The 57,671-nt window shown below is 59.1% G+C and carries 39 protein-coding genes and 9 pseudogenes (2 of these 48 only partly in view); 21 read left to right on the plus strand and 27 right to left on the minus strand.

The features are described from left to right. The 3 genes and pseudogenes from B0G81_RS39290 to B0G81_RS39300 all read left to right on the plus strand — a co-directional run. Nucleotides 1–645: the 3' portion of a ParB/RepB/Spo0J family partition protein gene (locus B0G81_RS39290; RefSeq protein WP_134143583.1), read on the plus strand. It extends 324 nt beyond the left edge of the window; the window shows 645 of its 969 coding nt (coding positions 325–969); the start codon falls outside the window, past its left edge; it ends in the stop codon at nucleotides 643–645. 2,377 nt (nucleotides 646–3,022) lie between these two features. Beyond that, nucleotides 3,023–3,406: pseudogene (locus B0G81_RS45060) on the plus strand (delta(1)-pyrroline-2-carboxylate reductase family protein); the annotation flags it as partial. A gap of 76 nt (nucleotides 3,407–3,482) precedes the next feature. Then, nucleotides 3,483–3,712, plus strand: a pseudogene (locus B0G81_RS39300) (proline racemase family protein); the annotation flags it as partial. 17 nt (nucleotides 3,713–3,729) lie between these two features. Here B0G81_RS39300 and B0G81_RS39305 read toward each other — a convergent pair. Then, nucleotides 3,730–3,825 (minus strand): annotated as a pseudogene (locus B0G81_RS39305) (transposase); the annotation flags it as partial. On the opposite strand from B0G81_RS39305, the pseudogene B0G81_RS45065 reads away from it, so the two are divergent. Then, nucleotides 3,826–3,942, plus strand: a pseudogene (locus B0G81_RS45065) (IS110 family transposase); the annotation flags it as partial. Nucleotides 3,943–4,316: 374 nt separating this feature from the next. Here the strand turns inward: B0G81_RS45065 and B0G81_RS39315 are convergent. Continuing rightward, nucleotides 4,317–4,589: pseudogene (locus B0G81_RS39315) on the minus strand (helix-turn-helix domain-containing protein); the annotation flags it as partial. 339 nt (nucleotides 4,590–4,928) lie between these two features. On the opposite strand from B0G81_RS39315, the gene B0G81_RS39320 reads away from it, so the two are divergent. Further along, nucleotides 4,929–5,300 (plus strand): hypothetical protein, encoded by a 372-nt coding sequence (locus B0G81_RS39320; protein WP_243856847.1) that lies wholly within the window; start codon nucleotides 4,929–4,931, stop codon nucleotides 5,298–5,300. Between the two features lie 438 nt (nucleotides 5,301–5,738). Here B0G81_RS39320 and B0G81_RS39330 read toward each other — a convergent pair whose 3' ends face one another. Together B0G81_RS39330 and B0G81_RS39335 are read right to left on the minus strand one after the other, a co-directional pair. Continuing rightward, on the minus strand, nucleotides 5,739–7,121 hold the full coding sequence (locus B0G81_RS39330) for a hypothetical protein (protein ID WP_134143587.1): 1,383 nt from the start codon (nucleotides 7,119–7,121) through the stop codon (nucleotides 5,739–5,741). An 884-nt stretch (nucleotides 7,122–8,005) separates the two neighbouring features. After that, nucleotides 8,006–8,626: a sel1 repeat family protein gene (locus B0G81_RS39335; RefSeq protein WP_134143589.1), complete on the minus strand. Its 621-nt coding sequence runs from the start codon at nucleotides 8,624–8,626 to the stop codon at nucleotides 8,006–8,008. Between the two features lie 1,941 nt (nucleotides 8,627–10,567). Here B0G81_RS39335 and B0G81_RS39345 point away from each other — a divergent pair. From B0G81_RS39345 to B0G81_RS39355, 3 genes are all read left to right on the plus strand, one after another. Continuing rightward, on the plus strand, nucleotides 10,568–11,536 hold the full coding sequence (locus B0G81_RS39345) for a potassium channel family protein (RefSeq protein WP_134143591.1): 969 nt from the start codon (nucleotides 10,568–10,570) through the stop codon (nucleotides 11,534–11,536). Between the two features lie 537 nt (nucleotides 11,537–12,073). Then, entirely contained in the window at nucleotides 12,074–12,412 is a 339-nt protein-coding gene (locus B0G81_RS39350; RefSeq protein WP_134143593.1) for an SHOCT domain-containing protein, read from the plus strand. A gap of 354 nt (nucleotides 12,413–12,766) precedes the next feature. Next, nucleotides 12,767–14,821 carry an ATP-binding protein gene (locus B0G81_RS39355; protein ID WP_166679182.1) on the plus strand — a complete coding sequence of 685 codons (2,055 nt, stop codon included), beginning with the start codon at nucleotides 12,767–12,769 and terminating at the stop codon, nucleotides 14,819–14,821. A 474-nt stretch (nucleotides 14,822–15,295) separates the two neighbouring features. On the opposite strand, the gene B0G81_RS39360 is transcribed toward B0G81_RS39355, so the two are convergent. Next, nucleotides 15,296–16,426, minus strand: a complete 1,131-nt coding sequence (locus B0G81_RS39360; RefSeq protein ID WP_134143597.1) for an IS110 family transposase — start codon at nucleotides 16,424–16,426, stop codon at nucleotides 15,296–15,298. Nucleotides 16,427–16,671: 245 nt separating this feature from the next. On the opposite strand from B0G81_RS39360, the gene B0G81_RS39365 reads away from it, so the two are divergent. Both B0G81_RS39365 and B0G81_RS39370 read left to right on the plus strand, forming a co-directional pair. Then, entirely contained in the window at nucleotides 16,672–17,547 is an 876-nt protein-coding gene (locus tag B0G81_RS39365; RefSeq protein ID WP_134143599.1) for a site-specific integrase, read from the plus strand. Between the two features lie 20 nt (nucleotides 17,548–17,567). Then, the gene (locus B0G81_RS39370) at nucleotides 17,568–18,737 is read left to right on the plus strand and encodes an IS91 family transposase (RefSeq protein ID WP_134143601.1); all 1,170 of its coding nucleotides are present in this window, start codon (nucleotides 17,568–17,570) and stop codon (nucleotides 18,735–18,737) included. 400 nt (nucleotides 18,738–19,137) lie between these two features. On the opposite strand, the gene B0G81_RS39375 is transcribed toward B0G81_RS39370, so the two are convergent. The 12 genes from B0G81_RS39375 to B0G81_RS39435 form a co-directional block, all read right to left on the minus strand. Continuing rightward, entirely contained in the window at nucleotides 19,138–19,716 is a 579-nt protein-coding gene (locus tag B0G81_RS39375; protein WP_166679183.1) for an SRPBCC domain-containing protein, read from the minus strand. A 322-nt stretch (nucleotides 19,717–20,038) separates the two neighbouring features. Next, a complete protein-coding gene (locus tag B0G81_RS39380; protein ID WP_134143605.1) occupies nucleotides 20,039–20,635 on the minus strand; it encodes a hypothetical protein in 597 nt (198 codons plus the stop codon). A 435-nt stretch (nucleotides 20,636–21,070) separates the two neighbouring features. Next, nucleotides 21,071–21,448 carry a BON domain-containing protein gene (locus B0G81_RS39390; protein WP_134143609.1) on the minus strand — a complete coding sequence of 126 codons (378 nt, stop codon included), beginning with the start codon at nucleotides 21,446–21,448 and terminating at the stop codon, nucleotides 21,071–21,073. Nucleotides 21,449–21,478: 30 nt separating this feature from the next. Further along, a complete protein-coding gene (locus B0G81_RS39395) occupies nucleotides 21,479–22,624 on the minus strand; it encodes a porin (RefSeq protein ID WP_134143611.1) in 1,146 nt (381 codons plus the stop codon). Between the two features lie 114 nt (nucleotides 22,625–22,738). Continuing rightward, on the minus strand, nucleotides 22,739–24,391 hold the full coding sequence (locus tag B0G81_RS39400; protein ID WP_134143612.1) for a 3-(methylthio)propionyl-CoA ligase: 1,653 nt from the start codon (nucleotides 24,389–24,391) through the stop codon (nucleotides 22,739–22,741). A 40-nt stretch (nucleotides 24,392–24,431) separates the two neighbouring features. Beyond that, nucleotides 24,432–24,797: a Rieske 2Fe-2S domain-containing protein gene (locus B0G81_RS39405; RefSeq protein WP_134143615.1), complete on the minus strand. Its 366-nt coding sequence runs from the start codon at nucleotides 24,795–24,797 to the stop codon at nucleotides 24,432–24,434. 11 nt (nucleotides 24,798–24,808) lie between these two features. Further along, entirely contained in the window at nucleotides 24,809–25,375 is a 567-nt protein-coding gene (locus B0G81_RS39410) for an alpha/beta hydrolase (protein WP_134143617.1), read from the minus strand. 18 nt (nucleotides 25,376–25,393) lie between these two features. Further along, the gene (locus tag B0G81_RS39415) at nucleotides 25,394–26,242 is read right to left on the minus strand and encodes a TauD/TfdA family dioxygenase (RefSeq protein ID WP_134143620.1); all 849 of its coding nucleotides are present in this window, start codon (nucleotides 26,240–26,242) and stop codon (nucleotides 25,394–25,396) included. A gap of 27 nt (nucleotides 26,243–26,269) precedes the next feature. Further along, nucleotides 26,270–27,250, minus strand: coding sequence for a quinone oxidoreductase (locus tag B0G81_RS39420; RefSeq protein ID WP_134143622.1), 981 nt, complete (start codon nucleotides 27,248–27,250; stop codon nucleotides 26,270–26,272). An 85-nt stretch (nucleotides 27,251–27,335) separates the two neighbouring features. Then, complete coding sequence (locus B0G81_RS39425) at nucleotides 27,336–29,348, minus strand: acetoacetate--CoA ligase (RefSeq protein WP_134143627.1); 2,013 nt, start codon at nucleotides 29,346–29,348, stop codon at nucleotides 27,336–27,338. Between the two features lie 53 nt (nucleotides 29,349–29,401). Further along, nucleotides 29,402–30,742: an MFS transporter gene (locus tag B0G81_RS39430; protein WP_134143630.1), complete on the minus strand. Its 1,341-nt coding sequence runs from the start codon at nucleotides 30,740–30,742 to the stop codon at nucleotides 29,402–29,404. A gap of 138 nt (nucleotides 30,743–30,880) precedes the next feature. Then, nucleotides 30,881–31,936: a 3-keto-5-aminohexanoate cleavage protein gene (locus tag B0G81_RS39435; protein ID WP_134143636.1), complete on the minus strand. Its 1,056-nt coding sequence runs from the start codon at nucleotides 31,934–31,936 to the stop codon at nucleotides 30,881–30,883. Between the two features lie 206 nt (nucleotides 31,937–32,142). On the opposite strand from B0G81_RS39435, the gene B0G81_RS39440 reads away from it, so the two are divergent. Further along, nucleotides 32,143–33,138 (plus strand): AraC family transcriptional regulator, encoded by a 996-nt coding sequence (locus tag B0G81_RS39440; RefSeq protein WP_134143874.1) that lies wholly within the window; start codon nucleotides 32,143–32,145, stop codon nucleotides 33,136–33,138. 549 nt (nucleotides 33,139–33,687) lie between these two features. Here the strand turns inward: B0G81_RS39440 and B0G81_RS39445 are convergent. The 7 genes from B0G81_RS39445 to B0G81_RS39475 form a co-directional block, all read right to left on the minus strand. Then, nucleotides 33,688–34,056, minus strand: coding sequence for a hypothetical protein (locus B0G81_RS39445; RefSeq protein WP_134143639.1), 369 nt, complete (start codon nucleotides 34,054–34,056; stop codon nucleotides 33,688–33,690). Then, on the minus strand, nucleotides 34,053–34,487 hold the full coding sequence (locus B0G81_RS39450; protein ID WP_134143642.1) for a hypothetical protein: 435 nt from the start codon (nucleotides 34,485–34,487) through the stop codon (nucleotides 34,053–34,055). Before B0G81_RS39450 ends, B0G81_RS39445 begins: the two co-directional genes overlap by 4 nt. A 711-nt stretch (nucleotides 34,488–35,198) precedes the next feature. Next, on the minus strand, nucleotides 35,199–36,368 hold the full coding sequence (locus B0G81_RS39455; protein WP_134143601.1) for an IS91 family transposase: 1,170 nt from the start codon (nucleotides 36,366–36,368) through the stop codon (nucleotides 35,199–35,201). A gap of 20 nt (nucleotides 36,369–36,388) precedes the next feature. After that, nucleotides 36,389–37,264: a site-specific integrase gene (locus tag B0G81_RS39460; RefSeq protein ID WP_134143599.1), complete on the minus strand. Its 876-nt coding sequence runs from the start codon at nucleotides 37,262–37,264 to the stop codon at nucleotides 36,389–36,391. Nucleotides 37,265–37,397: 133 nt separating this feature from the next. Beyond that, nucleotides 37,398–38,209, minus strand: a protein-coding gene (locus B0G81_RS39465) for an IS5 family transposase (RefSeq protein WP_134143646.1) whose coding sequence is annotated in 2 segments (ribosomal slippage) — nucleotides 37,398–37,870 and nucleotides 37,870–38,209 — 813 coding nt in all. Because the reading frame shifts where the segments join, the coding sequence is not laid out codon by codon here. A gap of 192 nt (nucleotides 38,210–38,401) precedes the next feature. Then, entirely contained in the window at nucleotides 38,402–39,724 is a 1,323-nt protein-coding gene (locus B0G81_RS39470; protein ID WP_134143857.1) for an IS5 family transposase, read from the minus strand. Between the two features lie 335 nt (nucleotides 39,725–40,059). Then, nucleotides 40,060–41,064: a hypothetical protein gene (locus B0G81_RS39475; RefSeq protein WP_134143650.1), complete on the minus strand. Its 1,005-nt coding sequence runs from the start codon at nucleotides 41,062–41,064 to the stop codon at nucleotides 40,060–40,062. A 700-nt stretch (nucleotides 41,065–41,764) separates the two neighbouring features. Here B0G81_RS39475 and B0G81_RS39480 point away from each other — a divergent pair. Beyond that, nucleotides 41,765–42,013 carry a hypothetical protein gene (locus tag B0G81_RS39480; RefSeq protein ID WP_208328632.1) on the plus strand — a complete coding sequence of 83 codons (249 nt, stop codon included), beginning with the start codon at nucleotides 41,765–41,767 and terminating at the stop codon, nucleotides 42,011–42,013. A gap of 180 nt (nucleotides 42,014–42,193) precedes the next feature. Here B0G81_RS39480 and B0G81_RS39485 read toward each other — a convergent pair. Then, nucleotides 42,194–42,775 (minus strand): annotated as a pseudogene (locus tag B0G81_RS39485) (reverse transcriptase N-terminal domain-containing protein); the annotation flags it as partial. Nucleotides 42,776–43,636: 861 nt separating this feature from the next. On the opposite strand from B0G81_RS39485, the pseudogene B0G81_RS45075 reads away from it, so the two are divergent. Continuing rightward, nucleotides 43,637–43,748: pseudogene (locus B0G81_RS45075) on the plus strand (carbonic anhydrase); the annotation flags it as partial. A 256-nt stretch (nucleotides 43,749–44,004) separates the two neighbouring features. Here B0G81_RS45075 and glcC read toward each other — a convergent pair. Further along, complete coding sequence (gene glcC, locus B0G81_RS39500) at nucleotides 44,005–44,769, minus strand: transcriptional regulator GlcC (RefSeq protein ID WP_134143655.1); 765 nt, start codon at nucleotides 44,767–44,769, stop codon at nucleotides 44,005–44,007. A gap of 258 nt (nucleotides 44,770–45,027) precedes the next feature. Between glcC and glcD the strand changes: the two genes are divergently transcribed. The 4 genes and pseudogenes from glcD (at nucleotide 45,028) to B0G81_RS39520 (ending at nucleotide 49,724) form a co-directional block, all read left to right on the plus strand. Beyond that, the gene (gene glcD / locus B0G81_RS39505) at nucleotides 45,028–46,527 is read left to right on the plus strand and encodes a glycolate oxidase subunit GlcD (RefSeq protein WP_134143659.1); all 1,500 of its coding nucleotides are present in this window, start codon (nucleotides 45,028–45,030) and stop codon (nucleotides 46,525–46,527) included. Further along, complete coding sequence (glcE, locus tag B0G81_RS39510; RefSeq protein ID WP_134143662.1) at nucleotides 46,527–47,594, plus strand: glycolate oxidase subunit GlcE; 1,068 nt, start codon at nucleotides 46,527–46,529, stop codon at nucleotides 47,592–47,594. The genes glcD and glcE overlap by 1 nt, the downstream gene beginning before the upstream one ends. A 34-nt stretch (nucleotides 47,595–47,628) precedes the next feature. Next, complete coding sequence (gene glcF / locus B0G81_RS39515; protein WP_134143665.1) at nucleotides 47,629–48,906, plus strand: glycolate oxidase subunit GlcF; 1,278 nt, start codon at nucleotides 47,629–47,631, stop codon at nucleotides 48,904–48,906. 101 nt (nucleotides 48,907–49,007) lie between these two features. Next, a pseudogene (locus B0G81_RS39520) lies at nucleotides 49,008–49,724 on the plus strand (IS6 family transposase). A gap of 49 nt (nucleotides 49,725–49,773) precedes the next feature. Here B0G81_RS39520 and B0G81_RS39525 read toward each other — a convergent pair. Further along, complete coding sequence (locus B0G81_RS39525; RefSeq protein ID WP_243856849.1) at nucleotides 49,774–50,838, minus strand: GlxA family transcriptional regulator; 1,065 nt, start codon at nucleotides 50,836–50,838, stop codon at nucleotides 49,774–49,776. A 336-nt stretch (nucleotides 50,839–51,174) separates the two neighbouring features. Between B0G81_RS39525 and B0G81_RS39530 the strand changes: the two genes are divergently transcribed. The 4 genes and pseudogenes from B0G81_RS39530 to B0G81_RS39545 all read left to right on the plus strand — a co-directional run. Continuing rightward, nucleotides 51,175–52,356, plus strand: coding sequence for an efflux RND transporter periplasmic adaptor subunit (locus B0G81_RS39530; RefSeq protein ID WP_134143667.1), 1,182 nt, complete (start codon nucleotides 51,175–51,177; stop codon nucleotides 52,354–52,356). Between the two features lie 172 nt (nucleotides 52,357–52,528). Continuing rightward, nucleotides 52,529–55,711, plus strand: coding sequence for an efflux RND transporter permease subunit (locus tag B0G81_RS39535; RefSeq protein ID WP_134143669.1), 3,183 nt, complete (start codon nucleotides 52,529–52,531; stop codon nucleotides 55,709–55,711). 35 nt (nucleotides 55,712–55,746) lie between these two features. Further along, nucleotides 55,747–57,275, plus strand: a pseudogene (locus B0G81_RS39540) (efflux transporter outer membrane subunit). 125 nt (nucleotides 57,276–57,400) lie between these two features. Then, nucleotides 57,401–57,671: the beginning of a LysR family transcriptional regulator gene (locus B0G81_RS39545; RefSeq protein ID WP_134143672.1), read on the plus strand. 740 nt of this gene lie beyond the right edge of the window; only the first 271 of its 1,011 coding nucleotides appear in the window; the start codon lies at nucleotides 57,401–57,403; its stop codon lies beyond the right edge, outside the window.

The following is a 57,671-nucleotide window of genomic DNA, read 5'->3' on the forward strand; positions in this document are numbered from 1 at the left end:
TTAGTCGCGGGTGAGCGAAGGTGGCGCGCACATAAGCTGATTAATCGGCCGACTGTCAAGGCCGTCGTGATCGAGTGTACCGATCAGGATATGGCTGCGCTCGCGCTGATGGAGAACGTCACCCGCGACGATCTTTCCGACTATGAAATCGCCGTTGCTGTGCGTCGGGCAGAGTCGGAGTTCCCCAAGCGGACCCGTCTCGCCGACGTGATGGGTGTGACGCGGAACGATCTGTACCGATTTCTCGCATTTGATGATTTGCCCGACTTCGTTAAACGCGACCTCGATCTGAACCCGTCGTTGTTGGGCGGTACGGCGGCTCAGGATATCGTCCTTGCTCTCAAGAGAACGGGCGACGCGGGGATGGAAGCACTGTCTGAAATCTGGCCGCTTGTTGTGTCCGGCGACGTGGTACAGAGCAAAGTAGCTTCGGCTATCACATCAAATGTGAATCGCGCAACGAACGGAAGCGATTCAGGGGGCAGGAGCATTCTGAAAATATTCGCGGGCAAGACCCAAGCCGGGAGCATTACTCGTGACGGGAAAGGGCTCACGTTGAAATTCAAAGCGGGGATGCTGACGGATGAACAGGAGGCAGAAATCAGGGACCATATAGGGAAGATGTTTTCGCTCCGACCGGAGTAAGCGGACAAACCCGCAACCCCGCCGATGGCGGGGTTTTTTTTGTCTACTGCAAAGTGTCCGGATCCGGACACTTTGCAGTAGGGCGCCGCGAGTCGCTCGTCTCCACCATTTGCTGATCCTCAGCGCATTCTTCTGGATACGTGCCCGCGATTCTGTCGCACAGCAGCCCGCGGATCAAGATACCTCCATTAGGTCGGGCCGACGCATTCAAATGGCGAGGTGAAGCAACGTTCATCCGAGATCACCCCGCCATGGCGGCGGCAATCGCGAATACCCCCGCCTACCAATCAGCTCTAGAATCGACCTCGGCCTGCGCGACAATGCGGCGCGCCGCGCTAGAAAGTGTCCGGATGCGGACACCTTAGCTATTGCCAGGGATCGTGACGCTGGCGCTGAACAATCCGCCGCTGATAGTTCGTCCGCCATTCACACTAACAATGAAGATGTCTGTAGCCGCCAGTGGCGCGCTCAGCCGGAGTTGTCTACGGTGGGCGCATCGCGTCAATAGACGGCGGTCTCTGTTTTGATGATCACGATTTGCCGCCTTTTACTGCAAGTCATACTGCAGCGACCGGGGCGACCCTGCATTGCGTCGCCGGTGTCGCATGCGCGCGTGACGTCCGAAACTTCGGAGGTCTGGTTCGGGAAGCGACACCGATATTCCTCCTAAAAGGGACAAGGCTTCAGCGCGCAAGCCGCGACCTGATATCGGCCCCAGTACTTCTTGGCTATCGTTTTCGTTCTGTTCTTCGTCTTGCGCAGCGATATCTTCAATCAATAGCGTGCGAAGTGGCCGAGTCATCGCACTCGCCTATGATAACGATCGCAAGCGCTGAGCTGAGAACCACAGCTTGTCACGCGCGCAGATCGGCCAAACGCGAGGGTTGCCGCTTCGATAGATCGACGGAGTGGGAGTCCGATGATGCTGACACAACGGTGTTGTGCGTCCGCCCGAGCACCGCCGTAACTAGCCGAACTCTTACGCATTGCCGTTTCTTGTGCCCTGCTGCAACAAAGTGACGCGGCCACGCCAGCTCTAGTTGAGCGCGAACAGAATCAGCGCGGAAAGCATGTCGGTAAGACGGAGACAAGTATCCTCCGATGTGGCCAACGGAGCAGTTCATCCGATCGAAGCGGAAATTCACAAGACATTCGCGGCTGCCTAATCATAGCGGCGCGTCCGGACGGGACGGGCGTGTCCATAAGGCTGCGTCTCTCTCGGGCTTCGGATCGATGAGAATTTCCGCCGATACCGACGGCGGCTGAGCGACACGGATTCCTATTGGCGCGGACACCTTCAGCGATAAAATCGGCGCATATGAAGTATCGCGTTGCATCTTGACACCATACATCGCCGTGGGGAACCGACTGCAGACGGGTCGACCGCGGGCCGGTAAAAAGCCGACTGTTGAAAACGAGAAGCGGCGTAATATACGGCGCGCACCGCAATACAGCGGACCGGCGGGCAGCCCGCACATTTGTCGTGTCACCACTATACGCGTCGCGCCGAGCATCGCGCTGCGGCGTGCGAACGTACTGTGAGCCCCGAATGAGGATGAGATGCGCTGCGCCGAACATGTAGGCCACACGTGCAAAGACTCGTACCGCTCACCTTCCGTGTTTCAACACGACGTGAGGGGGAAAGCGTCTACGATATCGTCAACGAAAACAATTTCGTTCGTTTTTTTATCCGGTCGGTGCCCGCGGAACAGGACAGCTCCGCCATGATTCGGACCAGTTGGTGCCGAAGTCGAACCCAGCCTTGTCGCGACAAGCCTTGCATCTCCCGCTTCATTCCCCGCGCCAGCGTTCTTTTGCGCGGCAATCTTAAAATGTTCCGGAGCGACCGGAGCGCTGAGGTCTCGAACGTCGTCAATATCCGCGATGAACCGTCCTCGGCCAGGGGGCGGGCAATCTCCAAGTAACCAATCCGAAACTCAGGCGACGCCATCGTTGCCGCCCGACTGCTGCATACGAAGCCTCCAACACCCCGCATCGAGCGTTGCCACATCTATTTTGTCTCACCGAAAAAACCACAAAGGCAGCGTCAAAATTTGATCGGTATTCCTAACTATATCCTTCCCCACGAATTTTCGTGGTCAAAAATAACGAGCGTGCGCGAGACGATGCCGTCTGCGATTATTGGGCGCCGTGAAACATCAGTCCCCAGTACGTGGAACGGCCAAAAGCCAGTGCGCGCGGGCGTTTGGGAGCTTCAGAACCGGTTTGCAGCTCACTGTTTCACGGTGCCCGCCGATTTCTAAAAGGAGCTCACAGCCGAGAGCCTTGCGTCCATGCCGCAAGTGCATGCTGAGACGATAAATGTATCGAATGCAACGTATTTTGTAATCCACCATACGTGGACAGAAGCAAAGTGATCCCCGACTGCATTGAAGTCGTCATCACCTTGACAACCAGCAAGTCTCCGGTTTACACGTTGCCGGCGCGACCTGGCCGTCTCGTCGTCGGGGTCGGCGCTTTCACGGCAGACGCAGCGGAAATTGGGAAGGAAACCGTCTACGGAAGTTTCTTGGTTGTAGATGACCCTGTCGGCGCAATGCATGAAGCGGGCGACCTTATCCAAGCTAGGGTTGAGTGGGCGTCAGTCTGTCCGCTAGCCAAGGCACTGGCCGGCGAGCTGAAGCCGATTGCGCCGATTCTGTTCAAGAGTGTTGGCTGCGCTGCGTGGGACTTGGCCGCGTGCCGCGTAGCGCGTTCAGCGCTCGACTCAAACGCCCGTCGAATCGGCGGTGATATGTAAGTAGCGTCGATATAAATCGCGCCGGTCCCGTGCGGTGAATAAAAGCAGGACATCCACAGATTTCACCGAAGCAAACATGAAAATCACACGCACCATCTCGACTGTTGAAGTTCACACCGGCGGTGAAGCGTTCCGCATTGTCACCAGCGGTCTTCCGCGCCTGCCAGGCGACATTGTCGTCAAGCGACGCGCGTGGCTGAAGGGGAATGCCGACGAAATCCGCAAGGCCCTCATGTTCGAACCTCGCGGTCAGCGGACATGTACGGCGGTTACCTGACGGAGCCAGTTAGCCCGAACGCCGATTTCGCTATCACCTTCCTTATTCCCGCCGTACTGTACTGTCGAGGAACGAGCCCAACCGATGCTGCGAAGTCGCGACTGCATCCGTATTGCTTGCCATCACCCATTTCCGCGGCGAGCGCAACCTCGACGAACAAATCGGTGAGCTTGACCAGGAGCTGGCGCGTCAACTCGCTGACGACGATGTCGGACAGCGTCTCATGAGCATACCGGGAGCCGGCCCGATCACTGCAAGCGAGCGGTCTTCCTCGTCAAGCTGATGCAGCACACTGTGATAGCCGTGAGCCGCGCACTGCCGGCAATATCGGAGATTTGCGTGACACCGACCATGCCGCTGGGCATCAAGCAACGATACGAGCAACACGTCCCTCCGCAAACGTATCAAGCGGCATAGGTCCACGAGGTTAATCGCCTCGCGCACCGCCACCACGCCTTCAGACGGATCGGCAGTGGGGCACACCAGGTGGACTAGAACATGGCCGGGCAGCGCGTTGGCGCAAGCGAACTTCCACAGGATCGAGAGGAGGGACTCCCCCGGCATCAGCATGTGACAGAACCAGCGGTCGACCTGGTTGAGCCACCGCAATAACCGCGTCGAGATGCGTGTTTCCATTGTCCTGGGTGCACGGGGGCGGGGCGCGTGAAGCAGTCCGTCCACACGGTCAGCGACAAATCGCGCACGCCATCTAGAGACAGTTTTCTGGGTAAGTTGCAGTTTCGCCGCGACCGTCCTGTTGTCCATCCCTTCAGCACAGGCCAGCACGATGCACGCGCGCAACGCCAACGCCTTTGCTGTCTTGCGTCGCATCGTCAGCGCCTTCAGTTGCTCGAGCTCCGACTTGCACAGCGCGAGTTCCCTTTCGGGCCGTCCGCTTCCGCGCATCACCGCTTCCTCGTATCCGTGCCACCCATGGCACTCTATTACGCGGCGAAAATAATTCAATGAATTTGTAACTCACCACATTACGCCAGCGTCGTCCCCCGGATAAGGTCTGCTCGGGTAGCACGGACTATCGCGGAGAGAAGACGGAAGGCGAGAGACTCGCGACGCCAGAATCGCCGATCGCGGAGAAGACCTCGTTAGAATAGTCGCACTGTCACACATACATTTTCAGACGACATGAGTTCAAGGCGAGGCGGGGCAGGTGTTTCGCGACCACGAAAACACCTCACAAAAGCGATGTTATTGCCGATGGTTCAGGCGTCGGTTCGGGAGCAATCGTTGACCTCCCATCTTGCGCTTGTTGCCTGCCGCGACGGTCATGGCAACGGGCACCTGTTTAATGAACTGATGCGAACCGTGTACCTCGCATGGTTTCTCCAGGAGGGCGGTTACGGAAACGAACCGGTCCGACGCTTCAAGACTGCGGAACATGCCGTGAAGGCCGCCCTGGAACTGGCCCATGCAGCAAACGAGTGGGTGCTCGCTGAAGACGCTGTTCCCGTTTTTGAGAGCCTGCTGGCTTTGCGCGATGCGCAACTCGCCACCGCGCCCCTGCACAAAATAATCAGCGCAGAACGCCGCCTCCGGCAATTCCTCACCGGCACTGCCAGCTCGCCTGTTCCAGACGCAGATCCGGAGCAACTTTCATAGCAATCTTTGTCGGGACAGTGCGAAAAGGCTGTAGGTGTAAAGTCAGGATACCCGATCGTTGATGGCCGTCTTCATCTCGCCGTGCGGTGAGCATGTTTTCTACCCTTGTCGCGATCGATGAGGCGCTCGATGCACTTTTGCCGCGTAAGCGCAGATGCTCCGGACGCGTTCCGCGCTAAAAACAGCGTCCCGCCATACGTTCGAGGAGCAGGGTACAAAGCTCGACCTGGCACGCGGACGGATCCGGCAGATCGAAAGCAGGGCGGTGTGAAAACGGATGCTCCCCGGTCGGGTCGACAAGCTCAGGCAATTTCTCGACCATTGAGCTACGGTCCACCGTCGTTCAGGAACAGGGCGATTCTTCGCGCACCGCGGCCAGGCTATCCCAAAGCGCTTCACGCGTCATTGCAGAATCTGTCGTAGCACACGACCGCCGACTCACAGGAGGACGGCCTGCTGCAAAAGCTGCAGCGCCTTCAGTTCGTCCAGTCGACCCGTGCGCGCCTTACCTGCCAGCGTCTTGATTAATGCTTCCGCGATCGGCGCAATACCTTGAAGATTCTCAAGGCTGGTCACGGAAGCAGGGAGCGGGATGGGGGATTGCTGCGGGGTTTCAGCGGCTGGAAGCGACTCAAGGGTTGCCAGTGTGGCTGCCAGCGCCTCGCCATCACCTTCTTCTGCTGGGCGCCCTAAAAGCACCCCCGGAGCGTCACTGTCATGATCCTGCTGGCTGACGGCTACCGGTTGTTTCTCTGCGGCGATCCCGGGCGAAACGGGTGAGGCGCTTTCCGGCTCGATCCGGACGCCCGCTCGTGCGCGCCCCGTGCGCGCCTTCGCATCGGCATGCTTCGCTGGCACGCCATCCTTCGCCGCGGCCGCGTGCGGCTCGTTCTGTTCGACGGATGCGCGACCGCGCGAAGCGGGCGCGAGCAAGCGCGACACCGACTCCGGGATCTCGGCTTCGGAGCGCGGCGTGTCCAGCCAGCCAGCTGGCAGACCAAGCCGTTCGGTGAAACGGTTTGCTTCGACACTGTCCAGCCGTTTCTTGCCATATAGCCGATGGGCCATGTTGGATCCGCTCATCGCCATGACTACACCCAGTCTTGCTTTCGATCCGATGCGACCCGTAAGAACATGGAGGTTGGTGCGTCGAATGTTTTCCAGCTCTTCGCTGTCGTCTAGTGCCAAGGGTCGCTGTTGGGTTGTTGCAGCCGATATCCGCTGTTTCGAGGGCAAGCTTTTTTTTGGTGCATGAGGGGCAGACTGTTCGGCCATCTGCTTTCGACTGTTGCTGGCGGCCTTGGGCGACCCGCCCGTTGCTTTCTTCGGCATTTGCGCTTCCTCGGACAAACTGGTTTCAGGATAGGATTGCTGGTCGCCGCTCAGGGCGAATTCCGGTTCAGGTGTTTCCGACACTGCTTGTGGTTCGTCGTCGGCTTGAATGAAGTCGAGCGGTGATTTCAGGCGGGCGATGGTTTCGGGCGCCAGCGCTGGATTGGGCTGGTCAAAGAAACCGTGAGGCAACCCAAGCGTGGTTTCCATGTGAAAGGCGGTCTCGGGCGTGAACCTTTCGCCCTTCGTCAGTTCGGCCACCCGCGCCATGTTCGATCCCAGTCCCAGGGCGATATTCTCTGCGCCCACCGTATCGACCAGAAACTGGAACGACCGTGTCTTGAAAATGGAGGCCGTCTGGGCAGGGTCCCGGGCAGGTGCATTGACGTATGGTTGTCTCGGCCGGGTGGACGGAGATTTTTTTGGGTGACGAGGCTGGCGCTGGCCGCTGTCCCGGGATCCCGCATATCGTCCGCGGGGTTGGCTCATAAAGTAGGGCTCCTGCGATGATTGGCGTGCTGACTTTTGAATTATAAATGAGGCGCTGCTGGCATTTGGCGCGTGAACGACTGTCTGCCGCGAAAATATACGCGGCAGCGGGGCCACAACACGACACTGCGCCCACGTCCCGATCTTCCAGTCTCCGTCTGATTGCGCCCGACCTGTGAGGCATCGCATAGTCTGCCTTCCGCCGGTCACAAGAAACCGTCGCATATCAGGGAGCCGATGGAAGGCTGATTCGTCGGCTCTCTCACATTCAGCGCAAAGGCTTCCACCGAAGGTTGATCCGTCCGCGGTCAGGGGGTGGGTCACTTGCACAGTAAGACGCGCAGAAGCCAAGCTGGTTTTTCAGGCTCGAATGGTTCGAATTGCCAGGCATATTTGCGCTCATACCGTCGGTGACGCATTTGCCCGCCGCCATCCGACGCGCCAGGGAAGCTCACACGCGCCTCGCTGAATCGTATCGCTGGTATCGATCGGGAAAGCCTGCTGGCCGATTGACGCCGAGATCCCGTCCCCTTTCATTTCGCGCAGACCTGCGTTCAGACCATGCGCACCGTCGCATCAGGAGGAGTCTTTTCTCTGTAACGTCGGCATATCCATTGACGGGAAAGTCTGTCGAGTGCCGGATGTCGCCAATCCCTGACGCAAGTCCCAAGGGGAGAGGCCGCCGACAGTGACACTGCCTGTGTCATCACGAAGGCGCCCGGCGGAGCGTGAGGGTTCTGACTACGTATGGGTCTGAACGCTTCAGTCCGGGCACCGACAGACGCGGCACCAGTTTGCCTGCCGGCGCATAGGTGCGGCCGACTCAAAGCGGTTTCACCTCTTAACCTCGTCCTCCGGCTCGTCTCGCAGGCGGTGGGGCTGTTTCACCGCAGCGCTGCCAGACGGCGCTGGCAACGCATGTCATCTCCACCGCGTCGATAACTTTGTATAGCCTTCGTGCGGTCCGGCATACCGCTCCTGCCTTCTGCACCCCACGCGCCCTCCCAGAACAGCCCGAGATTGTGAGCTGAGGCCTTGTGCCCCAGTTTGATGGCCTGCTCGTAAAGCGAGAGCGCGTGGCTCGCGTCGGCCTGCATGCCACGCCCGAGTCGGGCGCTATCGGCCAGCGCGGCGGCGGCCATGCCGCGAAGATGACCGTCCGCGTTCTCATCCTTCATCACATCTTCGAAAATCACATTACCCTTCTCAAGGTCCGCCTCGCCTCCCGTTGGTGTGACGAGAGAAATGGCCAGTGCCATTCGCCAGGCCGGATGCCGGTTTGTGCCGATGCGCTCCAGCAGCCAGCGGCCCAGGTCCGGCGCGCGACTGAGCGTGCTGGTGAGAAGGGCATTTGCGATGGCGGCTATCGACTCGGCTGACAGGAAGCCAGTCTTGTTTGCTGCAATGACGTGACGGGAAAACTTTTCGACGTCGAGGGTGGGGTCGGCGCGGCGCAACTGATGCCATTCGCGCTCGATTGTTCCTACCCAGCTTTGCATTTGCATGGTGAGCGATCCTTTGGTGAAGAATGCACCTGATTCTAGCTCACCTTTTGTGGATTGCAACTTTCAGTGTTCGAGCATCTCGTGGCATGTGTTCACCGGATGGAGGGCTGCCACCGTCGCCACGTGCTGGTGAGATGATGATTTTGAATAAAGCTTCGATCTCTTTGCTGTGATCCAGAGCGGTGCTTAGTCGTGCACAGGGTCACGAAGCGTTTGCAGGCATTGGCGCCGCTGCAACATCAAGGCGATGGCGCGGACCGCAGTGGATGATCAGGCATAGATAGCGGCGCTATTCATATCGCGACTTGTGGCAAGATCCGAATCGGATGGCAGATACGGCTTCGCGAGGCCATAGGCAGAAATGTTCGCCGGCCTGCTTCGCCCGACGTCGGAGAGGGAGAGTGTTCCACGATGGCTGATGCATTTGAACTCGTTGCCCTGGCGTTGCCCGGCGACGTCGGCCCCGAGTCACTGCCAGCCACCGTCCGCCGGTTCGTCGCGGATTGCTGGCCCGGTATGAGCCGCAGCCAGTTAATCGCCCGCGCCCGGCGCCTTGTTGCGGCCGTCGCTGCGCGCCTGTCGCCCGGGTGCGCCGGGAGACATCGGACACTTTGCACTCACGCTTACGGCGGGCATGCAGACCGTGTCCCTGATCGCGCATTTGCGCCGTGTCGCCCAGCGGCGCGGGTCCGCGCGCAGTCGCAAGGCGGCTAACGCCTCGCGACCGCCCGCCCGTGATCCGCGTCAGGCATCGCTGTTGAACGGGGCGTCAAACCAGACGACCCGCATCGAATTGAGTGTCACGCAGCTGCGTGACACCATGAGCGCGGTTGGGGCTGTGGCGCAATGACCTATCACCGAATTCTGCACCATGCCGCGGTACGTTCGGGCGTCAGCCGACGACGAGGCACGTCGACGATCCAGACTGGGGACGCCGTCCGCAACCCGTCAAAAGGCAATTGTTTGCCGGAGTTCGCCGTTCGTTGAGAGGATCGCCTTGGCTCCATACTGCCCCATGAGGATGCCCCCGTTGCAAGCTTCGTCCTGTCTTCACGAATAGAGGCTGTTTTGCCCGTCAGATTGCGTAACGGCGGGGTTCAGACTAGGCGTATTCTTTCACACGTCACGAAAGAACAGGCGTGATCGGGGTAGTGAGGAGAAGAGTGCGGCCCCGCGGCTTCGATATGGCCGCGGGGAATGCGCCGACTGTTCGCTCAGCCACGAAACTCGACAACCGGCGGTGCGTGCTGGCGCGCTTCATTGCGAACCGGAAACCGGTATTGCCGTCTTCTCGCGACCCATCGAGGGGTTCCTCGACAAGAGCAAACGGTTGGCCGGCGGCGTCGAACGAAAGTTCTCCATTTCCTGGCGAAGCTGTGACACATTTCCGACGGGCTACCCTAAAGCGGCCGCAATGCTCCGGAACCTGACGGACGCGCAACGCGCGCAACTCGGCCATTGCCGACATTGGCGCGGCCGGGGTTCTACGTCGGCAATGTGGCGGACTGCTGACGGTGGCGGCATCGAGCGGCCGGGCGGCAGCTTCCTGCATCAGCGAACTCACGCTCCCGACCCACTCCGGTCAGGCAACGTCTTCAAACCGGCCAGCCAGCCGCAATCAGGTTTTGCAAACGGGAGTGCCACTAAGCGGCCGTTGGCGACCTCACCCAATCGGCCATGAAGCGTCATTCAGGTAATTGTCTGATGCGCCCCCACACGACCACTTTGCATCCGCTAGCGGTCACCCGTTCGTGGAGGTGAATGCCCATCAATATTCCGGGAGAGCGGAGTGATGTGGGACGCTACACTACGGACTCGTAGCGCTGCCGTTGGCGCGACACGCCGGAAGCTGCAACGTATAGCTGCAGGAAGCCATTGCGACAATAAGACAACTTCTCGTCCACAATACATTTCACCTGTGTCGGGAGGCATCTGAACACTATGCCAGCATTTGCGAAAAATACGCGTCGTGAAGCCTTCGTCGGCGTTGTCTTTGCCCTGTCTTTGGTGATCATGCCATGGGTCTACGAGCTGCTCTGGTATGCGCACCCTGACTACTTCCGAGTGCAAGCAGGCGTGAACGTCTTGCCGACCGAACTCTATTCTATTGCGGGCGAGTATTCAGCCTATGCCGATGGACCCTCACTTCCACCGATGACACTGCAGTCCGAACAAGATGACGCGGCCAACAAAATCTTGTCAATCTATCGGCAATTTCAAGCGACGTCTGTCATGCTCTCCACCAAGCGGGTTGAGCTTAAAAAGCGCCAAATCGGAGTTCAAGAGGAATACAAGTCGTTCGAGGCATCGCAGTGGAATCAATACGAGCAGTTTGTTGCAAAAAAGGGACTCGAATTTCAGCCGGAAATCCAACATTTGACAGGTGCGATGCACCTTATTCTCAAACAGGCCGGTGTCGCCGTACCGGAACAGCTTCCCACGGGTCCGTTGGCAGTCGCATACGCCAATCTCAACGTAGAGCTGGCGCGCGTCCAGTTTAAGTTGACCACGGCCGAACTTGATGCTCGCGTCTATGGTATGGGTCACCTGACAGACTTTCAGAAGCTTGCGCCTCAACAGGAATACCTAAAGCATTACCATGAAGTCGAGACGCTCGAGAAGGAAATATTTGCTCTGCAGGAATCGACAAACAAATTTCATGGTCAGCTTTATGACGCTTTCGTCGCCTACCGGAACGCGGCGCTAGAGACCCTTGGTTACTGGGATTTCTTTTATTTCAGTGTCGGCGCTGCCACCACTGCGACCTTCGGCGACATTGCGCCCAATTCAAAAGTAGTCCGCATTCTGGTGTGCCTGCAGGTTTTCGCCAGCATAGCGGGTACTGGTTTCGTAATGAGCAGACTAACGAGGGATCGACCAACAAAGCCGCCTGCCGAAAAAACACCATAGATGGTGTCTATCGGCTGTACTAATGATGGGCAGCTGTAGTTCAAGGGGAGCCAAAGGGCGATCCCGGTAGGCAGTCCACTCGACAGCAAGTCCGTGTGCAAATCCAAAATCTACCATTGACCAAACGGTGCAGAAAGTTCGTGACGGTTCAAAAGTACGCGTCGCTCATGAGGGAGGCCAATCATTCGCGAACGCCCAAGAGCGAATGTTGGGAAAGCAACGCGTAGTCCGCCGACCAAAAACTGATGCACGATTGACGGCAGCGGCCGATGCATTGTCCTCATGTGGCGGCACAGAATGGCCGTTCCGCTCTGATATCTGCCCTTGGAACTGCGATGACTCGACCGACGGCAACGGGTCGGCTGCGGCCAACTGCGTCGGAAAGTCGGCTCTTAGGCTAGTTCAACAAGACAATCTTGTCGCCACGATAGCCGCAGGTTCGACACGCCCGCTTTGTATTACACTCGCGCCAGAAGCTAGGCGGCGATAATCCGCCAGCAAAGCACCAAACCATAAAACCAGATCCGGGGAAACCAAATGATCCGAGCCGCGCTTCTTGCTTCCATCCTAGTCCTCGCAGGATGCGCAAGCGTTTCAGATATCGATACCAGCCAACTCGAACCGGGTTGCGCACAGGCCTGCACTGCCCGTTATTCGGAATGCCTCGGCAAATTCACCCTCTTCCCGATTCAGGCCCAGCACCAGTGCACGGACGCCATGCATCTTTGCGCAAAAGCATGCCCAACGCGGACTGTCGATGCGGCGCCCGCAAGCAACACCCAGCGTTTGTCGGATCTTAACGAACTTTACAAGCGCGGCCTGATTACGAAGGATGAGTACAATACTAAGCGGGCGGCGATTATTCAAGGGCTCTAAAGCTGTTACGAGATGAGCCGTTGTGCACGCTCGCGGGCACGGCTCGGCCACCGCCGACCGCATCGGCAACCGGCCATCTACGATCATTCGCGCGCGCGTCAATGCCGACGTTCGACCGTCGACTCCGCTCACATAACAGACCTTCCGGTTCGGATCATGTCAGTAGCGTCGTCCGCCGGAGCGGAGTACATGCTGCACCCGCACACGGCGAGTCCTGTGCGTGATCGAGTACCCCTGCGTTGCCCGTCACCGGTAAGGCAGATATTATGTGCGGGCCGAACTGATTCAACCAGGTTTCTAGGCTCGTTCTGTCTTGCCCTCAACTCGTCTTGCCCAACTAAAAGTGAGAGTCGCATGCATTTAAGGTCACTGAAAATTGTTAATTTCAGGGCGATAAAAGAAATCGATGTCGAGTTTGATAATCGAGTCAATGTTATCGTTGGCCCAAATGCAATCGGGAAAACGACCATATTAGAGGCGATAAGGCTCGCCAAGGCCGTTCTAAGCCCTCGCACGCAGAACGAAACGAATCAGGTCTTATTTGCATTAGGCGCATCGTCGCCGCATATGCCGAATCGCATGAATTTTTCCGCGATTGCGCAAGATGTTGCGAAACCCATCGTAATTTCTAGTGTGTACAAGTTTTCGGATTCAGAGATCCAGTGGATAAAAGACGGGATCGACGGTTTGGCGCACACTTTAGTCCAAGCTAGAATGGGACAGAGCTTCGCGAATCCGGCTGTGCTCATTTCCTATATGGCAACTGTGCAGGGCAGGCAGCAACTCGAGTCAGCATCCAATGAGGCGATGTCCGAATTGGCAAAAATAATCGCTACTGCCAATCAAGTTAAAATAGAACTAACTATTAATGCGTCATCGGGACCAGCATCAACTGGCAGCCAGATGGGGCCGTTTTTTATATCGGCTCTCGAATCGAGACTCCCTCCCAATACTACGCATTTCAGCTATTTCCCCGCAGACCGTTCGTTACCGGCGGGTGAGCAGCCAGTGCAATTGGGCGCGGCAGACACCAGTCAACAAATGGAGTCGCATAACTCCCAACCTCAATTAAAATATTCCCGTCTCAAGAATACGATCTTCTCTGCCGTGGTAATGTCCGGCGACGATCGAGACAAGCTATATGGGGAATTTGGCCGCATATTTTCAGGCGTCTTGAAGGGAAGAAAAATCATTGGTGTCGGCATCAATGAGATTGGACTGCTTTCGATAAAAATTCAAGATATTGAATCCGGTCGAATTTTTGATATGGACGGAATGAGTAGTGGCGAGAAAGGACTCATTCTGACATTTTTATTAATTGAACGATCTGTCGTTGATGACGGGATGATCTTGCTCGATGAGCCAGAACTTCACCTTAACCCTGCGGTCTGTAAAGATCTGTTGCCGTTCATCGTTGATGCGTACGCGGCACGAAAGAACATGCAGGTAATTCTGTGTTCGCATTCACCCGAAATTCTGGCCGGCGCCTTCGACAGGGAAGAGTGTTCACTATATCATCTGATATCCGGCCAAATGCTGACGAAAGTTAGGCGGCAAGATCAGGAGATTATAGCGTCGGCCCTCGCGAAATTGGGCACATCCGAAAGTGAAGGGCTTTTGTATAAGGGGACTGTCTTTGTAGAGGGCCCAGATGACGTTACCATTTTGGAAACTGGGTTCGGTGACATCTTAAGAAGATACAAGGTGAAGGATCTTGGCGGCAGGAACGAAATCGAAAAACTCATTGAAACACTACAATCAGCCGATGCGATTCCTGCAAAAATTTCGCCTCGGTTTTTTATATTCGACAAGGATGATGCTCCGACGTCACTTGCGAGCACAGACAGCGTAAAAGTTCTGCAATGGGACAGGCGGTGCCTTGAAAATTATTTGCTCGACATCGACGCAATTTCTGATCTCCTGATGGATAGCGAAATTTCGAAGCAGAAATTCGATAACGCCGGAAGCGTCACACAATTTCTAAAACAGCTTGCTTTTAATCAGTTGGCAGAGACCGCAGCCAGAGACGTTTTCAAACGATCTGAGTTTGGAGATGTCAACCTCCGGCTTTCCGATGTAAAAAACAAGCAGTTGGAGGAAATAGCATCTACCTTAATGGCCCGTCTCACTTCGATGAAGCAACGCCTTGCAGGTATCGACGGACCCCAGTGGGAATCTTCGTTCGTCGCGGCATGTCGGGAACATGAGCGGCAGCTTCGCGATGTATGGGAGGGGACGTGGAGGGAAGCGTGCGACGGCAAACGTCTTTTCCAAGATATCGGCGCGGCAAACATTCTCAGAATGAATGTGAGGAATTTTAAGAAACGAGTGATGGTCCAGATGAGGAATACTCAAACGGAGAACTGGAGGTCGATCAAGAGCCTTCTCAGCGAACTGATTAGCGCGTAGCTCTTCTGGTTGATCCGCATCGACGCCGGGGAGAAACCACTCGGGCTCTATCCTGAGCCGTCTGGGCAAGTGAGCGGTCATCTTCCGGCTTCATTGGCCGATGACTTGTAGGCCGTCCCGGAGGGACGAATGGCCATTGCAGCTTGGAAGCGGTCGTTGCTGTGCCGTTGGTCCGAACGGCAGAAGAGGGTCGAAGGACTGATATGACTTTCCGTGTCAATCGGGATCGGTTTTTGTTTTCGCTTTGTAGGCGCATGAATTTCCTGAGGGCGGCGTAGCAGTAAGTCTCGACGGTGGATCGCACTGATATCCGCGGGTTGGTTACCGCATTACAGAGGTCCGCCCCTTGAGCCTGCCGCTATCTAAAGCCGCAAATCGAATGATGTCCGTTGCATAGTCCAACCGCGGGTTGCTCGGGTGCCGGGCTACGCCGCCTTCAGGAAACTCGCAAAACCTATGTAGTGAAGCTCAACGCTACGCTGACTGCTCGTTTCTCGTTACGGCGAGCGACATTGCGAGCTTGCTAATGTCCCAGATGAACCCCGCCAGTTCGCGTGCGACGGCGACGACAGCAATGTTCACATTCTTGCCGCGTGCTGCCAGCTTGCGGTATCGGCGGCAGAGTCGGACCTGCGCGTCCCAGGCACGGTCAAGGATGCGTTTGGGAATGCCTTCATGTCGACGCTCGATTTCCGGACTCACGCGTGCTGGGTATCTGTAGCTCCAGGCGGCCTCGACGAGCAGCTTCCTTGCATAGCTGTTGCCGTTCTTCGTGATGCTGCCCTGGCGCCGCCGCTCACCCGAAGAATGTTCTGAGGGCGTCACGCCCAGCCAGGCCATCAACTGGCGCGGATGCTCGAAGCGGGAGAGGTCCCCCAATTCGGAGAGCATGCCCACGGCGGTGATGAACTGTATGCCGCGCATGGTCTGCAGACCTAGTATGGCTGGATAAAATCGCCAGCCGACGACAGCCTCGTGCAAGGTCGCCTCGAGGCGCTCACATTGCGCAAACCTGTCTTCAATCGTGCGGCGGCATTCATCGAAGGCTAGTTGCTGCCAGGGGTTTGGAAATGCAAATACGCTTATCCATCGCCGGTGCGCGGGACCCCAGTTGGCGTTACCCGAGTAGCGGACTCCATGCGATAGCAGGAAGGACTTCAACCGCTGGCGGGCCTGTCTGAGATCTGCTTTCGCTGCCGCCCATGCGCGCGCCAGGTCCCGGAACGCCTCATCTTCAACATCCGGCACGTGTACAACTGACAGGTCGCCAGCGCGTAGTGCGCGTACGAGCTTGACCGCGTCGCGCCGGTCCGTTTTGACACGTTCGCCCGGTTTCTTCGGAATCAGGGACGGCGCGCATATCACGCAGTCGAATCCTCTTTCAACGAGTTCTCTGTAAAGTCCGTAGCCACAGGGGCCGGCTTCATAGACAACGCGGACATGGCGCGCCTTCGACTGAAGACGTTTGCACAATCGATCGATATCCGCCTTCAGCGTTCCGATTTTGCCCAACAGTTCGACGTCGCCCATATCGATCGCGTACGCCACCGTGATCGACTCCTTGTGAACATCCAGACCGACAAACACCGTGCTATCGTGGTTCACGCTGGCCTCCGCGCTGGAAATCGCCGGGGTGTGCCCTGTGCACACCGTGCGGCTCTGGCAGTGATGCTAACCCGCGTTTGGTTCCTCACGGCGGGCCAGCCACTGGCTCACGGAAAGTCATACTGCCTAAACCGCTCGCGCGGTAGGGGCTACGGTCTGACGCTGGAGGTGAGGGAGAGGCCGGTCACGCGGCTTTATGTTGGCGAATGAGGCAATCCGCCTCGTTCTTCAGCAGGAGCCGAATCATGACCTCCTTACCAGCAAACGTCAGCCCATTGCGCCAGCGCATGATCGACGACATGCGCATGCGCCAGCTTGCCCCCAAGACGCAAGACATCTATCTGCACATCGTGCGTGAGTTCACCCGGTTTCTCGGGCGCTCACCTGACACGGCCACCGTCGAGGACCTGCGGCGCTACCAGCTCTATCTGGTCGACCACGGCACATCGGCCGTGTCGCTGAATCACTCGATCACCGGACTGAAGTTCTTCTTTACGGTGACGCTCGACCGGCCCGAGCTGATGGTCAGGATGCGACCCGTGCGCGTGCCCCGCGTATTGCCCGTCGTGCTCAGTCCCGACGAAGTGCGGCGGCTTATCGAGGCCGCCGGCAACCTGAAGCACCAGAGCGCGCTGTCGGTCGCGTACGGCGCGGGGCTACGCGCCAGCGAAGTGGTCGCGCTGAAGGTCGCCGACGTCGACAGCGAACGCATGACACTGCGTATCGAGCAGGGCAAGGGCCGTCGTGACCGCTACGCCATGCTCTCGCCGGTGCTGCTCGAGCGTCTGCGTGTGTGGTGGCGCGTGGCCCGTGCGCAGGGCAAGATGCCCGATGGTGGGTGGCTGTTTCCCGGGCTCGATCCGCTCGACCAGTTAAGCACGCGACAGTTGAACCGTGCCATTCATGCCGCCGCCGAGGCTGCGAACATCGACAAGCGCGTATCCATGCATACCTTGAGGCACAGTTTTGCGACACACCTGCTCGAACAGAAGGTGGACATCCGCGTGATCCAGGTGCTGCTCGGCCACGCGAAGCTCGAGAACACCGCGCTCTACGTCCAGGTGGCCACCGACCTGCTGCACGAGGTCACGAGTCCGCTGGACCGCCTGCCTGCCGGGTAAGCTGCGCGCTGTAGCGCCTCATGCTGGAGGTTGCGGATATCTTCCGCAGCCACGGGCCAGCGTGGCGAGCCACGACACATCTGAGCCTGGGGCAGCTGAAGGTCATGTCGGCCATCGAACGGTGCCGCACGGCGGCACTGGGCGGACATGTGCTGCGCTGTTCAGGCTGCGCAAGCACAGAGGTGTCCTTCAACTCGTGCCGGGACCGCCATTGCCCAAAGTGCCAGGCCAGCGCCGCACATCGCTGGCTGGAGGCACGCCAGGTCGATCTGCTGCCCGTCGAATACTTCCACGTCGTCTTCACGCTGCCCGCGTCCATCAGTGCGATCGCCTGGTACAACAAACGGATCATCTACGGCCTGCTGTTCGACATCGCCGCTGACACGCTGCGCACGATCGCCGGGGATCCCGGGCATCTCGGCGCCCAGATCGGCGCCACGCTCGTACTGCACACCTGGGGCTCGGCGCTCACGCATCACCCGCATGTGCACGGCATCGTCCCCGGTGGCGGGCTGTCGCCTGACGGTGAGCGCTGGATCGCCTGCCGGCCGGGATTCTTCCTGCCGGTGCGCGTCCTGTCACGCCTGTTCCGCCGGCGCTTCCTCGAAGCACTCGAAGCGGCCCACCGGCATGGCCAGCTGCAGTTCTTCGGCGAGTACACCGGGCTCGCTGACCGCGCCACCTTTGCCCGGTGGCTTGCGCCGCTACGTAGCTGCGAATGGGTGGTCTACGCCAAGCGCCCGTTCGCCGGACCGAAGGCGGTGCTCGAGTACCTCTCACGCTACACGCACCGCGTCGCCATCTCCAACCAGCGCCTGATCGCCTTCGATGAGCGCGGGGTGACGTTCCGCTGGAAGGACTACCGGGCGAAGGGACGCACCCGCTACAAGACCATGACGCTGGAGGCCGGCGAATTCATGCGCCGCTTTCTGCTCCATGTGCTGCCCGGTGGTTTCCATCGGATCCGTCACTACGGGCTGCTCGCCAACCCGGTGCGTCGCGCCAGTCTCGCGAAGGTGCGCGATCTGCTCCACGTCGCACCCCGGATCAGCCCGTCACCGGACGACGTGGTCATCGAAACCCGCCCCGTCTTCATCTGCCGGCACTGCGGTGCACCGATGATCGTCATCGACATCCTCGCGCGCAGCGCCCCGATCCGCGCACCGCCGGTGTGCCGGGGTCAGACATGAGCACAACGGTGCCCCGATATCTGAACCGACCGTCGGCTTTGCGGCAACGCGGCCCACGAGCGGACGTTTGCGCCTGGCGCTTCACAAAGCGCCTTCCGCGTCTGCTTCACCATCATGATTGCACGACAACACCGCTTCGCTACACTGTCAGCGGCCGGCCAGCATCCTACCTGGTCGCGCTGCCCCCGACATCGCTGAGCATCCTCACTTATCAATCCCCATAGCGGCGAGTACCGACCCTATCGGACCACTCCGCGGTTTCCTCCATCGGGTTTATTCGACGCCTGCCGGCACGCGCGGAGGCATTCACATTCCTGCGCCGATGGCAGGCATCGAATAAACCTTAACGGACAGCGACTGCTGCTGCCGATTCCGTTCGAATCGCACGAGACGCAGGCGCTCATGGCGTTTTCAATTCTGCGCGCCGCTTGACTGCAACATTCATCGCCTGAAAGTTTCGCTGCGTTTCCTCGATCACGTCTTTCGACAGCCGCCCAACAAGCAATCCAGAGAAAGACTCCGTTTGCTCAAGGTGAGTGCCGCCGGCTACGGCCGTCAGGTGAATGCAGTGCGTACCGTCGAACACGCCACGAATCCAGATGCTGCCGCGCCAGCAAAGGTCTTGTTGCGGACGAATGAGCAGGACCGTGGGCTTGAACACCATCGAATCCGGCCCAGTGCCTAGCACAATGCGGATTGTCGCTCCTTCCCTGAAGTCGCCATCAACCCGAGTAATGAAGGGATTCCAATCGGGATACGCGGCGCTGTTCGAAATAACTTTCCAGACATCGGCAGCGGGCCTATCGATAAGAACGTCAGCATAGGCGCTACGATCGTCGTGCGCGACTAAAAGGACTGTAATTACGCCGACAACACTGATGACGATGCACTTCAGCAGCAAGCTCCGCAACCGCATATTCGCCCCATAATCCGTTGTAATTGCTCTGCAAATTTCATAGATTGTCGGCGAGCTAGACATCCACGTGGACCGTCCGAAAGTGGCCGACCCGGGCCTCATGCGTCCGGCATATCGCGACCCGCAGCGGACTTCCGGCATATCGAGGTGTCAACGGCCGCTTGTAAAGCGCAGCGGACGTTTATCGGGCGCTGTTCGCTGACCGAGTCTTCCGTCAGAGTATCCATTGGGGGCACCCGCCTCGCTCTAGTATCTCCATGTCAGCAGACCACGTTTGGCCCGCCGCGCGTGAGTGCATGCGTTCTGCGGATTTCGTGCATTCCATCGTAACCGTCCCCTTTGCACTTCACGGATGATCAACTGAGGCAGCGGAGAGCCCGTTTGTTCAGCAGTTAGCTGCGATGTTCTCGATCAACGTCTTGCCGTACTTGTTTGTTGTCGTCACGAGCGCGTTTCCCATGCAGTATCGTGAGGAGTCTTTGCGGTAACGATACCGGACGTTGACGGTATCTTCTCCAGTCTGCCGGATATCCTCTACGACGAGCGGTACTTCAAGGCCGCCAAAGAAACGGGAAATCTCCAGCTCACTAAGGGGGCCAATACCCCTTTTTTCAGGGACGACCAATGCGGACGCGGAAACCCCGTCTCCCTTAGCTAGCGCTGCATAAAACAGCCTGACAACCGATACCGGGGCTTCGGATTGATCCTGACTGTCATCTTTTGATACATTCTGCGAAATCCCGGGTATGTGTCGTGGCGGCTTTAGCTCTTCGCCGCCCCCTTTGTTTTGCCTCCGTTCCACGCCGCCGAACAGGGCCTCGTGATTGTCCGCACCAATCAAAACTAGCCCCAGAACGCCGAGCAGGAACTGTCGACCGAGAGACTGTAATGGATGAAGTTCGATGCCCAGCGCCTTCAATCCGCCACCAGTTATCGCGGCAATAACGCAAACGACGCCTAAAGTGGTGAACGGAGTACTCATGGCATCCTTATTGAAAACAGCGGACCGCTGCGCTCTCACCCAGAATATATCCAGGGATGTCAGAATTCCGGGTTTTTTCGCCGAGTGAGCCCTTGCCAATGGTTGCCGGATGCGGAGATTTTTCAGTCCCCGCCGACAAGTCTGCTGCCCTGTTCTCGAATTACCTCGAAGTCCTCGATCGCTTCGGGGCGAGTGCCGGCGAAGACGCACACTGTACGATGAGAGCGTCTATCTGAATGCATTGAGGAAGCGGGGCTCACCTCTCCTTGGGAGCCTCGCGCTATCCCCTCGAAATGCTTGACGGACTGACTCAGGGCGTGAAGCTGCCTATCGAGTCGTTTTACCCTCAACGGCAGGTATCAGACTGGAACAGTCATAGCGCTCGCTCATCTTTGGACTTGTCCTCAGCCAAATGCGACGATTGCGTGAGCTCTTCTACATCCCGCCCAACGGCTTTTCGACGGTCAGCTTGTTGGTCACAGAGGTCACCCCCGGAACGCCCTTCGCGATCTCCCGAACCTGATTGATCTGCGAAGCGTCGGTGACCGTGCCACTCAGCGTCACCGCCCCGCCTTTTGCGATCACGCTGATATTGCCGGCGCTGATCTCCTTGTGCTTGCCAATCGCGGCATAGACCTGCCGGCGCAGCGCGCGATTGGCTTTCCTCGGGCTGACAGGCCCGGCAGCGCTAGCTTCCATCGCGGATGAGCCCGGAGGTACACTGGCCATCTGGCCCGACTGCGACCACGCGTTGGCCGACGCATTCAGAATCAATGTGGCAATCGCCAGCGCGCGTGCCTGAATGGTTTTCATCGAATACTCCAGTTTTTATGAGTGACGTAATCAGAAGGTATGGCGGATGCCGATCATGGCCGCCGTGGTAGAAACGCCCGGCGCGACGGGTGCGCCATAGATGATTGTCTGGTTCATGGTTCCCTTGTTGTCGACGTATCCGACCTGCGCATAAGCCTTGGTTCTCTGCGACAGGTTGTACTCCGCGCCAATTGCGAATTCGCTGGAATGATTCGAAGAATTGTTCTTGTCCTTCAGGTAGTAATAGCCCGACGTGACCTTGAAGCGCGGACTGAATTGATAACCCAGGCCGCCCGATGCCATTTCGAAATCCGCGGTATTGCTGTGCGCCGGATTCTTGCCGATTGCGTACGACGCGGAGAACGAGAATCCGCTGATGGTGTACATCGCGCCGAAATAATAGAAGCGGTTATTCGCAAGGCCGGTCGCGGGCACAGCGGGCGCAGCAGGATACGTCAACGGGAACGGATTGGTATCGTGTCCGTTGTAATAGACCGCCGAAAGATTCAAGCCGTAGTTCGAATACTTGAGCACGGCCGACTCGCGCGTGCCGCCCTGGAACTGTCCGCCCACGCCGCCCGGTGCATATTCGAGCGCGACCGATGCGCCATAGAACTTCGGCGAGTTATAGACGAGCGCATTGCTGTCATAAAGCGCGCCGATTGGCGCGTTGGTGCTGGTGCCCGGCCATCCCGCCGCCTGATTGATGCCGAGCCAGGCGGTCAGGATACTACCGAAGTACTGCGCGCCGCGTACATCGGTTTCTGCCATCGCGTAGATCATCGGAATGATTTGCCGGCCGGCGTCGAACGTGCCGTACGGACTGGAGACGCCGACCGTCGCGAACTGGTTGAAGATCGCCGTCGTGCCGGGCGTATCGGACAGGCCGAACTTGCCGTTCGTCGTGTTGAATACGCCTTGCAGCTTAAAGTTGATCTTGTAGCCGCCGCCGAGGTCTTCGGATCCCTTCAGCCCCCAGAAGCTCGCGTAAATGCCGCCGTCCTTCATCTGATAGGTGTGGCCCAGATTGGGCGCATGCGGCTGAAACGTTGCAGCGGATGTGCTCTGGTACAGAAAGCCCGTATCGAGTACGCCATAGAGCGTTACTGACGATTGCGCATGAGCCGCGGTGGCGAAAACGGCCAACACGATAGCGCTGCTTGACTTCAACTTCATGGTACTCCTCCGCGTACCGGCGTTGGCGCAATAGCCTATGCTGCGATCGCTTCAAGATGGTTGGTAATTTTGTGAACGTCCGGCCTGCCCGGTCGCGTTGCTGCGTGAATCGAACTACTTTCTTGCGAAAGCGTCGGATCGGGCCGGAAGGTAATAGCCCCCGAACTGATCGCGTAACTGGTTCTTCAGGACCTTGCCCGTCGCGCCGAGAGGAACTGTGTCGACGAACACCACGGCATCGGGGGTCCACCAGCGCGCGACCCGGCCGTTGAAGAAGGACAGCAGTTCGTCGCTGTCCAGCGCGCTGCCCGGCTTTGTCACGACCAGCAGTAGCGGTCGTTCGTCCCACTTTGGATGTCGCGCGGCGATACAGGCGGCCATCGAGACTTCCGGATGCAGATACGCGACGTTTTCGATGGCCGCCGAACTGATCCATTCGCCGCCCGACTTGATCACGTCCTTGCTGCGATCAGTGATCTGCATGAAGCCGTCGCGATCGATCGTGGCGATGTCGCCGGTGGGAAACCAGCCGTCGCACAGCGGCGACTCGACGTCGGCGCCGAAGTATTGCTGCGTAACCCAGTGACCGCGCACCTGCAGATCGCCGGCCGTCTCACCGTCCCAAGGCAACTCCTCGCCCTTCGCGTCGACGATCCTCATGTCAATGCCGTACAGCGAGCGTCCCTGCTTCGCCTGAAGCGCATGGCGCTGCGGGATGGGCAGCGAGTGCTGATGTGCCTTGAAGCTGCAGATTGTCCCGATCGGGCTCAATTCGGTCATGCCCCATGCGTGCAGCACCTCGACCTGATGACGGTTCTGGAAAGCGTCCGTCATCGCTGTCGGACACGATGCGCCGCCGATCACCGTGCGCCGCATTGACGAGAAGGTCGCCTCGAGTGCATCGACGTGCGCAAGCAGGCCCTGCCAGACGGTCGGCACGCCGGCCGACATCGTCACCTGTTCCTGTTCTATGAGTTCATAGAGCGACTTGCCGTCGAGCGCCGGCCCCGGAAACACTAGTTTCGCGCCGACCATGCAGGCGATGTACGGCAGTCCCCACGCATTCACATGGAACATCGGCACGACCGGCAGGATCACGTCGCGCGCCGAACAGTTCATCGCATCCGGCAGCGCCGCCGCGTAGGTGTGCAGCACGGTCGAGCGATGGCTGTACAGCACGCCCTTCGGATTGCCGGTGGTGCCCGACGTGTAGCACAGCGACGACGCGCTGTTCTCGTCGAGCAGCGGCCATTCGAAAACGTCGTCGCAGAGTTCGATCAGGTCCTCGTAGCACATCAGCATGCCGGCCATGTCGTGCCCTTGCGGCATGTGCGCGCGATCGGTCATTGCCACGAACACCTTCGGGCTCTTCACCCGGGGTGCGATGCTCTCGATCAGCGGCAGGAACGTCAGGTCGAAGAACATGACACGATCTTCCGCATGCTCGATGATGTACGCTAGTTGATCGACGTGCAGCCGCGGGTTAAGCGTATGCAGCACGGACCCGGAACCCGACACCGCGAAATACAGCTCCATGTGGCGGTAGCCGTTCCATGCCAACGTGCCGACACGCTCGCACGGCTTCACGCCGAGCGTGCCCAACGCGTTGGCCATGCGGCGCGCGCGTTTCGCTAGCTGCCGAAACGTATAACGGTGCACGTCGCCCTCGACGCGGCGTGACACGATTTTCTGTTCACCATGATGGCGTTCCGCGTGCGTGAGCAGCGAAGCGACCAGCAGTGGCTGCTGCATCATCAAGCCTTGCATTTTTCCGTCTCCTGATTGGTTGCGGCGTCTCGCGCCGGTCCTACGTGTCCTTACGTTGCCGCGCTGCCCACTCGCGCATGCGAGGGGGCGCCTCCGGCTCGTCGAGACTCACCACTACCTTTGAATCCACTATTTCGACCGGGAAGGTCGTCACATTCAATCCGCCCGTTCCCGCTATGCAACCCGTGCGCACATCGAAGCGCAGACCGTGCGCCGGGCAACGCAACATGCAACCTTCCAGCTGGCCGCCCGCAAGCGAGGCTCCGTTATGGGGACATGTGTTGTCGATGGCGTGAAGCGTGCCGTCGATGTTGAACAGCACGATGCTGCGGCCATCGATGAAGGCCAGCTTGCGCTGGCCCGGCACGAGTTCGCCGGCGACATCCACCACGATCTGACGTGACATCGCAGCCTCCTTCACATCAGTCCCAACCGGCGAATCAACGTCTCCGCCATTGGCCATTCGCCAAAACCCGACGCGGGGTTGAGGTGTCCTACTTCGCCGAGATCGACGAGGCGGCTGCCCCAGTCCTGCGCCATCTCCTGCACGCGCTCGAACTGCGCGACCGGATCATTGCGGCTCGCGCAGACGATGCTCGGAAACGGCAGCGGCTTGCGCGGAATCGGCAGCCAGCCATTCTCATTGAGCGTATCCAGTTCCGGATAGCCGGCCGGCAGCGGCGTTTCGAGATCTACGGGCGCTGCGAGCAGCGCAGCGTGAATCTCACGCTTGTGCTTCGCGGCCCAATGCACGGTGATCATCACGCCAGCGCTATGCGCGACCAGAATGACCGGCCCGTCGATCCGGGCGAGTGCGGCATCGAGCGCCGCGACGCGCGCCGCGCAATTGAGCTTGTCGTGCTCGAGCGGCGGCACCGACAGCGCTTTCGGCAACCGTTGCTGCAACAGGGTCTGCCAATGCTCGGCGACGTGGTCGCGCAAACCCGGGACCATTAGAATGGTCGGTTTCAGTTCGTAATTCATCGGAAGCTAGCTGCTCGTTCAGTAAGGCTTGCTGCCGACAATGCCGGCGCGTTCCATCTTGCGATGGCACGGCGGGTAGTCCATCACGGCATAGTGCTGGGTCGAAGTGTTGTCCCAGATCGCGATGCTGTTCTTCTGCCAGCGCCAGCGCACCTGGTACTCGGGGATGTACGCCTGGCTGATCAGATAGCGCAGCAGATCGCTCGCGCCCGGATTCGCGTCCTGGCCGTAGCGCACCCGCTCGGGCGTGTGGAAGTTCGTAAAGTGCGTCGTAAAGATGTTGGCGTAGAGGACCTTTTCGCCGGTCTCCGGATGCGTGCGAACCACCGGATGCTCCGCATCCGGGTACTGCGCCTTGAGAGCAAGACGTTTGTCCAACGGCATGTTCGCGCCGAACGTGGCTTCGATGCTGTGGCGGGCGCGCAGGCCAGCGATTTCGTCTTTCACGTGCTGCGGAAGTTTGTCGTACGCGAGGACCATGTTCGCCCACATCGTGTCGCCGCCCACCGGGGGACATTCCACGCAGCGCAGTACCGCGCCGAACGGCGGCGCCTCGCGCCAGGTAGCGTCCGAATGCCAGGCGTTTTCGTAGCGGTCGTTCGGCTGCTCCGGGGTCCGGTAGATCCTGACGAGTCCCGGATTGTCAGGATCGCTGCTCGCCACCGGATGATCTTCAAGTTCGCCGAGGCGACGCGCGAAAGCTACATGCTCGGCGCGGCTGATTTCCTGGTCGCGCAGGAACAGAACGCGATGCTTCAGCAGCGCCGCGCGAATCTCGGCGAACAGGCCGTCGTCGTGAATGGCGTCGGCCAGCCTTACGCCGTTCAGTTCGCCGCCAAGGGCGTAAGTCAGTTGTTCGATACGCATATGATGATGTCCTTGCAGCAGCGATCTTCAGATCACGAAGACCGAGGAGCCGGTCGTCTTGCGTGACTCCAGATCGCGATGGGCGTGTGCGGCATCCTCCAGCGCGTAGCGCTGGTTAATCTCGATCCGGATGCGGCCCGAGGCCACGTGGCCGAACAACTCGCCGGCCAGTTCGGCCTTTTCCGCAGGATCGGCGATGTAGTCGGCCAGCGCCGGACGGGTCAGGTACGGCGAGCCCTTGAGGGCAAGGATGTGCGGACTGAATGGCGGGATCGGGCCCGACGCAGTGCCGACGCAGACGACCAGGCCCCGGCGCTTGACCGAGTCGAGCGAGGCGTCGAAGGTGTCCTTGCCGACGCTATCGATCACTACGTTGACGCCGACGCCATCGGTCAGCTCGCGCACCCGCGCAGCGGCATTCTCATGGCTGTAATTGACGATGTGATCGCATCCGTGGGCGCGCGCGACTTCGGCCTTGGCTTCGCTGGAAACCGTGCCGATTACCGTCAGCCCGAGCAGCTTCGCCCACTGTGACACGATCAGCCCGACGCCCCCTGCGGCAGCGTGCAGCAGAATGGTGTCGCCTTCCTTGAAGGCGTAAATGCGGCGCATCAGGTACGCCGAGGTCAGGCCACGCATCGTCATGGCTGCGGCCGTATCGCAGGCAATGCCATCGGGCAGCCTGATGAGGGGCGCGGCATCGATCACACGGTCCGTGCAATAGGCGCCGAGTGTGTTGTACGCGCCCGTGTAAGTCACGCGGTCGCCCACTGCGACGCTGGTCACGCCAGCCCCCACGGCCTCCACGACGCCCGCACCCTCGGTGCCGATCCCAGACGGAAGCGGCGCCGGATACAGGCCGGTGCGAAAGTAGACGTCGGCGAAGTTGAGGCCGACCGCCTCGTGGCGCAGCCTGACTTGACCGGGTCCGGGTTCGCCCACCGCAACGTCCTCATAGCGCAGGACTTCGGGACCACCGGTTTCATGAAAGCGAACAGCTTTTGCCATTTTTGGCTCCTGGATTCATTGTCTGAGTTGGGACGCGTCAGCCTTGTGCCGGATCGGCATCTCGTGGCGGGCGCAATAACGTTGATTACCGTGCCGTCGAGGTGCGATCGGCGGCAAACCTGGCGAACCAGTTCAGGCTTTCAGGATTCGCCATGGTGTCGGGATTGGCTACCTTCGCCAGCGGCTGTCCAAGCAGCAGCTTCTTGATTGGCAGTTCCATCTTCTTTCCAGACAGGGTGCGTGGAATCGCAGAAACCTGGAACACGTCGTTCGGCACGTGGCGGGCAGAGAGCGCCACCTTGATCCGCTGGCGAATGCCTTCAATGAGCGCGGGCGTCAGCTCGGCACCTGGACGCAACACCACGAACAACGGCATGTAGGACTCCCGGCCCAGGTATTCGAGATCTACCACCATGCTGTCCAGCACCTCGGGCAAGTCCTCGACGGCCCGGTACAACTCGCTGGTCCCCATGCGGATGCCGTGCCGATTGATCGTGGCGTCCGAGCGGCCATAGATGATGGCGCCGCCTCGTGGCGTGATGCGCACCCAGTCTCCATGGCGCCAGACCCCTGGATACATGTCGAAGTAGCTGTCGCGGTAGCGCGCGTTGTCCTTGTCGTTCCAGAAGCAAAGCGGCATCGACGGCATCGGTGCGGTGCAGACCAACTCGCCGACCTCGTCTATGTGCGCGCTCCCCGCGTCGTCGAAGGCCTCGACCCGCGCACCCAGGCAGCGGCACTGCATCTCGCCAAGGTAGACGGGCAGCGTGGGCACGCCGGCAACAAAGCAACCGGCGAAGTCAGTGCCACCGGAGAGTGCATTGATCCAGATCGGGCCGACGCGGTCGAGGATCCACCGGTAACCTTCCGGCGACAGCGGAGAACCGGTCGAGCCGACGGCGCGCAGGCACGAAAGACCGCCCACTTTGCGCGGCTCGATGGCGGACTTTTCACAGGCCTGAAAGTACGCTGCGCCGGCACCAAAGAAGTTCACATCGGCGTCGTCAATGAATCGCCAGAGCGCGGTCATGTCCGGATAGCCGGGATTGCCGTCGAACAGGCATACCGTCGCGCCTGCGAGCAGTCCGCCGACCTGCAGGTTCCACATGATCCAGCCGGTACTGGCCTGCCAGAAGAAGCGGTCACCGGCATGCAGATCCAGATGAAGCGTGGTGAGCTTGACATGCTCGAGAACGATGCCGCCCTGCGAATGGACGATGGGCTTCGGCAGGCCTGTCGTGCCTGACGAGTAGACGATCCACAGCGGATGGTCGAACGGCACATGCTCGACGTCGAGCGGCAACGCATTGTTCGAAATTGCGTCGGCCCACGTCACCGGGTTGGAAAGCCCATAACGATCGTCCTGGCAATGCAGCGTCGGAACGACGACGACATGCCCGACACTCGGCAACTGTTCGAGCAGCTTGCACAGTACGGGCCGGCGATCGAATTCCTTGCCGCCATACCGATAGCCGTCGACTGCGATCAAGACCTTGGGCTCGATCTGGCGGAAGCGATCCAGCACCGCGAGGTCGCCCATATCGGGCGCGCAGGCCGACCAGATAGCACCGATGCTTGCGACGGCGAGAAACGCAACGATCGCGTGCGGGGTATTAGACAGATAAGCGGCAACCCTATCGCCTCGAACCACACCCATGCCGCGCAGGCAGGCCGCGAGAGCCGCAACCTGACGTTCCAGGTCGGCCCAGCTCATTTCTCCGGTCTCACCCGCCTCGTTGCGATACACGATGGCGGGCCGTCCCGCCTCGGCGTGCCGGAACACCTGCTCGACGTAGTTCATCTGTACGCCCGGAAACCACGATGCCCCCGGCATGCTGGCCTCAGCCAGAGCGACGCTGGGCTTCTGGGTCGACGGGATAGCCGCCCAGTCCCACAGGGCCAGCCAGAAGCCATCGACCTCGTCGACAGACCACTGCCACAAGGCGTCGTAGTTCGCAAAAGACAGACCGCGCTCGCGCTTGAGCCATCGCATGAATTGCGTGATGCGGGCGTTGTTGACGACGGATGATGACGGCGACCAGGCGGGGCGTGTCGTCAGCGCACTAGCGTTCAGGGTCGGACTAATGGAAATGCTCATTGCTCGAATACCGATAAGAGGTAGGTGCTATCAAGAGTGCATTGCTGCGCGGCTCAGGCCGATACGGTCACAGGCGAGCCCGGCGAGGTCGCGGCATCCAGCCGGATGTGCTCCACCCTCGCCAGTTCCGGTTCGTAGGTGCGCGTGGCCCGCAGGAAGCACAGGGCTGCGAGCAGACCGAAAGCGGGCATGACTGCGAGCGCTACCTGCAGGCCCCAGGCATCCGATAGCAGACCACCTACGAAGGGACCGACAGCAAGGCCGAAGAGATTCTGGAACAGCGACAGGATGGCGGCCCCGGTGGAACGGACGCCCGGATGAATCACGTTGAGCACCACGGTGGCAGTCGGCGCTATCGTGCACATCATCAGGAGACCACCAAGGGCGATAAGCAGGAACTGCTGCTTCGCCGGCATCGTGACGCCAAAGGCTATCGCGAAGACCAGCAACGTTGCCATGCACAGGATGGCCATCATCACCAGTTTGTTGCGCGGCCGGCGGACGGCGAGTCGATCCGCCATCACGCCCCAGATGACCGAGCCCGCTGCGCCACACAGCACGATCAGTGCGGCCAGCATCCCTGCGTGGTCCGGGGCGGCGCCGTGGTAACGGTGGAAATAGCTTGGGAGCCACGACCAGATCATCGACACGACGACGAGCTGAAGGGCGGCGCCCAGGCACGTCCACCATACGGTGGGTGAACTGGCCAGTGTCGATACGATCTGCCTGGCAAAGCTCGGCACAGAGTGCCGCGCCTGGTCCATGCTGGGGGCGAGTTCCACGGTCTTATAGTCCGGCACAAGGAGGTACACGAAAGCCAGGACCAGGCCGGGAACGCCGACGATGCCGAATGCCGCTTTCCAGCCCCAGTGGGCCGCGACAACGCCACCCAGCATCACGCCGAGCACGGAACCGAGCGAGGCCGCTGCGAAAAAGGCGCCAAGCAGCGTGGTGCGCAGTCGCTTCGGAAACAGGCTGGCGATCAGGGCGCCGCCCACCGAACCATAGCCGGTCTCGCCAAGGCCAACGATGGCTCGCGCTGCGAAGAGCTGACCGAAGTTGCGCGCAAACATGCAGGAGATGGTCGCCAGGCTCCACACCGTTGCCATCACGAAGATGCTCTTGACCCGGCTGAAGCGGTCGGCCATCAGCGCGACAGGAACGCCGCCCGCAGCCACGACGATGGAGATGATCGACACCAGACTGCCAAGTTGCATGTCCGACAGACCCCAGGCGGCCTTCAGGTGCGGGAACAACGACACGATCACCTGACGATCGATGTAATCGAACAACATCAGCGCGAAGGTCATCGCGAAGGCGAACCACGCCTGACGCCGACTGACGAGGTAGCCGTCGCGGTCGTCCGACTGCGGCGCGGCGGAATGCAAGTTCATGATTTACGTCTCCGGTGTGAGGCTCTTTCATGGAGAGCTTCTTTTTATCTGGCGATCTCACAGCGAGACCAAAAGTTCGTTGCTTCGCAAGGTTTGCGAAGCAACGGCGCACTCACGTCGCGACGTGCGACTTCCTGCTCAGGCAGCGCGCAGCGGCACGCCTCTGGTGCCGCGCTGGCGGTTGGGCGCCATGCCGTTCGCCGCCAGCGTCTCGTCAACACTGTCGTACCAGGTGCCGATGCGGTAGATTTCGCGGGCTTCCTTGCCGGAAGCAATGTCGCGACCGAGTTCGCGGGCGACGCGCACGCACTGCTGGATCTGCTGCACGGACGTCATGCGATTGCCGTGTTGATCGGTGAGCGTGTCCTCCGTGCCGACGCGAGGATGGAAGCCCATTGCCATGGACATCATGTTGAGCGGTAGCACGTTATGCAGAAGAGACTCTGACGTGACGCAAACACCGTCGGCTGCGCGTTGCAGGAGGTACATGAAGTTATAGGGATTCGGGCCGTCGGCGCCGCCGGCGATGCCGATCCAGGTCAGGTTGACTGGGCCTTTGTAGATGCCGCGGCGGATCATGCGCTCGATCGTGTCGTACGAATGAACGCCCGCGAGCTGGAAATGAGGCTGGATACCGGCAGCCTGCAAGCGGCGCAGGTGCTCTTCGACCCAGCCCGGACCTGCCGGGACGGTCATCTCGCGATAGGCTTGTTGCAATACCGGATCAGCCAGCGATGTGCCCGCCACTGCCAGCGGCGTCATCAACTCCATGATGTTCATCTGCGTGGTGTTGATCGCAATCGTCACCTGGTCCGGCTTCGGGTCCAGTTCGGCCAGCATGTGACGGGTATCGTCGGACAGCCACTTCGCGGCCTGGCCTTCATCTTCCGGTGCGAAGGAGATGGAGCCACCGACCTGGATGATCATGTCGGGTACCGCCTCGCGCACGCCGGCGATCAGCTCGTTGAACTTGGACAGGCGCTTCGAGCCTTTGCCATCGAGTTCACGCACGTGCAGGTGCAGCACCCTTGCTCCGGCTTCATAGCAGTCAACGGCCTTCTGGATCTGCTCGTCCATGGTTACCGCAATGTCTTCCGGGAAATCGGAAGGCATCCACTCTGGGGCATAAGGGGCGACGGTGATGACAACCTTCTGCTGGTTTTGGGGGTGAAGCGAGTCGTCGAGGAATTGCATGAAATGGGCTCCTGGGTGTTGGGTACCGGTACCGGTATTCGGTTCGGCGTATGGCAACACTGTAGGCCGCCGATGCGATAGACTCTTTCGTTGAGGTGCCAATTATTTTCGTTTTGGTGCCACTAGGTGGAAGTACCAACCACTCGCTCAACGTGCCAGGAAGTGCACGATTGACGCGCCGAGGAGAACCGAAAGTGGCTGAGCCGATGGTCCGTGCCAGGGCGTTGAGCGGCTACTTGCAGGTCGCCCGGCGGCACGGGTTGGCACCACATGAACTGCTGCGGCAGGTTGGACTCGATGTCGCTGTCCTGCACAATCCCGATCATCGGATTCCCATCTCGTCCGTTTGCCAGTTGCTGGAAAGTGCCGCGTCGAATGCGAAGTGCCTGACGTTCGGGCTGGAGATGGCCGATACCCGGCAGCCATTCGATTTCGGCATGCTCGAACTCATGCTCTCGCACAAGCGCACGCTGCGTGAGGTCCTGCTGGCAGCGGTTCAGTATCGCCACCTGCTCAACGAGGCGCTGGCTATTCACGTGGAAACGGGCGGAAGTACGGTCGTGATCCGTGAGGAGATCGTCGTCGAACAAGCGATCCCGACACGTCAGGCGATCGAACTCGCCCTTGGTGTGCTGGCCCGCAGCTGTGTGGCCCTGCTGGGAGAGCACTGGCAGCCGCGTGGCGTCCACTTCGCCCATTCCGCGCCTGCCAGCGTGAATTTTCACCGGCGTTTCTTTGGATGCCCCGTCACGTTCAACAGCGACTTCAATGGCATTGTCTGCGCCGCCGAGGATCTCGACCGCCCGAATCCGAATGCCGATCCGGAACTCGTGAGATATGCGGAAAGCCTGGCTAACCCTCTGAATCTGGCGGAGCCGAACTCGATCGTGTCGGACGTGCGCAAGACCATCTACCTGCTGCTGCCCATCGAGCAGGCTGCCGTGGACCAGGTTGCACGCCACCTTCACCTGAGCGTACGCACGATGCAGCGCCAACTCGGAATGGCAGGTACCAGCTTCTCAGATCTCGTCGAGGAAGTTCGCCGGGAACTCGCAGCACGCTATCTGACCAATCGACGTTACCCGATCGGGCAGGTGGCAATGCTGCTCGGCTATCCTAGACAGTCAACCTTCACACAATGGTTCACGGCGAGGTTTGGCACATCTCCTCGCTCATGGCGGAATAAGCAGTTGGAGAAATGACCGGTAGTCGACGGCGTGCCTCGGGCACCAACCGGTATGCCAAGTGGCCGCGACGGGTGTAATCCGTGACGAACACTGTCGTTCGCCTAGACCGGCCCATCATCGTCAGCTGAGGGACCCAAAGCGGGCCATGCCCGACGATCAGTCCGGTGACGGCAATGGCCGAAGCACGCGCCGCGCATCGGGCCGGTTTCGACGTGGACCAGCCGTTCGAATGACCGCTGCATGGCTCAGGCGAGCGGCCGCTACTGGCCGATAGGACCTGTTCGATGAGCGTTTTAGAGAGCCGACGTTGGAATTCTCAACGGCGGCTTTCCGGCGACTTGTGTGAACGCGTACTGCCGGCCACAAGCCGCCGGTCGAGGTCGCCATCCAATCTGAATAACCAAGGGCTCGTTCGCCCTTCCTCAATGGCCGGTCTCCGGCGAGCGAATTACCGGTGGCACTGCTTCAACCCGGCCAACTGCAGCCATCGGCTCATCCTTTCACATGGACGTTCGAACGTCGGCAGCGCTCAGCAAACGGACCTTCGCGGTCCGACATCGTTTGTCACGATCCTGTTTCCGGAAGCGCAGAGACCCACTCGGCAGACTGCACTAATACGGCAATGTTTTTGTCATCGTTCCAGAGGGGAGCATCAAGGCCCCAATAAAAGAAGTGAACTGTTGTTCCATCGTCTAATTTTTTCTCACTCCGTACGCCTTTTTTTGTATATAGGACGACCCGATCCCCCACTTTGATCGGCTTGTCGGGAAACCAAAAGGCGTCTTTCTTGCCTGCCATTGGTCCTCCGTCTTTACTCTTGCCGGAGCAAAGCAGGAGGTATTTCCCGATGTCGTGGTCAGCGGTCACACTAATGACAACGCGTTCTTTCGGAAGGACGCCAGGATCAGCAAATGATTTGATCTGTGCTTTCATTTCATGACCATTTTTGCTGTTATGCCCAAGGCTATCGCTGCGCCACCCGCGATCAAGCAAAGCCAGCCAGTAGGCTGTTTGTCCCAGACCGACGACGCGTACCCCGCGATCAGTGCACCCAAAGTCAACATCCCACCAAAAATGGTGTCTGCGGCGACCCTCGTTTTGAGCTTTTCGTTCGCAATCGCGAGGTTCAGGTTCACGCCGTGAAAACTGTCGCGAAATGCAGCTAGTTCGAGCTTCTCCCTTTCGAGCTTGTCCACCTCGCCGACAAGCATTTTCTGCACGCCGGGTGACGCGAGGTCATCGTCCTTGAGCGCCCGAGTGAGAGAGGATAGCGGAGTCTGATAAGCACTTTTCGTCTGCTGAGCCGGGACAGGCACCGCTCCTTTTTCGTCGGTACTTGCGTCCAGCTCTTTAAGGTCGTCCATCGTTCTTGTCCGTGCGAAAGAATGTGCTGGGATCATCGAGGTCTGATTCGGCCGCTGAGCGGTTCGTCACTATACCAATTTCGCGCCACGCCATATCCCGGGTTGCTTATCCGACCGCTTCGTCAGCTTCAACTGCGGCTTTTTAGGCCCAGTGGCTGATTCCACCGATGTTGGTACGCGGCCGAGCGACTGGTAGGAGTGAACGACTGCTGTACCTTGGAAGCTGCCCATCGGGTGATGTATCACCCAAATGTCCCGTGTGGGTCGGGAGTACGCCCTGCCGACTGGCCGCTTCAAGCAGCGGAATTCCACTGACCGCTTTCCAGCGATAAGTTCGAAGAGCGGACTGACGCGGCCCGTTAAGGTTTATTCGATGCCTGCCATCGGCCGCAGGAATGTGAATGCCTCCGCGCGTGCCGGCAGGCGTCGAATAAACCCGATGGAGGAAACCGCGGAGTGGTCCGATAGGGTCGGTACTCGCCGCTATGGGGATTGATAAGTGAGGATGCTCAGCGATGTCGGGGGCAGCGCGACCAGGTAGGATGCTGGCTGGCCGGCCGCTGACAGTGTAGCGAAGCGGTGTTGTCGTGCAATCATGATGGTGAAGCAGACGCGGAAGGCGCTTTGTGAAGCGCCAGGCGCAAACGTCCGCTCGTGGGCCGCGTTGCCGCAAAGCCGACGGTCGGTTCAGATATCGGGGCACCGTTGTGCTCATGTCTGACCCCGGCACACCGGCGGTGCGCGGATCGGGGCGCTGCGCGCGAGGATGTCGATGACGATCATCGGTGCACCGCAGTGCCGGCAGATGAAGACGGGGCGGGTTTCGATGACCACGTCGTCCGGTGACGGGCTGATCCGGGGTGCGACGTGGAGCAGATCGCGCACCTTCGCGAGACTGGCGCGACGCACCGGGTTGGCGAGCAGCCCGTAGTGACGGATCCGATGGAAACCACCGGGCAGCACATGGAGCAGAAAGCGGCGCATGAATTCGCCGGCCTCCAGCGTCATGGTCTTGTAGCGGGTGCGTCCCTTCGCCCGGTAGTCCTTCCAGCGGAACGTCACCCCGCGCTCATCGAAGGCGATCAGGCGCTGGTTGGAGATGGCGACGCGGTGCGTGTAGCGTGAGAGGTACTCGAGCACCGCCTTCGGTCCGGCGAACGGGCGCTTGGCGTAGACCACCCATTCGCAGCTACGTAGCGGCGCAAGCCACCGGGCAAAGGTGGCGCGGTCAGCGAGCCCGGTGTACTCGCCGAAGAACTGCAGCTGGCCATGCCGGTGGGCCGCTTCGAGTGCTTCGAGGAAGCGCCGGCGGAACAGGCGTGACAGGACGCGCACCGGCAGGAAGAATCCCGGCCGGCAGGCGATCCAGCGCTCACCGTCAGGCGACAGCCCGCCACCGGGGACGATGCCGTGCACATGCGGGTGATGCGTGAGCGCCGAGCCCCAGGTGTGCAGTACGAGCGTGGCGCCGATCTGGGCGCCGAGATGCCCGGGATCCCCGGCGATCGTGCGCAGCGTGTCAGCGGCGATGTCGAACAGCAGGCCGTAGATGATCCGTTTGTTGTACCAGGCGATCGCACTGATGGACGCGGGCAGCGTGAAGACGACGTGGAAGTATTCGACGGGCAGCAGATCGACCTGGCGTGCCTCCAGCCAGCGATGTGCGGCGCTGGCCTGGCACTTTGGGCAATGGCGGTCCCGGCACGAGTTGAAGGACACCTCTGTGCTTGCGCAGCCTGAACAGCGCAGCACATGTCCGCCCAGTGCCGCCGTGCGGCACCGTTCGATGGCCGACATGACCTTCAGCTGCCCCAGGCTCAGATGTGTCGTGGCTCGCCACGCTGGCCCGTGGCTGCGGAAGATATCCGCAACCTCCAGCATGAGGCGCTACAGCGCGCAGCTTACCCGGCAGGCAGGCGGTCCAGCGGACTCGTGACCTCGTGCAGCAGGTCGGTGGCCACCTGGACGTAGAGCGCGGTGTTCTCGAGCTTCGCGTGGCCGAGCAGCACCTGGATCACGCGGATGTCCACCTTCTGTTCGAGCAGGTGTGTCGCAAAACTGTGCCTCAAGGTATGCATGGATACGCGCTTGTCGATGTTCGCAGCCTCGGCGGCGGCATGAATGGCACGGTTCAACTGTCGCGTGCTTAACTGGTCGAGCGGATCGAGCCCGGGAAACAGCCACCCACCATCGGGCATCTTGCCCTGCGCACGGGCCACGCGCCACCACACACGCAGACGCTCGAGCAGCACCGGCGAGAGCATGGCGTAGCGGTCACGACGGCCCTTGCCCTGCTCGATACGCAGTGTCATGCGTTCGCTGTCGACGTCGGCGACCTTCAGCGCGACCACTTCGCTGGCGCGTAGCCCCGCGCCGTACGCGACCGACAGCGCGCTCTGGTGCTTCAGGTTGCCGGCGGCCTCGATAAGCCGCCGCACTTCGTCGGGACTGAGCACGACGGGCAATACGCGGGGCACGCGCACGGGTCGCATCCTGACCATCAGCTCGGGCCGGTCGAGCGTCACCGTAAAGAAGAACTTCAGTCCGGTGATCGAGTGATTCAGCGACACGGCCGATGTGCCGTGGTCGACCAGATAGAGCTGGTAGCGCCGCAGGTCCTCGACGGTGGCCGTGTCAGGTGAGCGCCCGAGAAACCGGGTGAACTCACGCACGATGTGCAGATAGATGTCTTGCGTCTTGGGGGCAAGCTGGCGCATGCGCATGTCGTCGATCATGCGCTGGCGCAATGGGCTGACGTTTGCTGGTAAGGAGGTCATGATTCGGCTCCTGCTGAAGAACGAGGCGGATTGCCTCATTCGCCAACATAAAGCCGCGTGACCGGCCTCTCCCTCACCTCCAGCGTCAGACCGTAGCCCCTACCGCGCGAGCGGTTTAGAAGTTGTTGCGAAATTAGCTAAACAGTGGCTTGAGACGTGTCCAGCAAATTAAGGCACAAGCCAGAGACAGGAAGGCTTCATGGATGTGGGCATAACGTTCGTAGCGAATCTTCAGGCGTCGAAACGAGTGAAGCCATGCAATCGAACGCTCGACGGGCCAGCGCGTTTTGCCGAGACCACTTCCATGGACCGAGCCAATTTTTGCGAGCAACGGCGTGATGCCGCGCGCTCTCAAACGTTGCCGATGGGGTTCGGAACTGTAGCCCCGGTCACCCTGAACGATTTGTGGTTTATGCAGGGGGCGCCCGCGCTTGCCTCTGATATATGGAATTGCCTCGACGAGTGCATCGAGTTGGGTGATGTCATGTCGATTCGCTGCGCTCAGGATGACCGCGAGCGGGATGCCTTGCGCGTCGACGATGAGGTGGTGTTTGCTGCCGAGCTTGCGCCGGTCCGTGGGATTCGGGCCGGTTTTTTTCCCGCCAGCATGGCGCGAATCGATGAACTGTCCACGAGCGCTCGCGACAAATCGATTTCGCCGCGACGGCGTAGTTCGGCCAGCAGCGTTTCGTGGATGCGTTGCCAGACACCTGCTTCCTGCCATGCGACAAGCCGTCGCCAGCAGGCTGTGCCTGAGCCGCATCCCATCTCCTGCGGCAGGAGATTCCACGCGATGCCTGAGCGCAGTACGAACACGATGCCCGTCAGTACAGCACGGTCGGGTGTTGGCTTGCGCCCCGCATATTGCCGATTGCGAGGTGCTCGCGCAGGCAGAAGTGGTTCGATGAGTGACCACAGTTCGTCGTCTATGAGTTCTTTAGGCATTGCTTCCTGTCAGGCAAAACAAGACAGAAAGTTAACACCAAGTCAGAAAAGTTAACAGGCCTAAAACTTAATTTCGCAACAGTTTCTTAGTCCTCCGGCCACTTCCAGCCTTCGGGTGACGTCAGCGGACAGAGTCGTTCGGACGACGCTTTTTAGTCGGCCCTGAACAATTCGTTTCTCGCGCCACCGGCGTCAGACCATCACGTCGGCGGCAACCTGGCGGTTGATCAGAACGGCGAGAACGAAGACGCAAAGAAGCCGCAGCTTCCTCAGGATCATCCGCAGGTTGTGGCCGGCGCCGCACAGCACCGCGTGCATCGCATCGCCGAGCGCGCCTTTGAGCCAGTTCCGATCAAGTTTTCCGTCTGCCTTCATGTGGCCGATGGCTGGTTCGATTGCGCTGCGCCGCCTGATCATCGCGCGTAGTGTGCGTGTGATGCCGCGTCGCAAACCCGGGTGGTAGATTTTCACGCCGTCGACGGCGACACCCTTGTAGCCGCGATCCACGATTGCCACCTCGGGCTTCGTGTCACTCAGGATTGCTGCCTGTTCCAGCGCTTCAGCCAGTGTGTGCCCGTCGTACGGATTGCCCGGCATCGAGCGCATGCCGATCACCAGCCCTTCCTTGTGTGTCGTCGTGATGGAAACTTTCACGCCGAACTCGTAAGGAGTGCGTGCCTTGCCCTTGGCCAGACACTCGACTTCCGGCGCGTGCAACGCATAGAGCTTGTTCTTGTCCTTCGGCTTTTGCGACAGGATGCGTTTCGTGCGCGCAATCAGCTCCAGCAGTGCCGCTCGGCCGCCTTCGGCCACCTGGCCGGCCTGCCGCTCTACGTCGCGCATGACCCGCCCGACCCGGGAGCGCAGCGTGCGCAACGACTTTCTCATCCTCTTGAACTGTTTCGCATGAGCGTAGCGGCCAATCTGCAATGCAAGCCGTGGTGCTTCCCGGTTGTAGTTCTGCCTGAGCTTCAGTCCGTGCCGCGCTGCGGCTTTGACCAGATGTTCGCGACACCGCTCAAGCAATCGTGAGTCGGTTGGATGGGCAATCGCTTTCTCCATAACTGTGGTGTCAACGATCACGCGCTTCACGCTCGACGCCTTGATCACGCCGGCACGCCTGGCCGCTTCGATCGTCTCGGCCAGCAACTCCTCAACGCCGGCTTCGCCCAGGCGCTTCCTCCAGCGAGTCAGGCTCGATGGGTCGATCGGCGGCTCGGTCTGCAAATAGGTTTCGCCAGTGAACACCTGCCAATAAGGGTTCTCCACCCATTGCCAGATCACCTCTTCGTCGGACAGGTCGAACGCGTGCTGCAGATACAGCAGCCCGGCAACCAGGCGCGGCGACGTTGCCGGTCGCCCCTTGTGCGACACGAAGCTCTCGCTCATCGATGCGTCCAGCCGCTCCCAGTTGATCAGATCAGTCAGGCGCACCAGCGGATGCTTAAGGTTGATCTGTTCTCGCAGCGGTTGCCGGAAGAAGTCTTGTTCCGGCACAGGCGTCTTCGGACCCATCTGCACCTCGCCAGGATTTGCAGGATTCACGCACCAATATGCCAGGTCTCTGCAATTCCCACAACACCATTTCGGCTCCAAAGCCATGCCGCATAAGGCTCACCGGATTGTTCAGGTTCGACTTTTTAGGCGTTAAACAACAGTCCTGTCATCGATCGGGACCGTCAACGATGGCGAAGCCGCCCCCGTTTTTCCTCCCGTTCAGCTGTTCCAACTTCGGAGTGGCTTCAGTCATGAGCGCTGGCGACGCGAGCCATACGATTTCTCAGCTAACGCCATTACGCATTGGTTCGACAATTTCGACAATTGGCTCTACTCATAGAAAAATTAACGATCTAAGCTGCGATACCGCTTCCGACCAAACGATCAAATCGCTCCTTGTCAGACGCCACCAGTGCTTCTAAGTCGGAATCCTCTCTGGCCAAATCTCGCCTAGAAGGATCTTTCGAGACAGCCTTCTCGAGATATTCAAATCCCTTCTCATACTCACCCAAAAGTGTGTAATAGCATGCAATATTAAGTGTGGCGCGCTCGTGCTCGGAATCGATTTCTTCGACTTTCTTCGCGTAATCGATCGCCTCCGTGAAGTTATCCTGCCGCTTAGCCACCCATCCCAGCGTCGTATACACGTTTGCTTTGAGAAGGGATTTGCTCGGTAGACCTGGTCGAAATTTTCCAGTGTAAGCCAATGACATAATTCCAATCATGTCGTCATCTGCATCATCGATATACGTTAGGGCACTTTGGAGCGATTTCTTTGTGAATTTCAGTAACGCCGCGAACTCAAGCTGTTCGCCGGGCGTAGCGCTTCCAGCCTTTATCTTTCGTTTCAGTTGGTCAATTTGATTTGATCGGGATCTGGCTGCATTAATAAAAAATGCCACTAACGTCGCATTGTTGATTTTCTTGGTCGCCTCGTTCATCTTTTCTTTAGCGTCATCTATTGTCTTTTTTATCTCAGTATCATATTTTTCCACCATCAAGTCGAGTCGCTGCTTAAACATCTCGTCCATATGCTTCGCCTGTTCACTGACAGATTTATATCCCGCGGCCCCCGCTACGGTGGCGAGTGCTGCAAAGACGATAACGATCCACTTCGCGACGTCTAGATTATTCTGCGCTGACAAAATGGCGATCTTCGCAGTGTCGTCCACTTCCTTAGCAAACGCTAAGTACGAAGAATTTTCGTCAGCTTTGAGAATCGCGGTAGGCATTGCCTGCGAGACGTTGGCGCCTGCAACTGTTGTCGATGCCACGGGTGGTGGTGCGGCGACTTCCGCTTCGAGATGAACAACCGGGCAGAGGAGAAGGACGAAGGAGAACACTATTCTCACGATCATTTCAATCTCCTTTCCGATCTTCGGCCGGAAGAAATGGCGATAAGCAGCGCGCCGACGTTTCGAACAAGCGAATCTTTCAAGTCTAATCGACTACGTTGCCGATGAGAAATGCTCGTGAGGCGTGTGCTTCACGTTTGTTTCTTTTTGCTAGTGGAGCTTAGGCACTGAAACACAGAAAGAGAAGGCGTAAACCGCTTGGGGGAGCCGCCGCTGCATGCGCATCCGTGACACACGTCGTAATGGCGTCCCCGACCGATATGTTCGCAGTTGACACGATATGCGGCGAAAAAATGGTTTCTGAATAGGGGTTCAGCCTTGCCCAAGGTTTACGGCTGTGCAGGTCATCGCGGGGCGGCGATGTCAAACTTCGTCGTGTAGGGGGAGACGCTCGTCGTCGGCAGCGGTGATGGCCGATCTGCTGTTCCCCAGAACCCGGCTTGGATGACCGGCCCGATCCGTTAGCTGCCTTTGGAAAGGGCCCAACGCGACCGTCGGCAGTGGGTCGACAGCACGCGTTCGCGGATGCGAGAGTCGCCGCTCCGGATCCGGCTTCGGCGAACGGCCGGTTAGCAGCGTGCAGCCGCCCGATGAGGGGCGGTAGCTGAGCGTCGGCAATGGCCGATCAATTGTCCTTGAGCGGCGTTACCGAGCGTCTGCTCCGCCTCTGATACCCGCCTGCACCTAAGCAGGAACCGGCAGGGTGGACCGCACCGCCGAGGCGGCGTATTTGACCGCAGCATTCGTTATCGCGCAGGCACTGGCTGCCGGTTGCGTCCTCGCAGAACGCAGCGAGACCAACGCGAACGCCCTGGAGACGAAAGATTCTCCGCACGGAGGTTCGTCGCTACCGCTTACCTACGCGGGCGGCGATGCCGACCGGTCACGCTACGCTGCAATCTGCGAGTCGGATCGCAGACCTTGCGGTTCGTCAAGTCTCGACGTGTTTTAACGTCTCCGGTATCGGGCGGGTCGGGCAATTGCGGTCAGTGTTGCAGCGTGTAAAGCGTGGCGAGCTCGACGCTGTACTCGTCCGTCGCGGACGATGCAAAGGCTTGCGCATCAAGGTCGTCAACGATCAACCGGACTTCTTCGAACACACTTCATGAACCAAGGGGCATTGCTATGAGCGATCCAAGCAGCTCCGGATGTCGGCCTCCAGAATCCACTGCAGCGCGATTGCTGCTGGCCAGTGGGATAAAGCACTGTTCTATCGCGTCGACCGTGGAGCGGGCGGCTCTGAACCCATAAGAGTTCGGATCCGCCATGGTTTCTGCAACAGGTTCGAGTGCAAGCAGATGAAGCGCCTGTTGCGCTCTGTCGACCAAGCAGGGAATTCCAAGAGGTCTCAGCCGTTTCCCGTCGGCTTTCGGGATATATATTCGTCTCAGCGGCAGAGGGCGGTAGCCCCGCCGCTTTAGAGACTTCACTGCCTGGAGGCGGGACCTCGGCGTAGACCATGTGAGGCCGTCCACGCCGGGAGTCCGTCTACCCTGATTCTCAGTCACCCGTCTGAGGGCGAGTGCCTTGCCGCTGAACGAGTGGGTCAGCAACCACTGCAAAGCTTCACCTTGCCGTACTTGCCGTCCTGTGTCGCCTTCACGATGCGAGCCGGCAGCCTTCGAATCTCACGATAGCATCGGGCCCAATCGACATCGTTCCAATGCATTGCGCGATCGGAGGACGCACCGGTGCCGGCTTGCTGCACTGTCATTTGCTTCTCCTCCTTTGAAAGTTCGTCAGACTCTTTCGTGACGAAAGACCATGCGGAAGTCTGCCCGCTTTCGCGTAGGATGATGTTGCCTTGCGGCGCAATCCCTATCCATCCGATTACAGGACGGCGTTCGCTTTCTCCGCACTCCTGTTCCCGCACCTCCAACAGCTTTCCTCACGGTCGGCTTGCCCGACTGGGCAGAGATACGGGGTTTCCGTGTTCCGCATCGTTCGCAGGAATGGTTTAGGCTCTGCTTCTCCACCGGTAGCACCATGTCCGCGCTGTCCCACCTTATAAAGGGCAGACCTGCTACGTTCCCGTTTTGGGCGGGGCCTATCAGTGTCTTTGGCCCGTCTAAGTTAACGATGTTTATCAGCAGTTCAAATACTTTAGCCATGCCATCCAGTCTAGCGCCCCCTCCGCATTGCCACTCGCAGGGGCACCGTCGTCTCACGACCACGGCTTAGCTTGCGCCGGGCTACATTGTCTCGGTGGCTTCACACGGCGCCGTTACCAGCCCCGCATGCACCAATAGACTACGGGCGACGGAACGCCCGGTTTCCTCCCGCCAGACATCGACGGTAAAACAACGAACGAAGCGACCTCACGTCGCACATAAGAAAACTTATCTTCATAGACGTCACTTGCCCAACGGCTTCCGATGCAATGCTTTCCAGAAAACGCTCGACGTCGAACGCGGTCAAAGAGCGCTGCGTAACTCTCGCTCGCAATCGAGATTGAACGTAGTTAAAACGACTTCCCAAGTAGCTTCGCTCGCAGTCGCGTGGCTCGGCTTTCTTTAATCTGCTTCTGCATATACGACGCATCAGCTTCGCGACAGGATGAAGGAGAAGTATCAGCGCGCCCGAATCTGCCCAGATAGGGTGCGCTGATAGCAGGGTTACAGCCAATGAACTTGTCGGTTTGCGTCCGGGCGACCCTATTTGTGAACAGGAACGTGGCGAACGTTGTCTCGCGATCAGGTCGACGACGCAAATCGAGGCCTTGCATCTGGACCAAGTCGTCCGACCAGGTCCTGCCCGTGCCGAACGATTTTGTCTACGAATTTCTAACTCGGGACACGAGCGGATGTCTGCAAAAGGAGCGGGCATCTTACCCGTCCTATCTTAAGCAGATTGTCAACGACGGTCGGTCGTCGAGAGAGATGGCGGCTGGGCCTGCGTTTATCTCCCGCATTGGACCTAAAATCAGCGCTAATACACGATTCACTACCAGCCTTCCAGCCGCAACGTAGCGCGTACGAGCCGTTGTCCTTCATGTTCAATTTCGCGCAAATTTGCGCAGACGCTTTCAATATGCTCGGCCGCCGCCTTGCGTGCCTGCTCGGGCAGTTTGCCGGTGACGGCGTTATAGAGCCGCGCATGCTGACGATCAATTACGCGCTTTTGCGGCTCACGGTGATACAGATTGTTGACCGACGCAAACACCGAACTCAGCAGGAGATCGGTCAGCGAACTCAGCGTATGCGCTAGCACCGGGTTATGTGAAGCCTCGCAAATTGCGAGGTGAAATGCGTGATCGAGCCGCGCGTGAGTCGACGCGCTTGTTTCCTCGCCGTGCGCCGAGACCATCTCCTCGTAGCGGCGCGTGATCAGCACGAAGTCAGCGGGTGTGCCGCGCAGCGCCGCGAGCCGCGCGGATTCCGCTTCCAGCAGCCCACGCACTTCAAGCAGATCGTAGAGCGTGCGCGGCTGCGAGCCGAGCAGATGCATCAGCGGCGTGAGCGCGGGTTGCGCGGTCAGGCTTGCGACGAACGAGCCCCTGCCATGCGAGGTCTCGATGATGCCGCGCGCGCGCAACAGCTTAAGCCCTTCGCGCAGCGCCGTGCGCGATACGCCGAGCTTGTCGGTGAGGCGCCGCTCGGACGGCAACGCTTGCCCGGTTTTCAGTACGCCGTCGACGATCAGCCGCTCGATTCGCTCGGCGACCACGTCGGCAACCTGCCTGGGGTTGTCCGGATCCGTTATCTGCATCGCTTATTCCAACCGGTGTGACCAGTTGAAAATACTATCACGCGGCGCATTGGGATTTTTAACACAAGCGATACAGGCAACCATTATTGCCGAAATAGGTTGGACGCCATCTCATCAAAAACTGGTATGACCACTTGAGATGGCCATCGACATTCACAGACCCAACGGCAACAATTCCCCCGGAGACACGCTCCTGGCCTGTTCGCACGGTGTATTTCCACCGGCTTACGGGTCAGGCGCGACGCCAGGAGACTTCCCATGAGCTATCACTACGACGAGAGCGTCGACGGCCCGCTCGCGACGCACGACAAAGCCACTGTCGTCGCGCAGTTGCGGGCATTGATCCCCGAGTTGCAACTGCTGCACGAGCAGGAAGATTTGCGGCCATTCGAATGCGATGGCCTTGCTGCTTATCGTGCGACGCCGATGCTGGTCGCTTTGCCCGACAAGGTCGAACAAGTCGAGGCACTGCTGGCATACGCGAACGCGTCAAGGATTCCGGTAGTCGCGCGGGGCGCCGGCACCGGTTTGTCAGGCGGCGCGCTGCCGCTCGACAAAGGCATCCTGCTGGTGATGGCGCGCTTCAACCGGATTCTCGACGTCGATCCCGAAGCCTGTACCGCCCGCGTGCAACCCGGCGTGCGTAACGTCGCAATCTCGCAGGCTGCAGCGCCTCACGGCCTGTACTACGCGCCGGACCCGTCGTCGCAGATCGCTTGCTCGATTGGCGGCAACATTGCGGAGAACGCGGGCGGCGTGCACTGCCTGAAGTACGGACTGACGGTCAACAATATCCTCAAGCTGGAAATCCTCACCATCGACGGCGAGCGCATCACGCTCGGCTCGGATGCGCTCGACGCCCCCGGCTTCGACTATCTCGCGCTGTTCACCGGCTCGGAAGGCATGCTCGGCATCGTTACCGAAGTCACCGTTAAGCTGCTCGGCAAACCGCCGAGCGCGAAGGTACTGCTCGCCAGTTTCGACGACGTCGAGAGGGCCGGCGCGGCGGTCGCGAGAATCATCGGTGCGGGCGTGATTCCGGGCGGCCTGGAGATGATGGACAACCTCGCGATTCGCGCGGCGGAAGATTTCATCCACGCAGGCTATCCGGTCGATGCCGCGGCGATCCTGCTGTGTGAAATCGACGGCGTCGAAAGCGACGTACAGGAAGACGTTAAATGTGTCGAAGCGCTGCTGCGCGACGCGGGCGCGACCGAGATCCGGGTCGCCCGAGACGAAGCCGAACGCCAGCGTTTCTGGGCCGGCCGCAAGAATGCGTTCCCGGCAGTGGGCCGCATCTCGCCCGACTACTACTGCATGGACGGTACCATTCCGCGCCGCGAATTGCCGCGCGTGCTCAAGGGTATCGAAGCGTTGTCGAACGAATACGGACTGAAAGTCGCCAACGTGTTTCACGCTGGCGACGGCAACATGCACCCGCTGATCCTGTTCGATGCGAATGCAACCGGCGAGACCGAACGCGCCGAAGCTCTTGGTGCCCGCATTCTCGAACTGTGCGTGGCGGTGGGCGGCAGCATCACCGGCGAACACGGCGTGGGCCGCGAAAAGATCAACCAGATGTGCGCGCAATTCAACAGCGACGAATTGAGCTTCTTTCACGCACTGAAAGCTGCGTTCGATCCGGCCGGACTGCTCAATCCCGGCAAGAACGTGCCGACCCTGCACCGCTGCGCCGAATTCGGTTCGATGCATGTTCACCATGGCGCGTTGCCTTTTCCCGAACTGGAGCGTTTCTGATGCGCGTCGAACCTGTCTCGATGGACGATAGCGAACGGCTCGTCGCCGAAGTCTCGCAAGCGCTTGCGAGCGGAACGCCACTCGCGATTCGCGGCGGCAATAGCAAGGCGTTCCTCGGCCGTCCCGCACAAGGCGCGTCGCTCGACACGCGCTCTCATCGCGGCGTGGTCAGTTACGACCCGACCGAACTGGTGATTACCGCGCGCGCCGGCACGCCGCTCACCGAGCTGAACGCGACTCTCGACGCCGCCGAACAGATGCTGCCGTGCGAGCCGCCGGCCTTCGGCGCGGCCGCCACGATCGGCGGCATGGTGGCCACGGGTCTCGCCGGACCACGCCGGCCGTGGGCCGGCTCGGTGCGCGACTTCGTGCTCGGCTGCCGCGTGATCACGGGCCAGGCGAAGCATCTGCGCTTCGGCGGCGAGGTGATGAAGAACGTGGCCGGCTATGACGTGTCGCGTTTGCTGGCGGGCAGCTTCGGCTGCCTCGGCTTGATCACGGAAGTGTCGCTGAAGGTGCTGCCCAAACCGCGTGCACTTGCAAGCGTCGCGCTTGAACTCGACGCGGCTGAAGCAATGCGCGAACTTTCGGCGTGGCGCCGCGCGGTGCTGCCGGTGAGCGCCGCGTGTCACGTCGACGGCCGCCTGCATGTGCGGCTCGAAGGCGGCATGGGATCGGTTGCGTCGGCGCTGGATCGCATCGTCGGCACCGAACTCGACCCGCGCTTCTGGGACGACCTGCGCGAGCACCGGCTGGCATTTTTCGACGACACGCGCCCGCTGTGGCGTCTGTCGTTGCCGAACGCTTCGCCGTTGTTCGACTTGCCGGGCGACACGCTGCTCGACTGGGCCGGCGCGCAACGCTGGCTGAAAAGCGATGCGCCGGCCGCGACGATCCGCCAGATCGCGCATGCCGCGGGGGGACATGCGACCTGCTTCACGCCGCATGCGGACACCGAGCCGTTCACGCCGCTGCCGCCCGCGTTGCTGCGCTTTCATCGGCAACTGAAGCAGCAACTTGATCCGCGCGGTCTCTTCAATCCCGGCCGCCTGTACGCCGGGCTCTGAATTTTGAAGGCGATCCATTGAAGGGAACATCAGCATGCAAACCAATCTCAGCGACGCCGCCAGGACCTTGTCGCGCGCGGACGAAGCCGAACAGATACTGCGCTCATGCGTGCACTGCGGCTTCTGCAACGCGACCTGCCCGACTTATCAACTGCTTGGCAACGAACTCGACGGCCCGCGTGGGCGCATCTATCTGATCAAGCAGATGCTCGAAGGCGAGGCGGTCACGCAGAAGACCCAATTGCACCTCGACCGCTGTCTCACCTGCCGCAACTGTGAAACCACCTGTCCGTCCGGTGTCAACTATCACGCGCTGCTCGACATCGGCCGCGCGGAACTGGAGCGGCGGGTTCCGCGGCCTGCGGCCGAACGGATGCTGCGCGAGGGTTTGCGCCGCGCGATCCCGCATCCGGCGGTGTTCGATGCGCTGCTGAAAGCCGGGCGTGCACTGCGGCCGATTCTTCCCGCTGCGCTTGGCCGGAAGATCCCCAGGCGTGGCGCTTCACCGAAAGCCCGGCCGGCGCCGAGGCATCCGCGCACGATGCTGATGCTCGAGGGCTGCGTGCAACCCGCGCTCTCACCGAACACCAACGCGGCCGCCGCGCGCGTCCTCGACCGGCTCGGCATCAGCATCGTCGATGCAGAGCGGGCCGGCTGCTGCGGCGCGACGGACTATCACCTGAATGCGCAGGAAGCAGGCTTGGTGCGCGCACGGCGCAATATCGACGCGTGGTGGCCCGCCATCGAGGCCGGCGCTGAAGCGATCGTGCAAACGGCGAGCGGTTGCGGTGCGTTCGTCAAGGAGTATGGGCATCTGTTGCGCGGCGACCCGCGCTATGCGTCGAAAGCGCAGCGTGTCAGCGAACTGGCGCGGGATCTCGTCGAGGTATTGGCTGGCGAGCCGCTCGATCGGTTGCAGGCGAATTCGCCGGTGAATCTGCCAACGAGCCTTCCGGCGACGTTGCCCGAGAGTTTGCCTGGACAGGCGCAACGGCGAATCGCGTTTCACTGCCCATGTACGTTGCAGCATGCGCAAAAACTGGGCGGCGCGGTTGAGTCGATCCTGCAACGGCTCGGCTTCGATCTGACTGCTGTGCCCGATGCTCACCTGTGCTGTGGGTCGGCGGGCACGTATTCGATCACTCAGCCCGAGCTGGCGGAAAGATTGCGCAACAACCGGCTTGATGCACTGGAAAGCGGCAAGCCGGAACTGATCGTTACGGCCAACATTGGCTGCCAGACGCATCTGGACAGTGCCGGGCGCACGCCGGTGCGTCATTGGATCGAACTTCTGGACACATCCCTTCCATAACAGAGACTGGAGATTCATTATGCTGAGCAAACCGGCTCTGGTGCAAATAGCGCGGGCGCGAATCGGTTAAGGTGTCGGGCTGAACAAATCGAGAACCGACGATGAGCAAGCTGAAGAGCCTGGATGAACTGTTCGCAGGCCGTCACTTTGACCGCGAGGTGATCATTCTGTGTGTTCGCGGGTATCTGCGCTACAAGCTTAGCCTGCGCGATCTGGTCGAGATGATGGCCGAACGGGGCCTGTCGCTGGCGCACACGACGATCCTGCGCTGGGTGCAGCGATTTGGGCCGGAGTTCGTCAAACGGTGGAACCGCTTTGGCAGGCCCACCGGCCAGACGTGGCGTGTCGACGAGACTTACCTCAAGCTGCGCGGTAAGTGGGTCTATCTTTATCGGGCAGTGGATCGGGTGGGGCAGACGGTAGACTTCATGCTCAGCGCCAGGCGCGACGTGAAGGCGGCAAAAGCCTTTTTCAGGAAGGCAATCAAGCATCAAGGCCAGCCACCGAAGACCATCACGCTCGATGGTTACGCGGCATCGCACCGCGCCGTGCGCGAGATGAAGGCCGATGGCTTGCTGCCTGAGGACACGAAGGTCCGATCCTCGAAATATCTCAATAATCTGGTCTAGCAAGACCACCGCAACATCAAGTCCCGGACGAAAGTCATGCTCGGCTTCAAACGTTTCAGGAACGCAACGATCACTCTCTCAGGTATTGAGTTGGTACATCGTATTCGCAAAGGCCAATTCAGCCTTGCGAAGCTCGGCCTCAAAGATACCGCTGCGCCCGCAGTCTGGAAGGGCGTCCTGTCTGCTTGATTAGGTATTGCTTATATAATAAAAATCTAGTCAAGACGGCCTATTTGCATCAGAGCCTTCTCGAACTACCTGCAGCGATAGTGCCAGATGCCATCTGTCGTACTCGCAGCGGCGGAAAGCCGACAACTCGCAAGAACGCTCGTCTCATTCGTTCGGGATGAGCGAATCCGACCGCGTACGCAATGGCGTCAATGGGCTTCGAACTTTGTTCGACCTGACGTCGTGCCTCTTCTACTCGCAGTCTCTCAACAAGCTTTGCTGGAGTGTCGCTCGTTTCTGCCCTGAAGGCACGCCCAAAGTGGCGAGGACTCAAATGCGCAACCGCCGCGAGCTCGACTGTGGAAAGGGTATTGTCAAGATGTTCTCGTATATAGGTAAGGACATCCTGAATTCGTTTCGAGTCGGAATGGACATCTGCAACGTTTGAAAATTGCGATTGGTTACCCAAGCGCCGATGAGACACGATGAGCATTTGAGCCGTAGACTGCGACACGCTCGCGCCTTCGTCTGCTTCGACCATGGCGAGCGCCATGTCAATCCCTGTGGTGATTCCAGCTGATGTCCAAATCTGTCCATCCTCCGTAAAAATTCGATCTCCAGTGACTTTCACCTTCGGAAACTGTCGTTGCAACTGCGCGGCATATTTCCAATGTGTGGTGGCCTTACGACCGTCGAGGATCCCGGCTGCGGCCAGTACGAACGCGCCGGTACACACGCTTCCAATGCGCCGAATTCCCGTTGACGATGCGTCACGGATGAAATCCGTTACTGCTTGGGGTGGAAAGTTGCTTGTGCTTGCCGAAAGCGCTCCGCCCATTACGAGAAGGGTGTCGTAGCGATATCTTTGAATCTTTTTAGTAGAGACTTCGAGTCCCGACGAGCCGCGTATCAGCCCCCCGTCGATCGAAACGATATGACACCGGTAGCTTTGTTTGTTGGAAAGCCTGCTGGCTTCGTCAAACACTGCAAGCGGACCCGCAAGGTCCTGCATCTGGAATCCCGAGTAAACGAAGAATGCGATGTTGCGCGACCCCGCGTTCGAGCTTATTGCGTCGAAGGACGTACTCTTTGCAATAGCAGGCGAGGCGCTGCTCATCGAGTTGGTTGATGTCATTTAACAATACTCCTCTCATAGGAAAAGGATGCATCAAAACGACGTGGGAAAAAAGGACGCAGATGCCTCAAAAGCAGCCTTTAGCTGAATCGACGTAGAATTTGGTTGATGACGAAATACGAGGGAAGTTCGTCCTATGCTCACAAGAGCGGCTTGAGGAAAATGTGGCGTCAAAAGAGGTTTCTGGATTCTTTTGCTCGCGTGCACCGCTCTAGGCAAGTGCAGGCGGTCGGCCTGACAGGCTAACTGTCGAATCGAAAGGGGCTATGTGGGCTGGACTCGACTCCGGAGGCCAACGTTATAGTCAAACAAAATTGCTTTCAATAAGAGTCTTTCATGTCCGCTTCTTCAAATCCTCGTCCAAAGCTTGCGATTGCCACGATTGTGGTTGTTGCGATTGCAGGACTAGGCACATTCAGCGCAATCCGGGTTAGTGCACGTGATTCGACGCCGTCCGTTGCGCCCGCAGCGACAGAGGTTGATGTCGCCACGGTGCTGCAAAAGGAAGTCAGAGATTCCCAGACGTACTCGGGGCGACTCGCGGCAGTCGACAAGGTCGACGTTCGGCCGCTTGTGTCAGGAACAATCGTGTCGGTTAATCTGAAAGACGGTCAGATGGTAAAAAAGGGGGATGTCTTATTCATCATCGACCCCCGCCCGTATCAGTCAGAGGTGGACAGGGCTTTAGGGCAAGTTGTGGCTGCGCGTGCTCGCGTGATCTATACGGCCAATGATTGGCAGCGCGCACAACGTTTGATTGCAGACAACGCCATCGCCAAACGCGACTATGACGAAAAGCAGAATGCTGCAAACGAAGCAGCCGCCAATCTCAAAACTGCACAAGCCGCCCTGGAGGCAGCAGAAATTAATCTTGGGTACACCAGGATATCCGCACCGATTTCCGGACGAGTTTCCCGCGCAGAAATCACTCTCGGGAACGTCGTCAGTGCCGGTGCAGGCAGCGCACCGCTGACGAAGATCGTGTCGGTATCGCCCATCTATGCCGAATTCGACGCGGATGAGCAGACGTACCTGCAGTACATTCGTCGTGTCAAGAACGAAGGCCGTGTGCCTGTCGACCTCGGACTTGCTGACGAGGAAGGTTACTCTCGAGCGGGTGTCATTCAGTCTGTCGACAATCGGGTCGACACCACTTCTGGAACGATCCGAGTCCGGGCGCGATTCGACAACAGTGGCGGCAGTTTGATTCCCGGATTGTACGCTCGAGTCAAGGTCATTAGCGGCAATTCTTATTCCGCCCTGTTGATCGACGATACCGCGATTGGAACTGATCAAGATAAGAGATACGTCTACGTTGTCGGCAGTGACAATCAAATTGCTTATCGTGAGATCAAACTGGGCGATGCACATGGAAACCTTCGAACTGTGAAGTCCGGAATTCAACCGGGCGATCGGATTGTCGTCAGTGGAACGCAGCGCGTCAGGCCGGGTGTGAAAGTCAGTCCGCATATCGTCCCGATGATCGACACCGAAGCGGAGGGGACGCCTTCAGCTTGAGATCGCGCTTTGTCGATTGGGCAAATATTGCCGCGGTGTCCAGCAGTTCACCTTTCCGGCGTGGCGAAGCTTCGTAGTGGCTTTCTCGCGCCATTTTTGTTCGATATCTTCATGCAGGTCCTCGCCAATCGTGTTGCTGCGAGGATGAGCGGTTCGCCAGGTTAAGAGTCACATGAATATCTCGAAATTCTTCATCGACAGGCCAATATTTGCGTGCGTGCTGTCGGTAGTAATCCTCCTTGCAGGCACCATCGCGTTATTCAAGCTTCCGATATCTGAGTACCCGAACGTGGTCCCGCCTTCTGTGATCGTTCGCGCTCAGTATCCCGGTGCGAATCCGAAGGTAATCGCGGAGGCAGTCGCATCGCCACTCGAAGAGCAAATCAATGGCGTCGAGAACATGCTGTACATGCAATCTCAGGCCAACTCTGATGGCAACCTGACTTTGACGGTTACGTTCGCTCTTGGAACAAATCCAGACCTCGCAACGCAACTCGTGCAGAACCGTGTGAATCAGGCTCTCCCAAGATTGCCGGACGATGTCCAGAAGTTGGGTGTGACGACGATTAAGAGTTCCCCAACGGTGACCATGTTCATGCACCTGTTGTCGCCAGACGGCCGATACGACAACACGTATCTTCGCAATTACGCGCTTATCAACATACGAGACAGGCTTGAGCGGATTAAGGGTGTGGGAGAGGTGCAACTTTGGGGTGGCGGCGATTATTCCATGCGCGTTTGGTTGGACCCTCAAAAGGTAGCTGAGCGAGATCTCACTGCGACTGAGGTCGTGAACGCCATTCGAGAGCAGAATGTACAGGTCGCAGCAGGTGTGGTCGGCGGTTCACCGGCCGTTCCTGGAACGCTTCTCCAGCTATCGGTCAACGCGCGCGGACGTCTAAAGACGGACCAGGAGTTCGGTGGAATCATCGTTAAGTCGTCTACCACGGGTGCCGTCACGCATTTGCGCGACATCGCGAAGATAGAGCTTGGAGCTTCAGAGTATGGTTTGCGTTCCTTGCTAGACAACAAGCCCGCAATTGCGTTGTCGATCAACGAAGCACCGGGTGCAAACTCACTGCAGATTTCGGATGATGTTCGCGCGGCGATGAAAGAACTCAGCGTAGATTTTCCGTCGGGACTTGAATACAGGATCGTTTATGACCCGACCCGTTTCGTCCGTTCGAGTATCGAGGCGGTAATCCACACATTACTTGAAGCGATCACCTTGGTCGTGATTGTCGTGATCGTCTTCTTGCAAACATGGCGTGCATCCATCATTCCATTGTTGGCAGTGCCGGTGTCTATTGTTGGCACATTTTCTCTCCTGCTCGCGTTTGGTTTCTCGATTAACGCACTTTCGCTGTTTGGAATGGTCCTGGCAGTCGGGATCGTCGTCGACGATGCAATTGTCGTCGTGGAGAACGTTGAACGAAATATTGCCAGAGGACTCAGCGCTCGCGATGCGACGTACACGGCGATGCAGGAGGTGAGTGGCCCAATAATTGCAATCGCCCTCACGCTCGTTGCGGTGTTCGTTCCGCTCGCGTTCATGAGCGGTCTGACGGGACAGTTCTATAAGCAGTTCGCGATGACGATTGCTATCTCGACCGTCATCTCCGCATTCAACTCGTTGACCCTTTCTCCAGCGTTATCGGCTCTCCTGCTGCGTAGTCACGACGCGAAGAAGGATGACTTGACCCGTGTCATAGATGAGATTTTTGGGAGATTTTTCGGACACTTCAATACCGTGTTCAACGTTGGCTCGGAAAAGTACAGTCACGGCGTCGCGGGATCGCTGAAGCGCAAAGGAACAATGCTCGTGGTCTACGGCGTCTTGCTAGGACTGACCGTCGTTATCATGCGAATCGTGCCGGGTGGATTTGTTCCCGCGCAGGACAAAGAGTATCTCGTCTCCTTCGCCAAGCTGCCTAACGGCGCGTCGCTTGATCGGACCGAGCAGGTACTCAAAGAAATGGGTGAAATGGTGATGAAGCAACCTGGCGCGGCGCACGCCGTTGCGTTCCCAGGACTTTCTGTCAATGGATTCACAAACATCCCGAGCGCTGGCGTTCTCTTTATTCCGCTGAAGCCTTTCGACGAACGTAAGGGTCACTCGGCAGTCGACATTGCAGCTTCGCTCAATAAGCAATTTTCTTCAATCAAAGACGCATTCACGGCTGTATTCCCACCGCCGCCGGTCTTGGGACTTGGAACGCTGGGAGGGTTCAAAATGCAACTTGAGGACCGCGGCGCTCTCGGCTACGAAGCACTTAACAAAGCAACGATGGATTTCGTGAAAAAAGCGTCGACAACGCCGCAACTCGGACCGACGTTTTCGAACTATGAAATCAATGTGCCTCAGTTGAATGTCGACCTCGACCGCGAGCGTGCGAAGCAGCTCGGAGTTGCCGTGACCGATGTATTCAACACCATGCAAACGTATCTCGGATCCCTGTATGTGAACGATTTCAACAGGTTCGGCAGGGTGTATCAAGTGCGTGTACAGGCAGACTCACGCTACCGGCGCAATGCTGACGATATCTTGCAGCTTAAGACACGCAGTAGTAGCGGCGAGATGATCCCGCTCTCTTCGCTCATCACTGTCACCCCGACCTACGGTCCCGATATGGTGGTGCGTTACAACGGTTACACCGCTGCTGATATCAATGGCGGCCCAGCCCACCGTTACTCCTCGGATGAAGCGAAGGAAGCTGCTGAGCAAATCGCCGCCGAGGTCTTGCCTAAGGGAGTAAAATTCGAATGGACCGACCTGACTTACCAGCAGGTACTGGCTGGGAACTCAGGGATGTGGATCTTCCCAATCAGCGTCTTGCTAGTGTTTTTGGTTTTAGCTGCGTTGTACGAGAGCCTCACCTTGCCGCTCGCGGTCATTTTGATTGTGCCGATGAGCGTTCTCAGTGCATTGACGGGCGTGTGGCTGACGCATGGCGACAACAACGTCTTCACGCAGATCGGCTTGATGGTGCTTGTGGCGCTCGCATCGAAGAACGCAATTCTCATCGTAGAGTTCGCCCGCGAACTTGAGCATGACGGTCGAACGGCAATTCAGGCTGCGATTGAGGCCAGTAGGCTGCGGCTTCGACCGATTCTGATGACCTCGATCGCGTTCATCATGGGTGTGGTGCCACTCGTTTTGTCGACCGGCGCCGGCTCCGAAATGCGGCAGGCAATGGGTATCGCCGTGTTCTTCGGGATGCTCGGAGTGACACTGTTTGGCTTGATGCTAACGCCTGTTTTCTATGTGGTGCTGCGCACCATCGCCGGCGGAAAAATACACGTCGCACAGAAAGACGTCTCACACGAGATCGCGCACTTGTCGGATCTCTACTGAATACAATGCCTAATAGAAACATGCTAAGTTCCGCGATGTTCAGCCGAGGCTCTCGTCACACGGCGGTAAGCGCCTTCGCAATGGCTATTCTCTCGGCGTGTTCGACCGGGCCGACCTACGTACGACCCAATGCGTCTGTCCCAAACGCGTTCAAAGAGCTGGCGCTGCCTTCTAAGGAGGCGAGTTCCACCGCAGAGGGAACAAGCGCAGAAGCATGGAAAACTGCGAAACCTGCCGAGGACCTTTTTCGCGGCGAGTGGTGGCGTGTGTTCGACGACCCTACGCTTGATGGGCTCGAGAAACAGGCGGCGGACGCGAATCAAGATTTAAAGGCAGCTGCCGCACGCGTGCAGCAGGCGAGGGCGCAGGTGCAGTCGGCGCGTTCGTCTTGATTTCCGTCAATCGGAGCGGGATTCGGGCCCACGCGACAACATCTATCGCCTGCTTCACAGTTCCTATCTGACGACGCCAAAGTCCCGAATCAGACTCTGTGGCGCGCGCAAGCCTCGGCTTCTTACGAAGCCGATCTTTTCGGGCGTGTTAGTGACAACGTGAGCGCGTTTCGTTCCGATGAAGCGCGAAGCGAAGCGCTGTTCCAATCCGTGCAGTTGGCTCTGCAGGCTGATGTAGCGCAAAACTACTTTCAGCTTCGCGAGTTCGATACGCAGCTCGGGCTCTATCGAAAGACGGTGGCACTGCGTGAGGGCGCACTCAGGCTCGTCGAGAGCCGCTTCAGTGCCGCAGAGATAAGTGACCTCGATGTATCGAGGGCCCGAAACGAGTTGGCAGCAGCGCGTGCCGACGCGATCGACGTCGCTCGCCAACGGGCAGTCTCGAGCATAGCCTTTCGATTCTGCTCGGTGAGCCGCCAGCTGATTTCACGTTCGCGGAGGCGCCACTTGTGCCGGTCCGGGCGCGGATTCCCGCGGACCTTCCTTCATCGCTGCTGGAGCGGCGTCCGGACATTGCCGCAGCAGAGCGGGCGATGGCCTCAGCGAACGCTAGGGTGCGCTTGGCAAAGTCAGCGTTTTTCCCTCAATTGACCATCACTGGAGCCTTTGGCTACGAATCGACCATGTTAGGCAATCTGTTCCAGTGGTCCACTCGAACCTTTTTGCTGGGACCGTTCGCGGGGACCGCGCTGACATTGCCGATTTTCGATGGCGGGCGTCGCCGCGCGAATCTTGCTAACGCACGCGCCAAGTTCGACGAGGACCTCGCCCAATACCGGCAACAGGTTCTCGTTGCATTCAAAGAAGTTGAAGACAGTCTGTCCGACCTTCGATTGCTTGACGATCAGATCCGCGAGCGGGGATCTGCCGTGTCTGCGTCCGAACGTGCGGAGCTCCTTTCAACAACCCAGTACAAAGAAGGGCAAGTCAGCTACCTGGACGTGATTGACGCTCAGCGGCAGGTGCTGCAATCGCAACTGCAATTTAGTCACTTGGCGGGTGCGCAAGCTGTTTCCACCGTTGCCTTGGTTCGTGCGCTTGGAGGAGGCTGGGGTGGACCACAGACGCAAGTTGGAAGCGAAAACAGAAGTCCGCAAACCGCCAAACGCTAACTAGTCACGCCGAGGCGAGAGAGTACAGCGCGTCTCTCGCCTCGGACTGCGTTTGACTTAATGGAACCTCGAGCCGCGACTTCAACGGAACTGCTGAGCGTGTCCTGTAAGAGCAAGGGAATACCATGGACCGGATACATGCGATGAAGGTCTTTACCCGCATCGTCGACGCGAACAGCTTCTCGCGAGCGGCCGACATGCTCAACTTGCCGCGCGCTTCAGTCACGAACATCATCCAAAAACTCGAAGCATATCTAAAAGTAAGACTGCTTCAACGAACCACACGTAAGCTGAGCCTAACGCCGGACGGTGCTGCCTACTACGAGCGCTGCGTGCGGACACTTGCCGCGGTGGAGGAGGCAGAGAACGCATTCCGGATAACAAGTAAGATTCCTC

The organism is Paraburkholderia sp. BL6665CI2N2, assembly GCF_004366535.1.
In the GTDB taxonomy this organism is placed as follows: domain Bacteria; phylum Pseudomonadota; class Gammaproteobacteria; order Burkholderiales; family Burkholderiaceae; genus Paraburkholderia.

Bases quoted from the DNA above. Each gene is read 5' to 3' on its own strand.
- B0G81_RS39330 (WP_134143587.1), bottom strand. From the start codon at position 7,121: ATGAGCCAACCCCGCGGACGATATGCGGGATCCCGGGACAGCGGCCAG.
- B0G81_RS39335 (WP_134143589.1), bottom strand. From the start codon at position 8,626: ATGCAAATGCAAAGCTGGGTAGGAACAATCGAGCGCGAATGGCATCAG.
- B0G81_RS39345 (WP_134143591.1), top strand. From the start codon at position 10,568: ATGCCAGCATTTGCGAAAAATACGCGTCGTGAAGCCTTCGTCGGCGTT.
- B0G81_RS39350 (WP_134143593.1), top strand. From the start codon at position 12,074: ATGATCCGAGCCGCGCTTCTTGCTTCCATCCTAGTCCTCGCAGGATGC.
- B0G81_RS39355 (WP_166679182.1), top strand. From the start codon at position 12,767: ATGCATTTAAGGTCACTGAAAATTGTTAATTTCAGGGCGATAAAAGAA.
- B0G81_RS39365 (WP_134143599.1), top strand. From the start codon at position 16,672: ATGACCTCCTTACCAGCAAACGTCAGCCCATTGCGCCAGCGCATGATC.
- B0G81_RS39370 (WP_134143601.1), top strand. From the start codon at position 17,568: ATGCTGGAGGTTGCGGATATCTTCCGCAGCCACGGGCCAGCGTGGCGA.
- B0G81_RS39375 (WP_166679183.1), bottom strand. From the start codon at position 19,716: ATGTCTAGCTCGCCGACAATCTATGAAATTTGCAGAGCAATTACAACG.
- B0G81_RS39380 (WP_134143605.1), bottom strand. From the start codon at position 20,635: ATGAGTACTCCGTTCACCACTTTAGGCGTCGTTTGCGTTATTGCCGCG.
- B0G81_RS39390 (WP_134143609.1), bottom strand. From the start codon at position 21,448: ATGAAAACCATTCAGGCACGCGCGCTGGCGATTGCCACATTGATTCTG.
- B0G81_RS39395 (WP_134143611.1), bottom strand. From the start codon at position 22,624: ATGAAGTTGAAGTCAAGCAGCGCTATCGTGTTGGCCGTTTTCGCCACC.
- B0G81_RS39400 (WP_134143612.1), bottom strand. From the start codon at position 24,391: ATGCAAGGCTTGATGATGCAGCAGCCACTGCTGGTCGCTTCGCTGCTC.
- B0G81_RS39405 (WP_134143615.1), bottom strand. From the start codon at position 24,797: ATGTCACGTCAGATCGTGGTGGATGTCGCCGGCGAACTCGTGCCGGGC.
- B0G81_RS39410 (WP_134143617.1), bottom strand. From the start codon at position 25,375: ATGAATTACGAACTGAAACCGACCATTCTAATGGTCCCGGGTTTGCGC.
- B0G81_RS39415 (WP_134143620.1), bottom strand. From the start codon at position 26,242: ATGCGTATCGAACAACTGACTTACGCCCTTGGCGGCGAACTGAACGGC.
- B0G81_RS39420 (WP_134143622.1), bottom strand. From the start codon at position 27,250: ATGGCAAAAGCTGTTCGCTTTCATGAAACCGGTGGTCCCGAAGTCCTG.
- B0G81_RS39425 (WP_134143627.1), bottom strand. From the start codon at position 29,348: ATGAGCATTTCCATTAGTCCGACCCTGAACGCTAGTGCGCTGACGACA.
- B0G81_RS39430 (WP_134143630.1), bottom strand. From the start codon at position 30,742: ATGAACTTGCATTCCGCCGCGCCGCAGTCGGACGACCGCGACGGCTAC.
- B0G81_RS39435 (WP_134143636.1), bottom strand. From the start codon at position 31,936: ATGCAATTCCTCGACGACTCGCTTCACCCCCAAAACCAGCAGAAGGTT.
- B0G81_RS39440 (WP_134143874.1), top strand. From the start codon at position 32,143: ATGGTCCGTGCCAGGGCGTTGAGCGGCTACTTGCAGGTCGCCCGGCGG.
- B0G81_RS39445 (WP_134143639.1), bottom strand. From the start codon at position 34,056: ATGAAAGCACAGATCAAATCATTTGCTGATCCTGGCGTCCTTCCGAAA.
- B0G81_RS39450 (WP_134143642.1), bottom strand. From the start codon at position 34,487: ATGGACGACCTTAAAGAGCTGGACGCAAGTACCGACGAAAAAGGAGCG.
- B0G81_RS39455 (WP_134143601.1), bottom strand. From the start codon at position 36,368: ATGCTGGAGGTTGCGGATATCTTCCGCAGCCACGGGCCAGCGTGGCGA.
- B0G81_RS39460 (WP_134143599.1), bottom strand. From the start codon at position 37,264: ATGACCTCCTTACCAGCAAACGTCAGCCCATTGCGCCAGCGCATGATC.
- B0G81_RS39470 (WP_134143857.1), bottom strand. From the start codon at position 39,724: ATGGGTCCGAAGACGCCTGTGCCGGAACAAGACTTCTTCCGGCAACCG.
- B0G81_RS39475 (WP_134143650.1), bottom strand. From the start codon at position 41,064: ATGATCGTGAGAATAGTGTTCTCCTTCGTCCTTCTCCTCTGCCCGGTT.
- glcC (WP_134143655.1), bottom strand. From the start codon at position 44,769: ATGCAGATAACGGATCCGGACAACCCCAGGCAGGTTGCCGACGTGGTC.
- glcD (WP_134143659.1), top strand. From the start codon at position 45,028: ATGAGCTATCACTACGACGAGAGCGTCGACGGCCCGCTCGCGACGCAC.
- glcE (WP_134143662.1), top strand. From the start codon at position 46,527: ATGCGCGTCGAACCTGTCTCGATGGACGATAGCGAACGGCTCGTCGCC.
- glcF (WP_134143665.1), top strand. From the start codon at position 47,629: ATGCAAACCAATCTCAGCGACGCCGCCAGGACCTTGTCGCGCGCGGAC.
- B0G81_RS39525 (WP_243856849.1), bottom strand. From the start codon at position 50,838: ATGACATCAACCAACTCGATGAGCAGCGCCTCGCCTGCTATTGCAAAG.
- B0G81_RS39530 (WP_134143667.1), top strand. From the start codon at position 51,175: ATGTCCGCTTCTTCAAATCCTCGTCCAAAGCTTGCGATTGCCACGATT.
- B0G81_RS39535 (WP_134143669.1), top strand. From the start codon at position 52,529: ATGAATATCTCGAAATTCTTCATCGACAGGCCAATATTTGCGTGCGTG.